Source organism: Streptomyces liangshanensis (genome assembly GCF_011694815.1).
Classification (GTDB): Bacteria; Actinomycetota; Actinomycetes; order Streptomycetales; family Streptomycetaceae; genus Streptomyces; species Streptomyces liangshanensis.
Window position 1 is genome coordinate 4,764,427 of record NZ_CP050177.1, and the last position, 57,671, is coordinate 4,822,097.

48 protein-coding genes and 1 pseudogene (2 of these 49 only partly in view) are annotated in these 57,671 nt (G+C 71.5%); 36 read left to right on the forward strand and 13 right to left on the reverse strand.

Annotation, left to right across the window (positions count from 1 at the left end):
* The 5 genes from HA039_RS20675 to HA039_RS20695 all read left to right on the forward strand — a co-directional run.
* A protein-coding gene (locus HA039_RS20675; RefSeq protein ID WP_167032144.1) for an alkaline phosphatase family protein crosses the window boundary here: on the forward strand, positions 1-1,371 show its 3' portion. It extends 12 nt beyond the left edge of the window; 1,371 of the gene's 1,383 nt are visible here — the last part of the coding sequence; the start codon falls outside the window, past its left edge; it ends in the stop codon at positions 1,369-1,371.
* A gap of 40 nt (positions 1,372-1,411) precedes the next feature.
* Entirely contained in the window at positions 1,412-2,233 is an 822-nt protein-coding gene (locus HA039_RS20680) for a 4'-phosphopantetheinyl transferase family protein (RefSeq protein ID WP_167032148.1), read from the forward strand.
* A 147-nt stretch (positions 2,234-2,380) separates the two neighbouring features.
* Entirely contained in the window at positions 2,381-3,070 is a 690-nt protein-coding gene (locus tag HA039_RS20685; RefSeq protein ID WP_167032151.1) for a ferric reductase-like transmembrane domain-containing protein, read from the forward strand.
* Positions 3,071-3,178: 108 nt separating this feature from the next.
* A complete protein-coding gene (locus HA039_RS20690; RefSeq protein WP_167032154.1) occupies positions 3,179-3,973 on the forward strand; it encodes an ABC transporter ATP-binding protein in 795 nt (264 codons plus the stop codon).
* On the forward strand, positions 3,973-6,540 hold the full coding sequence (locus tag HA039_RS20695; protein WP_208298668.1) for an FtsX-like permease family protein: 2,568 nt from the start codon (positions 3,973-3,975) through the stop codon (positions 6,538-6,540). Before HA039_RS20690 ends, HA039_RS20695 begins: the two co-directional genes overlap by 1 nt.
* A 206-nt stretch (positions 6,541-6,746) precedes the next feature.
* On the opposite strand, the gene HA039_RS20700 is transcribed toward HA039_RS20695, so the two are convergent.
* The gene (locus HA039_RS20700; protein WP_167032159.1) at positions 6,747-7,757 is read right to left on the reverse strand and encodes a TauD/TfdA family dioxygenase; all 1,011 of its coding nucleotides are present in this window, start codon (positions 7,755-7,757) and stop codon (positions 6,747-6,749) included.
* Between the two features lie 272 nt (positions 7,758-8,029).
* On the opposite strand from HA039_RS20700, the gene HA039_RS20705 reads away from it, so the two are divergent.
* Together HA039_RS20705 and HA039_RS20710 are read left to right on the forward strand one after the other, a co-directional pair.
* Positions 8,030-8,872, forward strand: coding sequence for a 4'-phosphopantetheinyl transferase family protein (locus HA039_RS20705; RefSeq protein ID WP_167032162.1), 843 nt, complete (start codon positions 8,030-8,032; stop codon positions 8,870-8,872).
* Positions 8,873-8,877: 5 nt separating this feature from the next.
* Positions 8,878-9,480: a hypothetical protein gene (locus HA039_RS20710; RefSeq protein ID WP_167032165.1), complete on the forward strand. Its 603-nt coding sequence runs from the start codon at positions 8,878-8,880 to the stop codon at positions 9,478-9,480.
* A gap of 29 nt (positions 9,481-9,509) precedes the next feature.
* Here the strand turns inward: HA039_RS20710 and HA039_RS20715 are convergent, their stop codons facing one another.
* Complete coding sequence (locus tag HA039_RS20715; protein ID WP_167032168.1) at positions 9,510-11,297, reverse strand: AfsR/SARP family transcriptional regulator; 1,788 nt, start codon at positions 11,295-11,297, stop codon at positions 9,510-9,512.
* 116 nt (positions 11,298-11,413) lie between these two features.
* Positions 11,414-11,827, reverse strand: coding sequence for an SsgA family sporulation/cell division regulator (locus HA039_RS20720; RefSeq protein ID WP_167032171.1), 414 nt, complete (start codon positions 11,825-11,827; stop codon positions 11,414-11,416).
* A gap of 258 nt (positions 11,828-12,085) precedes the next feature.
* On the opposite strand from HA039_RS20720, the gene HA039_RS20725 reads away from it, so the two are divergent.
* The 9 genes from HA039_RS20725 (at position 12,086) to HA039_RS20765 (ending at position 23,050) form a co-directional block, all read left to right on the forward strand.
* Positions 12,086-13,153 carry an energy-coupling factor ABC transporter permease gene (locus HA039_RS20725; RefSeq protein ID WP_167032174.1) on the forward strand — a complete coding sequence of 356 codons (1,068 nt, stop codon included), beginning with the start codon at positions 12,086-12,088 and terminating at the stop codon, positions 13,151-13,153.
* A gap of 62 nt (positions 13,154-13,215) precedes the next feature.
* Positions 13,216-13,977 carry a cobalt ECF transporter T component CbiQ gene (gene cbiQ / locus HA039_RS20730; RefSeq protein WP_167032177.1) on the forward strand — a complete coding sequence of 254 codons (762 nt, stop codon included), beginning with the start codon at positions 13,216-13,218 and terminating at the stop codon, positions 13,975-13,977.
* Positions 13,974-14,777: an energy-coupling factor ABC transporter ATP-binding protein gene (locus HA039_RS20735; protein WP_167032180.1), complete on the forward strand. Its 804-nt coding sequence runs from the start codon at positions 13,974-13,976 to the stop codon at positions 14,775-14,777. The genes cbiQ and HA039_RS20735 overlap by 4 nt, the downstream gene beginning before the upstream one ends.
* An 82-nt stretch (positions 14,778-14,859) precedes the next feature.
* Positions 14,860-16,023: a serine hydrolase domain-containing protein gene (locus tag HA039_RS20740; RefSeq protein WP_167032183.1), complete on the forward strand. Its 1,164-nt coding sequence runs from the start codon at positions 14,860-14,862 to the stop codon at positions 16,021-16,023.
* Between the two features lie 221 nt (positions 16,024-16,244).
* Positions 16,245-17,228, forward strand: coding sequence for an ABC transporter permease (locus HA039_RS20745; protein WP_167032186.1), 984 nt, complete (start codon positions 16,245-16,247; stop codon positions 17,226-17,228).
* A gap of 49 nt (positions 17,229-17,277) precedes the next feature.
* Positions 17,278-18,171 (forward strand): ABC transporter permease, encoded by an 894-nt coding sequence (locus tag HA039_RS20750; protein ID WP_167037231.1) that lies wholly within the window; start codon positions 17,278-17,280, stop codon positions 18,169-18,171.
* Positions 18,168-20,285, forward strand: coding sequence for a dipeptide ABC transporter ATP-binding protein (locus HA039_RS20755; protein ID WP_167032189.1), 2,118 nt, complete (start codon positions 18,168-18,170; stop codon positions 20,283-20,285). The genes HA039_RS20750 and HA039_RS20755 overlap by 4 nt, the downstream gene beginning before the upstream one ends.
* 88 nt (positions 20,286-20,373) lie before the next feature.
* Entirely contained in the window at positions 20,374-22,056 is a 1,683-nt protein-coding gene (locus tag HA039_RS20760; protein ID WP_167032192.1) for an ABC transporter family substrate-binding protein, read from the forward strand.
* 247 nt (positions 22,057-22,303) lie between these two features.
* Positions 22,304-23,050, forward strand: coding sequence for an SDR family NAD(P)-dependent oxidoreductase (locus HA039_RS20765; RefSeq protein WP_243869624.1), 747 nt, complete (start codon positions 22,304-22,306; stop codon positions 23,048-23,050).
* A 22-nt stretch (positions 23,051-23,072) separates the two neighbouring features.
* Here HA039_RS20765 and HA039_RS20770 read toward each other — a convergent pair whose 3' ends face one another.
* Together HA039_RS20770 and HA039_RS20775 are read right to left on the reverse strand one after the other, a co-directional pair.
* A complete protein-coding gene (locus HA039_RS20770; protein ID WP_243869626.1) occupies positions 23,073-23,549 on the reverse strand; it encodes a hypothetical protein in 477 nt (158 codons plus the stop codon).
* Between the two features lie 76 nt (positions 23,550-23,625).
* Positions 23,626-24,531, reverse strand: coding sequence for a hypothetical protein (locus HA039_RS20775; protein WP_208298669.1), 906 nt, complete (start codon positions 24,529-24,531; stop codon positions 23,626-23,628).
* Between the two features lie 132 nt (positions 24,532-24,663).
* Between HA039_RS20775 and HA039_RS20780 the strand changes: the two genes are divergently transcribed.
* A complete protein-coding gene (locus tag HA039_RS20780) occupies positions 24,664-25,152 on the forward strand; it encodes a GNAT family N-acetyltransferase (RefSeq protein ID WP_167032199.1) in 489 nt (162 codons plus the stop codon).
* 93 nt (positions 25,153-25,245) lie between these two features.
* Here HA039_RS20780 and HA039_RS20785 read toward each other — a convergent pair whose 3' ends face one another.
* The 3 genes from HA039_RS20785 to HA039_RS20795 form a co-directional block, all read right to left on the reverse strand.
* On the reverse strand, positions 25,246-26,097 hold the full coding sequence (locus tag HA039_RS20785; protein ID WP_167032202.1) for a DMT family transporter: 852 nt from the start codon (positions 26,095-26,097) through the stop codon (positions 25,246-25,248).
* A 176-nt stretch (positions 26,098-26,273) separates the two neighbouring features.
* Positions 26,274-27,917 (reverse strand): penicillin-binding transpeptidase domain-containing protein, encoded by a 1,644-nt coding sequence (locus HA039_RS20790; protein ID WP_167032205.1) that lies wholly within the window; start codon positions 27,915-27,917, stop codon positions 26,274-26,276.
* Between the two features lie 187 nt (positions 27,918-28,104).
* Positions 28,105-29,514, reverse strand: a complete 1,410-nt coding sequence (locus HA039_RS20795; RefSeq protein WP_167032208.1) for a mycothione reductase — start codon at positions 29,512-29,514, stop codon at positions 28,105-28,107.
* A gap of 185 nt (positions 29,515-29,699) precedes the next feature.
* Here HA039_RS20795 and HA039_RS20800 point away from each other — a divergent pair, with 185 nt between their 5' ends.
* Both HA039_RS20800 and HA039_RS20805 read left to right on the forward strand, forming a co-directional pair.
* Positions 29,700-30,608 (forward strand): SMI1/KNR4 family protein, encoded by a 909-nt coding sequence (locus HA039_RS20800; protein ID WP_167032211.1) that lies wholly within the window; start codon positions 29,700-29,702, stop codon positions 30,606-30,608.
* Positions 30,609-30,645: 37 nt separating this feature from the next.
* Positions 30,646-31,044 (forward strand): hypothetical protein, encoded by a 399-nt coding sequence (locus tag HA039_RS20805; RefSeq protein WP_167032214.1) that lies wholly within the window; start codon positions 30,646-30,648, stop codon positions 31,042-31,044.
* 52 nt (positions 31,045-31,096) lie between these two features.
* Here HA039_RS20805 and HA039_RS20810 read toward each other — a convergent pair whose 3' ends face one another.
* Positions 31,097-32,824, reverse strand: coding sequence for a dolichyl-phosphate-mannose--protein mannosyltransferase (locus HA039_RS20810; protein WP_167032217.1), 1,728 nt, complete (start codon positions 32,822-32,824; stop codon positions 31,097-31,099).
* 248 nt (positions 32,825-33,072) lie between these two features.
* On the opposite strand from HA039_RS20810, the gene rsmI reads away from it, so the two are divergent.
* From rsmI to HA039_RS20870, 12 genes are all read left to right on the forward strand, one after another.
* Positions 33,073-33,948 carry a 16S rRNA (cytidine(1402)-2'-O)-methyltransferase gene (gene rsmI, locus HA039_RS20815; RefSeq protein ID WP_208298829.1) on the forward strand — a complete coding sequence of 292 codons (876 nt, stop codon included), beginning with the start codon at positions 33,073-33,075 and terminating at the stop codon, positions 33,946-33,948.
* Between the two features lie 203 nt (positions 33,949-34,151).
* A complete protein-coding gene (locus HA039_RS20820) occupies positions 34,152-34,604 on the forward strand; it encodes a hypothetical protein (protein ID WP_167032220.1) in 453 nt (150 codons plus the stop codon).
* A 35-nt stretch (positions 34,605-34,639) separates the two neighbouring features.
* On the forward strand, positions 34,640-35,518 hold the full coding sequence (locus HA039_RS20825; protein ID WP_167032223.1) for a TatD family hydrolase: 879 nt from the start codon (positions 34,640-34,642) through the stop codon (positions 35,516-35,518).
* A 148-nt stretch (positions 35,519-35,666) separates the two neighbouring features.
* Complete coding sequence (locus HA039_RS20830) at positions 35,667-37,145, forward strand: resuscitation-promoting factor (RefSeq protein ID WP_279592858.1); 1,479 nt, start codon at positions 35,667-35,669, stop codon at positions 37,143-37,145.
* A gap of 133 nt (positions 37,146-37,278) precedes the next feature.
* The gene (rsmA, locus tag HA039_RS20835) at positions 37,279-38,229 is read left to right on the forward strand and encodes a 16S rRNA (adenine(1518)-N(6)/adenine(1519)-N(6))-dimethyltransferase RsmA (RefSeq protein ID WP_243869628.1); all 951 of its coding nucleotides are present in this window, start codon (positions 37,279-37,281) and stop codon (positions 38,227-38,229) included.
* Positions 38,226-39,134, forward strand: a complete 909-nt coding sequence (locus HA039_RS20840) for a 4-(cytidine 5'-diphospho)-2-C-methyl-D-erythritol kinase (RefSeq protein WP_167032226.1) — start codon at positions 38,226-38,228, stop codon at positions 39,132-39,134. Before rsmA ends, HA039_RS20840 begins: the two co-directional genes overlap by 4 nt.
* Before the next feature lie 287 nt (positions 39,135-39,421).
* Positions 39,422-41,155 (forward strand): DUF262 domain-containing protein, encoded by a 1,734-nt coding sequence (locus HA039_RS20845; protein WP_167032229.1) that lies wholly within the window; start codon positions 39,422-39,424, stop codon positions 41,153-41,155.
* Between the two features lie 29 nt (positions 41,156-41,184).
* Positions 41,185-42,447 carry a type II toxin-antitoxin system HipA family toxin gene (locus tag HA039_RS20850; RefSeq protein ID WP_167032232.1) on the forward strand — a complete coding sequence of 421 codons (1,263 nt, stop codon included), beginning with the start codon at positions 41,185-41,187 and terminating at the stop codon, positions 42,445-42,447.
* Positions 42,448-42,659: 212 nt separating this feature from the next.
* A complete protein-coding gene (locus HA039_RS20855) occupies positions 42,660-44,492 on the forward strand; it encodes an ABC-F family ATP-binding cassette domain-containing protein (RefSeq protein WP_167032235.1) in 1,833 nt (610 codons plus the stop codon).
* Between the two features lie 216 nt (positions 44,493-44,708).
* Complete coding sequence (locus HA039_RS20860) at positions 44,709-46,673, forward strand: outer membrane protein assembly factor BamB family protein (RefSeq protein ID WP_167032238.1); 1,965 nt, start codon at positions 44,709-44,711, stop codon at positions 46,671-46,673.
* Positions 46,674-46,794: 121 nt separating this feature from the next.
* Entirely contained in the window at positions 46,795-48,555 is a 1,761-nt protein-coding gene (locus HA039_RS20865) for an outer membrane protein assembly factor BamB family protein (protein ID WP_167032241.1), read from the forward strand.
* Between the two features lie 159 nt (positions 48,556-48,714).
* Complete coding sequence (locus HA039_RS20870) at positions 48,715-49,482, forward strand: helix-turn-helix transcriptional regulator (RefSeq protein WP_167032244.1); 768 nt, start codon at positions 48,715-48,717, stop codon at positions 49,480-49,482.
* A 79-nt stretch (positions 49,483-49,561) separates the two neighbouring features.
* Here the strand turns inward: HA039_RS20870 and HA039_RS20875 are convergent, their stop codons facing one another.
* Together HA039_RS20875 and HA039_RS20880 are read right to left on the reverse strand one after the other, a co-directional pair.
* Entirely contained in the window at positions 49,562-49,849 is a 288-nt protein-coding gene (locus tag HA039_RS20875) for a hypothetical protein (RefSeq protein WP_167032247.1), read from the reverse strand.
* A gap of 47 nt (positions 49,850-49,896) precedes the next feature.
* Complete coding sequence (locus tag HA039_RS20880) at positions 49,897-51,567, reverse strand: sodium:solute symporter family protein (RefSeq protein WP_167032250.1); 1,671 nt, start codon at positions 51,565-51,567, stop codon at positions 49,897-49,899.
* A gap of 206 nt (positions 51,568-51,773) precedes the next feature.
* On the opposite strand from HA039_RS20880, the gene galT reads away from it, so the two are divergent.
* The 3 genes from galT to galK are packed head-to-tail and all read left to right on the forward strand — an operon-like array spanning position 51,774 to position 54,945.
* Positions 51,774-52,817, forward strand: a complete 1,044-nt coding sequence (gene galT / locus HA039_RS20885; protein ID WP_167032253.1) for a galactose-1-phosphate uridylyltransferase — start codon at positions 51,774-51,776, stop codon at positions 52,815-52,817.
* Complete coding sequence (gene galE / locus HA039_RS20890; protein ID WP_167032255.1) at positions 52,814-53,782, forward strand: UDP-glucose 4-epimerase GalE; 969 nt, start codon at positions 52,814-52,816, stop codon at positions 53,780-53,782. The genes galT and galE overlap by 4 nt, the downstream gene beginning before the upstream one ends.
* Before the next feature lie 2 nt (positions 53,783-53,784).
* Entirely contained in the window at positions 53,785-54,945 is a 1,161-nt protein-coding gene (galK, locus tag HA039_RS20895) for a galactokinase (RefSeq protein ID WP_167032258.1), read from the forward strand.
* A 114-nt stretch (positions 54,946-55,059) separates the two neighbouring features.
* Here the strand turns inward: galK and HA039_RS20900 are convergent.
* Positions 55,060-55,500 (reverse strand): annotated as a pseudogene (locus tag HA039_RS20900) (GNAT family N-acetyltransferase); the annotation flags it as partial.
* 245 nt (positions 55,501-55,745) lie between these two features.
* On the opposite strand from HA039_RS20900, the gene HA039_RS20905 reads away from it, so the two are divergent.
* Complete coding sequence (locus HA039_RS20905) at positions 55,746-56,519, forward strand: response regulator transcription factor (protein ID WP_167032265.1); 774 nt, start codon at positions 55,746-55,748, stop codon at positions 56,517-56,519.
* Here HA039_RS20905 and HA039_RS20910 read toward each other — a convergent pair.
* Entirely contained in the window at positions 56,478-56,975 is a 498-nt protein-coding gene (locus HA039_RS20910) for a MarR family winged helix-turn-helix transcriptional regulator (RefSeq protein ID WP_167032268.1), read from the reverse strand. The genes HA039_RS20905 and HA039_RS20910 overlap by 42 nt on opposite strands.
* A gap of 149 nt (positions 56,976-57,124) precedes the next feature.
* On the opposite strand from HA039_RS20910, the gene HA039_RS20915 reads away from it, so the two are divergent.
* Positions 57,125-57,671: the 5' portion of a trans-aconitate 2-methyltransferase gene (locus tag HA039_RS20915; protein WP_167032271.1), read on the forward strand. 365 nt of this gene lie beyond the right edge of the window; 547 of the gene's 912 nt are visible here — the first part of the coding sequence; it begins with the start codon at positions 57,125-57,127; its stop codon lies beyond the right edge, outside the window.

Sequence of the window (57,671 nt, forward strand, 5' to 3'; positions counted from 1 at the left end):
CGCGACCAGGTGGCCGTGCTCTGCACGGTCGGCCTCACCCCCCACCTCCTCGGCGAGATGCCGAACGTCAGGGCCATCGGCGAGGAGGGCTTCACGGCCCGCCTCGACACGGTCTTCCCCGCCGTCACCGCCACCGTCCAGGCCACCTTCACCACCGGCCTGATGCCCCGCGACCACGGGGCCGTCGGCAACGGCTGGTACTTCCGCGACCACGGCGAAGTCATGATGTGGCGCCAGCACAACGCCCTCGTCCGGGGCGAGAAGGTGTGGCAGGCCGCGCGCGCCAGGGACCCGGAGCACACCACCGCGTACCTCTGCTGGTGGTGGGCGATGGGCGCGGACGTCGACACGACCCTCACCCCGCGGCCCGTCTACCACTACGACGGCCGCAAGTCGCCCGACTGCTACACCACCCCGGCCGGGCTCCGCGACGAACTGACCGCGCGCCAGGGCGAGTTCCCCCTCTTCCACTACTGGGGCCCGACCGCCTCCATCGCCTCCACCCGGTGGATCGCGGGCGCCGCCCGCCACGTCGCCGACACCCGACGCCCCGACCTGTCCTTCATCTACGTCCCGCACCTGGACTACGACCTCCAGCGGTACGGCCCCGACAGCCCGCAGGCCGTGCGGGCCGCGCGCGACGCGGACGCCGAACTCGGGCCGCTGCTGGGCGACCTGCGCGACCGGGGCACCACCGTCGTGGCGCTCAGCGAGTACGGGATCAGCCCGGTCAGCCGGCCCGTCGACATCAACAGGGCGCTGCGCAGGGAGGGTCTGCTGTCCGTCTACTCCCAGCGCGGCATGGAGTACCTGGACCCGCACACCTCACGGGCGTTCGCCGTCGCCGACCACCAGGCCGCCCACGTGTACGTCGCCGACCCGTCGGACGTCCCCCGGGTGCGTGACGTCCTCAAGGGCCTCGACGGGGTCGACGAGGTCTGGGACCGCACCGAGCAGGCCGCCTACGGCATCGACCACCCCAACGCCGGGGAACTGGTCGCCGTGGCCGACCCGGACGCGTGGTTCACGTACTACTACTGGCTGGACGACAGCCGCGCCCCCGACTTCGCGCGCGGCGTCGAGATCCACCGCAAGCCGGGCTACGACCCGGCCGAACTCTTCTTCGACCCCGCCGATCCGGCGGTGAAGGCGAAGGCGGCACTGACACTGCTGCGCAAGAAGGCCGGGATGCGGGCGCCGCTGAACGTGGTGCCGCTCGACCCGACCCATGTCAGGGGCAGCCACGGACGGCTGCCCCAGGACGACCGGGACGGACCACTGCTGTTGTGCTCCGACCCGGGTCAGCAACGGGACCGCTACCACGCCACCGAGGTCAAGGACCTGCTCCTGCGCCTGGGCGGACTGGCCTGAGACCGGCCGTTACCGGAAAGGACGGAGAGAGGAGGGGCGGATGACGCCTCGGGGAAGCACCACGATCGGCGCCACGCTCGATGCCACGATCAGCGAGGTGTACGTACCCGACACCGCGCTCGCGGCCGTGGAACGCCTGCGGACGCTCGGTGAGGTGCACGTGTGGTGGTGGCCGCTCGGCGACCGCACCGACCCGGCCGACCACGCCGTGCTCGACGCGGTCGAACGGGGCCGCGCCCGGCGGTTCCACGCCGAGGCGGACGCGGCGGCGTTCACCGCGACGCGGGCGGGCGCCCGGCGGGCCATCGCCGGACTGCTCGGGATCACCCCGGGAGAGGTCGGCCTCGGCCGGCGGATCTGCCCGGGCTGCGGGGACCCCGAACACGGGCCGCCGTCCGTCGTCAGGCCGCCGGTGCCGCTGGCCGTCAGCCTGTCGCGTACGGCGGGGATCGGGGCGCTGGCCGTACGGGCCGGTGACTGGGTCGGCGTGGACGTCGAGGCCCTCAGGCCGGTCGACGACAACCTGGCCGACGTGGTCCTGACCCCGTCGGAACGGGCCTACGTCATGGGCCGGCCGCGGGGCCCCGAGCGGGACGCGGCCTTCCACCGCACGTGGACCCGCAAGGAGGCCGTCGTCAAGGCGGTCGGCCTGGGGCTGCTCGGCATGGAGCTGCACGCGCTCGACGTGCGCCCCGCCGACCCGGGGCCGGTCGAGGTGGTGCACACGTACCGCTCCGAGACGACCCGCTGGGAGGTACGGGACCTCGCCGTGCCGGGCCCGTGGTCCGCGTCCCTGGCGCGCCCGCTGGGGAGCGCCCTGGGCGAGGTCCGTCTCCACGCCCCGGCGGGAGCGGGCGACTAGCCCACAGAGATACGGAGGGCGCCGCCCGGTCCCGGCCGGGCGGCGCTCGCCCGTACCCCCGTACCCGCACGGCGCACCACGCACGTCGCACGACGCAAGGAGCACCCACCCCGTCCGAGAGAGCCCGAGAGAGCCCGAGAGGCCCCCGTGTCCCTGACCGAGAACCGCCCGCCCCCGCCAACAGCCGCACCAGCGACCGCACTTGACCCCACCGCCCCGCCCGCCCCACCCCGCACCGGCCCCCCGCACACCGCCCTCCCCGGCCCCCGGGCCGTCACCGCCGGGCTCGTCCCGCTCGCCGCCCTCGTCACCCTCGGCGCCCTCGCCGGCGGCGCGCCGCGCGACTGGCTGGACCGGATGGCGGGCGTCGTCGCCCTCGTCGCCCTCTCCGCCTCCGTGATGCTCGGCCTCACCACCGTCTTCCGCGACCTCCTGCGCCCCGCGCACCGCCGCCTCGCCCAGCACGCGCACCGCACGGCGGGCCTGGCCGGCCTCGCGTTCCTGGCCCTGCACATCGCCGTCAAGGCCGCGGGCGGCCGCGTCACCCCCGCCGCGGCCCTCGGCGTCACCGACCTCCTCACGGGCCTCGGCACCCTCGCCGCCGTTCTCTTCGTGCTCGCCGCCGTCACGGGCATCTGGCGCGGCGTCTTCGCCACCCGCCGCTGGATCCGCCCCTTCCGCGTCCTGCACGGCGCGTCCTACGCCGCCTGGCTCGCCGCCGTCGCGCACGGCCTCACCGCGGGGCGCGCCCCCGCCCCCTGGGTCGTCGCCTGCTACGCGCTCTGCCTGGCCGCCGCGTCCGCCGCGCTCATCCACCGCTGGACGAAAAGAAGTTGAGCAAGTGTCAGTCACACCCTGTGATAGATCGTATATAGATCCGGGGGGCAGGCTGGTCCCCGATGCCTTTACCCCTTGGAATCGCACTATGGAGAGGACTGGTCGCGCATGATCACCGAGAGGAGCAGCCGTCGTTCGCAGGAGAACAGCAGCGGCTACGGCACTGACACCCGGGGCCACGCCCTGCGCCTGGACGACGTGACCAAGGTGTACGGCAAGAACGGCCGTGGCGTCCGCGCGCTCGACGGAGTCTCGGTGACCATCGAACGCGGTTCGTACACCGCGGTGATGGGCCCGTCCGGCTCCGGCAAGTCCACCTTCCTGCACTGCGCCGCCGGTCTCGACAAGCCGACCACGGGCACCTCCTACATCGGCGACACCAAGCTGAACGACCTGAGCGAGACCAAGCTGACCAAGCTGCGCAGGCAGCGCGTCGGCTTCGTGTTCCAGGCGTTCAACCTGATCCCCTCCCTCTCCGTGCTCCAGAACGTCGAGCTGCCGGTACGGCTCTCCGGCGAGAGCGTCGACAAGGCGTGGCTGGAGGAGATCCTCACCCGCGTCGGCCTCGGCGGCCGCGCCAAGCACCGCCCCGCCGAACTCTCCGGCGGCCAGCAGCAGCGCGTCGCCATCGCGCGCGCCCTGATCACCCGCCCCGACGTCATCTTCGGCGACGAGCCGACCGGCGCCCTCGACACCGTGACCGCCAAGGAGATCCTCTCCCTGCTGCGGGCCTGCGTGAACGAGACCGGCCAGACCGTCGTCATGGTCACCCACGACCCGATCGCCGCCGCCTACGCCGACACCGTCCTGTTCCTCGCCGACGGCAAGCTCGCCGGCCGCATGGACTCCCCGACCGCCGACCGCGTCGCCGAGCGCATGACACACCTGGGAGCGTGGGCCTGATGCTGCGATACGCGATCCAGACCCTGAGGGCAAGGAAGGGCAGCTTCATCGGCGCCTTCCTCGCCCTGTTCTGCGCGGCCGCGCTGGTCACCGCGTGCGGCATCCTCCTGGAGACCGGCCTGCGCGGCACCATCAACACCGAGCGCTACGCCGCCACGCCGGTCGTCGTCGGCGCCGACCAGAACGTCCACCAGACCACCGTCAAGCACAAGAAGGGCAAGACCAAGACCAAGCACAAGGCCAAGCCCCTCGCCGAGCGGGTCTGGCTGCCGGCCGGCACGGCCGAGAAGCTGTCCTCGCTGCCCGGCGCCGCCCGCGTCGTCCCCGAAGTCACCTTCCCCGCCTACGCGGTGGACTCCGGCGGCCGGATCGTCGAGGGCGTCGACGGCAAGAAGTCGTACGGCCACGGCTGGTCCTCGGCCGCCCTGACCCCCTTCGCCCTCACCGACGGCAAGGCGCCCGGCGCCGGCGAGGTCGTCGTCGACCGCGAACTCGCCTCCCGTACGGGGCTCAAGCCCGGCAGCGAGGTCGTCGTCCAGTCGACCGGCGCCCCCACCCCGTACAAGGTCAGCGGGATCGCCGCGCCCCGGAGCGGCGACCTGGGCCAGCAGACCTCCCTGTTCTTCTCGGACGCGGAGGCCCAGAAGCTCTCCGGGCGCGGCGGCCAGGCCGCCGTGATCGGCGTCCTGCCCAAGTCCGGCGTCTCTGCGGGCGAGTTGGCCTCCCAGGTCAACAAGGCGCTCTCCAACGACGACGGCATCCGCTACAAGGTCGCCACCGGCGGCGACCGGGGCCCGGTCGAGTTCCTCGACGCGGGCGCCGCCCGGATCAAGATGGTCTCGATGGGCGGCGCCATGGGCGGTACGTCCCTGCTCGTCGCGATCCTCGTCGTCGTCGGCACGTTCGCCCTCTCCATCCAGCAGCGCCACCGCGAGATCGCCCTGCTGCGCGCCGTCGCCGCGACCCCCAAGCAGGTCAAGCAGCTCATCGGCCGGGAAGCCCTGATCATCGGGGCGCTCGCGGGCGTGCTCGGCTCGGCCATGGGACTGCCCATCGCGTACTGGCTGCACGGCAAGTTCGTCGACTTCAAGGCCATCCCGGAAACCCTGGAGATGACCTACAGCGTCGTCCCGTTCTTCGCCGCGATCGCCGCCGCCCTGCTCGGCGCCTGGTCCGCGGCGCGCATCAGCGCACGCCGTACCGCGCGCATCCGGCCCGCCGAGGCGCTCTCCGAAGCGGCCATGGAGAAGCGGCACTTCGCCTGGAGCAGGCTCCTCACCGGCGCCCTGGTCCTGGCGGGCGGCATCGTCCTCGTCGTCGTCCTCAGCTTCCTCCGTACGGAACCGGCCTCGCAGCCCGTCACGTTCCTCTGCGTCGTCGTCCTGTCCGTCGCCGTCGCGGTCCTCGGCCCGGTCATCTCCCGGATCTCGGTGGCCCTCGCCGGTGTCCCGCTGCGCCTCTCGCGGGTCGGCGGCCACCTCGCGACGGCCAACGCCAAGGCCAACGCCAAGCGGATGGCCTCGGCGGTCACGCCGCTGACGCTGCTCATCGGCATGGCCTCCACCGTCCTGTTCGTCCAGACGACGATGGGCGACGCCTCCACGGCGCAGGCCAAGGCGGGCAACAAGGCGGACTGGGTGGTCGGTTCGAGCGGCCCGGGTGTCCCGGCCGGCGCCACCGCGGCGCTGCGGCAGGTCCCCGGGGTCACCGACGTGACCGAGGTGGTCCGTACGACGGTCCGCGTCGGCCTCGACAAGTACCCGGCCCAGGGGCTGACCCCGCAGGGCCTCACCGTCAACTGGGACCCGGACGTCTCGCAGGGCTCGATCAAGGGCTTCGGCGACAAGAGCGTGGCGCTGAGCGACGTCTCGGCCGACAACCTCGGCAAGAAGCCGGGGGACAGCCTGCGGCTGACCCTCGGCGACGGCACCGAGGTGGTCCTCAAGGTCGCCGCCGTCTACGAACGCGGCCTGGGCTTCGGTGATCTGACGATGTCCCACACCCTGGTCTCGAAGCACGTCGACAACCCGCTCGCCTCCTCCGTCCTGGTCAAGACGGCCGGCGACGGCAAGGCGGGCAGGCAGCAACTGACCGCCGCGGTCAAGGCGTTCCCCGGGATCGCGGTGCTGGACCGCACGGAGGTCGACGGCCTGGCCGCCGATGTCCAGCAGTCCAACGCCGAGGTCAACTACCTGGCCATGGGCCTGATCATCGCGTTCACCGCGATCGCGGTCGTCAACACCCTGGCCATGTCCGTCTCGGACCGTACCCGCGAGTTCGCGCTCCTGCGGCTCGTCGGCACGACCCGTCGGCAGGTGATGTCGATGCTGCGCATCGAGTCGGCCCTGGTGGTCCTGGTCGCGGCGGTCCTCGGCACCGGCATCGCGTTCGCCGTCCTCACCGCGTTCAGCGTGGGGATGACGGGCGCGGCGCAGCCCTCGATCGACCCGGTGATGTACGTGGGGGTCCTCGCCCTCGCCGCGGTCCTCGCGGCGGTGGCCACGATGATCCCGGGCCGGTTCGCCCTGAGCAGCCGGCCGGCGGACGTCATCGGCTCCCGCCAGTAAGCACCGGAGGGAGACGTGAGGGGCGTACGGGAGACCTCCCGTACGCCCCTCACGGCGTCCGCGCCCCGCCCGGGAGGGTGGGCCGCCCGTACACACGACAAGAGCACGGCAAGGGCACGACAAGGGCACGACAAGAGCCGGTCTCCCGAACCCCTGGTCAGGGTCCTGGAGACCGGCTCCCGTGTCGTTCGGGGCGCCGCGCCCGGTCAGCCCAGCACCGCGCCGTTGTCGGCCCGGTCCACCCGGCTGCGCCGGTGGTCGAGGTGCGCGTACACCCGGTGCAGCCAGCGGTCCGCGCCGTCGTAGGCCGGCGTGAACGACGTACGGCCGTGCACCGCGAGCCGGTTGTCGACCACCGCGAGGTCGCCGACGCGCAGCGCGAGCGCCGACATGGTCGCCATGAAGGCCTCCCGCAGCTCCGCCATGGCCGCGCGCGCCTCGTCGTCCAGCGGGTGGGTGGCGGAGAAGTCCACCAGCACGTTCGGGTCCTGGGGGTCGCCGTTCAGCACCGCGTGCGCGGGCGTGGCGCTGTCCAGGGACCCGAAGGACGGCGGCGGCTCGGTCAGGAACCGGGGCTCCGCCAGCACCGCGCGGGTCCGCTCCGACAGCAGCGGCAGCGCCCGGCGGATCGAGGACGTGCAGAGCTTCGCGTCCCCGGTCGCGTCCTCCCGTACGCAGAGCAGCCCGACGTAGTCGGGCCGGTTGTCGTGAAAGGCGTTCTCGATGTGCAGTTCCAGCAGAACGGAACCCGCATTGCTCTGCGACGTCTCATTCCCGGGAACGGGCACGACATTCTGTACGAGCGCGCCCGTCTTTTCGTTCCGGAACGCCACGACCTCGCCGAGCTGGAGCATCGCCGTGGTGATCACGGCCGCCGCGATCGTCGGAATGCGTTCGACGGATCCCTTCACGGTCGGCGTCACCGGGAGCGGCGCGTTCGCCACCACGGGCATGTCGCGCAGCAGCAGCACCCCGTCGGGGCCCGCGTCATGACGGAACCTCCTGAGCGTCGCCAGCAGGGTGCGCGGCAGCAGCGCCGAGGCGTCACGAGCCGCCTCCAGCCAGGCCGGATCGTCGATCCGGGCCCCCGCGGCCACCTCCGGGGCCAGCTGCTCCGCGACGGCGACGAGCTCGCTCCGCTCGGCGTCGGTGAGTTCCACCGCGGTGACCGCGGGAGCCGTGAGAAGAGGTAGGGGAAGCGTATGGGTCTCGGACATGTGGGCATTCCTCGCGTCGATCGGAATTTACCGCCCCAGTCTCCGAGAGGGTGCTATCGCGTCCCTACGGGCGAATTCATGGGTACCGGCCGCCGTGGCGTGTATAGAGGGTCCATAGGCGTACGGTGCACGATCGCCCGGTGGCCTTTCTGTCCGTGCCGTACGCGGAGAGAAAGCGAAAAGAGGCCGACACCGCCGACAACGCCGACAACGCGGAAAAAGGCCGAACAGAGACTGGCCGAAGAGAGACTGTGAGGGAAATGGGAAAGTCCATGGCGTTCACACACGGAACACCGAAGGGCGAGCACACCCGGCAGCCTCCCCGAGCCCTCCCCGGCGCGGACGGCGAGGCGCACGTCTGGTGGTGGGAGCCGCCGGCCCAGCTCGACCCCGCGGACCTCGCCCTGCTCGGCACCGAGGAGTTCCGCCGCGCGCTCAGCCTGCTGGCCGAGCGGGACGCGGCGGCCTTCGCGCACAACAGGGCGGCGGCCAGGCGGGCCCTGGCCGGGCTGCTCGGCATCGCGCCCGAGACCGTCGAGCTGGGCAGGCACCGCTGCCCGGGCTGCGGCGACCGCGGGCACGGCCCCCCGAGGGTCGTGGCCCCCGAGAGCGCGGCCCCGCTGGCCATCAGCATGTCCCGTACGGCCGACCGCGGCGTCTTCGCGCTCGGCGCGGGCACCACGATCGGCGTCGACGTCGAGACCGTGCGCCCGATGCGGGAGGCCTCGCTCTCCGGCTCGGTCCTGACGGACAACGAGCGCGCGTACCTGATGGCGCTCGCCCCGGGACCGGCCAGGGACGCGGGCTTCCACCGCGTCTGGACCCGCAAGGAGGCCGTGGTGAAGGCGGCCGGGCTCGGGCTGGTGGGCACCGTCCTCAACCGGCTGGAGACCTGGCCCGCCCACCCGGGCCCGGTCAGGGTGCTGCACACCTACGCGGGCCGTACCACCGCCTGGGCCGTCCAGGACCTGCGGCTCGGCGACACGGTCGCGGCGGCGGTGGCCCGCCCCCACGGGGCCCTCGCGCGGGGACCCGTACACATCCATCCCGTACCGCGCACCGAGCCCGTACCGCACACCGAGACACCCATCGCACCGGACCCGGAAGGAACGTAACCGCCATGACCGCAACGACCGTTGAGACCGTTCAGAGCGTCCAGACCCTGCAGAGCGCCCAGGGTGTCCGGCACGTGGAGACCACGCCCCGGGCATCGTCCCCGGCCACCGGGCGCCCGGCGTCCGTCCCCGCGTCCGCCCCCGCCGTCCTCGAAGGGACCGCCCTCGCCGCCTACTTCGCCGCCCTGACCGCGGCCGTCGAGCGCGACGACCCGGGCCCGTCCGCCGGCGCCGGCTGGGAGGAGCGCGAGCGGCTGTACGTCGGCGCCTGGGTCCGCCGCGTCTACGAACACCCCCTGTCCCCCCTCGTGTTCACCCAGCCGCACGGACGGCTCGCCCTGGACGTCCAGCACGCCCAGGCCGCCGCGCTCGCGCGGCGCATCGACGTCGGCCGCGGCCGCGCCCGTCCCGCGAAGCCCGCCGCCGAGGTACGGGCCGTCGCCGCGATCGCCGCGATGTGGGCGGTCACCGCGAGCAGCTTCACCCAGACCCCGCGCCCGCCCCGCGAACGGCTCGTGTCCGACGCGTGGGCCGTCGTGCGGAGCACCATCGGCCCCTCCCTGGTGTCCGACGCCCCGACGCTGGTACGGCTCCGGGGCGCCTGGTGACCCCGGACCCGCCTCCGGGGCCGCCGGGCTCACCGCACCGCGGGGGCGTCGTGCGCGACCGGCGAGGCCGCGTACAGCAGCACCAGCTCGTGGCACCGGTACAACGGCAGCCCCCGCGGGTCCAGTCCCGACAGGTCGAGCAGGGAACCGTCCACCAGCGCCTCCAGCAGCCGTTCCGCCTCCTCCTCCGGCAGCGACAGCCGGGTGCCGGCCTCCCGCGCCGAGAACGGCTCCGTGCCCCAGCCGGCCAACGCCGCCAGGGTCTCCCGTCCCTGGGGTGTCGTCCGGCGCACCGAGGGCAGCAGGGCCCGGCGCACGTCCAGATCGCCGAAGGACAGCTCCGCGAGCCTCGTCCGGGGATCCGCCATCCGGTCCGCGAACCGGCGGGCCGGCCAGTGCGGCCGCGCCGCCAGCCGGGCGCCCATCACGGCTAAGGCCAGCGGCAGCCCGCCGCAGTACGCCACGAGGTCGTCGGCGGCGTCGGGATCGGCCAGCAGCCGGTCCGGGCCCGCCGCCGTCGCGAGGACGGCCAGCGCGTCGTCGTCGTCCAGCACGGCGAGCGCCACCGTGTCGGCGCCCGTCACCCTGGCCAGCCGCGACCGGCTGGTGATCAGCACCGCGCACCGCGGGCCCGCCGGCATCAGCGGGGCCACCTGGAGGTCGCCCGCCGCGTCGTCCAGCACGACCAGCAGCCGCTTGCCCGCGGTGCGGGCGCGGTAGAGCCGTACCAGCTCGTCGCGGTCGGGAACGGGACCCGCGCCGTCGAGCCCCGGTTCCCCGAGCGCCCGCAGCAGCCGGACCAGCACCTCGCCGGGGTCCTTCGCGGTCCCGTCGGGGCGGCACAGCTCGGCGAAGAGCTGCCCGTCGGGGAAGTGCGCCGCGCTGTCGACCGCCACCCGCACCGCCAGGGCCGTCTTGCCGACCCCCGCCATACCGGTGACCAGCAGCCGCCTGGGCCGCCCGTCCGGCGCACCCAACCGGGCCATGAGCGCGGCCAGTTCGCCGTCCCGCCCGGTCAGCTCGCCCTCGGCGGCCGGCAGCATCGCGGGCGCGCCGTGCCGCCCCCGTACACCGGCCTCCGCGAGGCCCAACTCCCCGCCCAGCACCGCCTGGTAGGTCGCCCCCAGCGCCTCGCCCGGGTCAACTCCCAGCTGGTCGACCAGGACCTTGCGCCCCTCGTAGTAGGTGTGCAGCGCGTCGGCCTGCCGCCCGCACCGGTACAGCGCCGTCATCAACTGGGCGCGCAGCCGTTCCCGTACGGGGAACTCGGCTACCAGGCCGGTGAGTTCGGCCGTCACCTGCTCGTGCCTGCCGAGGGCGAGATCCGCCTCGATGCGGTTCTCCAGCGCGAACATCCGGGCCTCTTCCAGCTGCGGCAGCTCGGCCTCCAGCAGGAACTCGGTGACGTTCGACAGCGCGGAACCGCGCCACCACCCCAGCGCCTCCGTCAGGAGCGCCTGGGCCTCGACGTGCCTCCCGTCCTGCAACGCCTCGCGCCCGAGCCGGTCCAGCCGCTCGAACTCCACGACGTCGATCCGGGCGCCCGGGGCGCGCAGCACGTAACCGGGCTGGCGCCGGACGATCTCGACCTGCTCGCCGAGGTGCTTGCGGAGCCGTGAGATGTAGGTGTAGATCTGCGCGCTGGCGGTGACGGGCGGATCCCATCCCCACAGCAGCGTGCCGAGTCTCGCGTCGGAGACCACCCGCCCGCGGGCCAGCAGCAACGCCGCGAGGACCGTGTGCACCTTGGAACCGGACAACGCGACCCATTCCCCACCACGCCGGGCCTCCACCGGCCCGAGAATCCTGAAATCCATGCGCCACTCCCTTCTGGTGTGACCGTCCTGCATGGATTCAGAAGCTATGCGCCCGCCTTATCCGTGGGTTATCGCTCGGGAACCGGCCACCGATACCGGCCACCGCCGCGTGTCGGTCAGGTGTTGTGGAGCACGTTGCCGAGCTCGTTCTCGACCTCGATCTCGTGGTGCTCCGCGCCCGCCGGGACCATCGCGTACGAACTCTCCAGGAACCGCCGCAGGGGCGCGTTGTCGAACTGCACCAGCGCGACCCCGTCCGGCGAGTGGAACTCCAGGACGGTCTGGGCCCGCCCGCACGGCCACACCAGCACGTCCCCCGTGCCGGACGGCAGCCGCAGCCCGGTTTCGAGCAGGTCGCGCGCGAAGGCCCAGACCACCTCGCTCCGGTCGAGTGAGACCTCGGGCGGGAACACGATGCGCATCGCGAGCGGATCGGAGCCGTCGTAGAGGAGCGTGACGGGGACCGTTCTGTGCTGGGCGGCGTCCGTGATCAGACGGGCTTTGGCGGGTTGTTCCACGACGGGTGGCATCGGCTCGCTCCTCTGGGGTGAGAGCCGGGGACGGTGAGTGTGGCGTCACTACCCCGCGGGCTTCATCAAATATTCATTTCACAATCATACAAACTAGTCAAATTAGGGCATAACGCCCGCCCCGGGTCCGTCCGCGCTTCCCTTGGGCGGCGGCCTGCATACAACCCGCTCTTGCGAGCTGTTCGCAAGAGGGCCCTATCATCAGACGGTTCACCCCCGCCCGGTCCTCAACAGCCCCCGCAGGAAGCGGAGCCCGCCATGCATGTCCCCGACGGATTCATCAACCTGCCCGTCTCCGCCGCCGCAGGCGCGGTCGCCGTGGGCGCCGTCGCCGTCAGCCTGCGCGGCGCGCGCCGTGAGCTGGACGAGCGCACCGCGCCCCTCGCCGGACTGGTCGCCGCCTTCATCTTCGCCGTACAGATGCTCAACTTCCCCGTGGCCACCGGGACCAGCGGCCATCTCCTGGGAGGGGCACTGGCCGCGATACTCGTCGGCCCCTACACGGGCGTGCTCTGCGTCTCGGTGGTGCTGCTGATGCAGGGCATCCTCTTCGCGGACGGCGGCCTCACCGCGCTCGGCGTGAACATCACCGACATGGCCGTGATCACCACGGTCGTCTCGTACGCGCTCTTCCGCGGCCTGGTGAAGGTCCTGCCCCGCGCCCGCCGCTCGGTGACCATCGCCTCCTTCGTGGCCGCGCTGGTCTCCGTACCGGCCGCCGCCGTCGGCTTCACCCTCTTCTACGCGATCGGCGGGACCACCGACATCCCGCTCGGCAAGGTCCTGACCGGCATGGTCGGCGTCCACGTCCTGATCGGCATCGGCGAGGCCGCCATCACCGCCCTGACCGTGGGCGCCGTCATCGCCGTACGCCCCGACCTGGTCCACGGCGCCCGCGGCCTGTCCGCCCCGCTCAAGCTGCGCGTCGGCGGCGAGCTGGTCGACGCGGCGCCCGCCGCCGTACCCGCCCCGGCCCCGGCGGCGGCCCGGTCCACCCGCACGGTCTGGGCCGCCGGCCTGGTCACCGCGCTCGTGCTGGCCGGCTTCGTCTCCTTCTACGCCTCCGCGAACCCCGACGGCCTGGAGAAGGTCGCCGCCGACCAGGGCATCGACAGGAAGACCGAGCCCCACCACACCGCCGACTCCCCGCTCGCCGACTACGGCGTCAAGGACATCACCGACGCCCGGATCTCCGGCGGCCTCGCCGGGGTCATCGGCGTGGCCACCACCGTCGCGGTCGGCAGCGGCGTCTTCTGGGCCGTCCGCCGCCGCCGCGCCGGCGACCGCGACGGCTCCGTGACGTCCTTCGCCGGCGGGAGCGTCTGACGTGCTGTCCTCCACCCCGGGAGCGTCCGACATGACGTCCTTCACCCCAGGGAGCGTCTGACATGGGCGCCGGCCACGCCCACAAGCTCTACCGGCACGGCCACTCCCCGGTCCACGCCCTGCCGCCGCACTGCAAGCTCGCCGCCGTCTTCTGCTTCGTCCTCGTGGTGGTCGCCACCCCGCGCGAGGCGGTCTGGGCGTTCGGCCTGTACGCGCTGCTGCTGGCGGCGGTCGCCGGCGCGGCCCGCGTCCCCGCCGGGTTCCTGCTGCGGCGGATGCTCATCGAGGTGCCGTTCGTCGCGTTCGCCGTCCTGATGCCCTTCGTGGTCCCCGGCGACGAGGTCCACGTCCTCGGCGTCCCCCTGAGCGTCCCCGGCCTCTGGGGCGCCTGGAACGTCCTCGCGAAGGGCACCCTCGGCGTCGCCGCGTCCGTCCTCCTCGCCTCGACCACCGAACTGCGGTCGCTGCTGCTGGGCCTCCAGCGGCTGCGGCTGCCGCCCCTGCTCGTGCAGATCGCGTCCTTCATGATCCGGTACGGCGACGTCATCACCGACGAGATGCGCCGCATGTCCGTCGCCCGGCGCTCGCGCGGCTTCGAGGCACGCGGCCCACGGCACTGGGGGGTGCTGGCCAAGACGGCGGGCGCCCTGTTCATCCGCTCGTACGAACGCGGCGAGCGCGTCCACCTCGCGATGGTCAGCCGGGGATACACGGGCACGATGCCCGTCATCGACGAGGTGACCGCCTCGCGGGCCCAGTGGCGCTACGCCGCCGCCCTCCCCGTGTCGGCGCTCGCCGTGTGTCTGCTTGGCTGGACCCTATGACCAGGCCGGACCCCACACCCACCCCATCCACCTCACCCACCCCACCCGCCTCCCTCGACGTCAGGGGCCTCGCCTACGCCTACCCCGACGGCCACCAGGCGCTCTTCGGCGTCGACCTGACCGTCGGGCGCGGGGAGCGGGTGGCGCTGCTCGGCCCCAACGGGGCGGGCAAGACCACGCTCGTCCTGCACCTCAACGGCATCCTCGACGCCGGGGCCGGCTCGGTCACGGTCGCCGGGCTGCCGGTGGAGAAGCGCAACCTCGCGGAGATCCGGCGCCAGGTCGGCATCGTCTTCCAGGACCCGGACGACCAGCTGTTCATGCCGACCGTGCGGGAGGACGTGGCGTTCGGCCCGGCCGCCGCCGGGCTGCGCGGCGCCGAGCTGGAGGCGCGGATCGCCACCGCGCTCGGCCGGGTCGGCATGGCGGAGTACGCCGACCGCCCCCCGCACCACCTGTCGTTCGGCCAGCGCCGCCGGGTCGCGGTCGCGACCGTCCTCGCCATGGAGCCGGAGATCCTCGTCCTCGACGAACCCTCGTCCAACCTGGACCCGGCGTCGCGCCGCGAGCTCGCCGACATCCTGCGCGCGCTGGACATCACCGTCCTGATGGTCACCCACGACCTGCCGTACGCGCTCGAACTCTGCCCCCGCGCGGTCATCCTCAGCGAGGGCGTCATCGTCGCCGACGGGCCCACCCGGGACCTGCTCGGTGACGAGGTGTTGATGGGCGCGCACCGGCTGGAGTTGCCGTTCGGCTTCGACCCCAAGTCCGTGGCACCGGGCCCCGTCACGTCGTAGGTATGTTTCTTCCGAGCGGTACGCGCGCGGACGCGGCGACCGGATCGGAACGACGAGCGGTACGACGGGCAGGAGCGCGGGCGTGGACGTCCAGGGCACGGTGGCGGCGGGCTTCGAGCCGGTCAGGGACGCGTTCGTACGGAACTTCGAGCGGCTCGGCGAACGCGGCGCGGCCGTCGCCGTCTACCGCGACGGGCACAAGGTCGTCGACCTGTGGGCCGGCACCCGGGACGTCGACGGGACCGAACCGTGGGCCCTCGACACCGCGCAGACGGTCCGCTCCGCCACCAAGGGCATCGCCGCCGCCGTCCTCCTCCTGCTCCACCAGCGCGGCCAGATCGACCTGGACGCGCCGGTGGGCACGTACTGGCCGGAGTTCAAGACCGCGGGCAAGGAACGGGTCCTCGTACGGCACCTGCTCACCCACCGCGGCGGCCTGCCCGCCCTGGACCGGCCGCTGACGCCCGCCGAGGCCATCGACGGCGAGTCGGGCGCCCGGGCGCTGGCCGCCCAGCGGCCCCTGTGGGAGCCGGGCACCGACCACGGCTACCACGCGCTGACCCACAACTGGCTCGTCGCCGAACTGGTCCGCCGCGTCACCGGCCGGACCGTCGGCCGCTGGATCGCCGAGGAGATCGCCGTACCGCTGGGCCTGGACTTCTGGGTCGGGCTGCCTCCCGAGGAGGCCCACCGGGTCGGCCGGATCGGACGGGCCGAGGCCCCGCCGGCCGCGGCGGGTGGCGGCGAGCTGCGGCTGCGGCCGAAGCGGTCCGTGTCGGAGGCGTACAAGGACCCGGAGTCGCTGACGCGGCGGGCGTTCGGCGCGATCGCCCCGCGGGCCGACGAGAACGACCCCGCCTACCGCGCCGCCGAGTTGCCCGCGGGCGGCGGCATCTCGACCGCGCGGGCGCTGGCGCGCGTCTACGCGGCGATGATCGGCCCGGTCGACGGCCACCGCCTGTTCGCCCCCGCCACGCTCACCCTGGCCCGCACCGAGGAGTCGGCGGGCCCGGACCGCGTCCTGGTCGTCTCCACCCGCTTCGGCCTGGGCTTCATGCTCCACGGCCCCGCGGCCCCCCTCCTGGCCCCCGGCTCCTTCGGCCACCCGGGCCGCGGCGGCGCCCTGGGCTTCGCGGACCCCGAATCAGGCATCGCCTTCGGCTACGTCACGAACGGCATGCGCCAGGGCGTCACAGCAGACCCCCGGGCCCAGTCCCTGATACGCGCGCTCCGCACGTCGATCTGACCGGCGGGGCGGCCCAATTGCGTGGGTGCTACAGCGGCATTGCGGGATTGTGGCGGGTGGGGGCAAAGGCTGGTGCGGGCGGGGGCGTGTGATCGATAGTTGCGCTCGCAACGTTTGTGTACGCACCACCTTTCAGAGAGCGCTCGTCCCCCCATGCACCCCTCTCCTCCGTTCCGCGCTGCCCCCGCGCGCCCCTCGCCTCCGCCGAGGGGGTGCCGGCCGTGGTCCGTTATCTGACCCGCAAAGCGGTGGGCTGGTTCCTGATGATCGTGGTCGCGACCAACGCGACCTACTTCCTCGCCAGTTGGTTCCTCGACCCCCGGTCCAACTTCAAGGAGCTGCGGCCCGTCCGCAGCGACGCCCAGATCGACCGCGCCCTGGCGCCGTACGGGCTGGACCCGCGGGTGCCGGTCGTGCACCGCTGGTGGGACTGGCTGACCTCGGTGGTCCTGCGCTTCGACTGGGGAAGGTCGCCCACCGGCGTCTCCGTCAACGGGGAGATCGGCTACCGCTCCGTCGTCAGCGCGGAGTTGGTCGTCGTCGCGACGATCCTCTCCGTCGTCATCGGCGTCGCCCTCGGCGTGTACACCGCCGCACGGCAGTACCGCTGGGCCGACCGCGTCTCGCAGGCCGTGTCGATCGCGGTGTTCAACGTCCCCACCTCCGTCGCCGCGCTCGCCGTCGTCTTCGTGGCCATCTGGCTCAACCAGCACGCCGGGCTGCACTTCCTCTACGTCGCCGGGGAGAACTCGCCCGACGTCCAGGGCACCTTCGCGACGATCGGTGACCGGGTCCTGCACCTGATCCTGCCGACCCTCACCCTGACCCTCATGGGGTACGTCGGCTACCACCTGACCCAGCGCTCCCTGCTGCTCGACACGATCAACGCCGACTTCGTCCGTACCGCGCGGGCCACCGGGCTCACCCGCGCCCAGGCCATCCGCCGGCACGCCCTGCGGGCCGCGCTCATCCCCACCGCGACGTCCGTGGCGTTCAGCGTCCCGGCCGTCTTCACCGGGGCCGTCATCACCGAGACGATCTTCGGCTGGAACGGCATGGGCCGGTACTTCATCCAGACGATCAGCAAGAACGACGTCCACGGCACCGTCGCCACGGCCGCCTTCGCCGCCGCCCTCACCGCCGTCGGCGCGATCCTCGCCGACATCGCCACCGTCTTCCTCGACCCGAGAGTGCGGGTGAGCTGACGTGACCGCACAGACCGGTACGGGCGTCCCGACCCCGGCGCCGACCCCCCTGCCGCTCCCCGCGCCCACCGACCGCCGGCCGCTCGGCCTCGGCCGGCTCTACCTCCGCCGCTTCCTGCGCAACCGGCTCGCCGTCGCCGGCGTGGTCATCTTCCTGCTGCTGGTGCTCTTCGCCGCCTTCGGCGACCTCTTCACGTCGTACGCGTACTCCGACGCCGACTTCACCGCCCTCACCCAACCGCCCGGCGCCGCCCACTGGTTCGGCACCAACCAGGGCGGCAACGACATCTACGCCTCCGCCGTCCACGGACTGAGGCGCTCGCTCGTCATCGCCCTCAGCGTCTCCGTCCTGACCGTCGTCGTCGCCGCGGTCGTCGGCTCCGGCGCCGCGTACTTCGGCGGCCGTACGGAGAAGGCGACCCTCGCGGTCATCCACTTCCTGCTGATCGTCCCCTCCTTCCTCATCCTCGCCCTCGTCTCCCACCGCCTCGCCGGCGACTGGCGGGTCCTGATCGCCGTGCTGACGGTGTTCGGCTGGATGTCCACCGCGCGCGTGATCTGGTCCGTGTCGACCTCGCTGCGGGAACGGGACTACGTGACGGCCGCCGAGTTCATGGGCGTCAGCCCGGCGCGCGTCATCCTGCGCCACATCATCCCCAACCTCGGGTCCCTGCTGATCCTCAACCTGACGCTCGGCGTGGTCGCGACCGTCCTCAGCGAGACCGCCCTGTCGTTCCTCGGCTTCGGCGTCCAGACCCCCGACGTCTCCCTCGGCACGATGCTCGCCGACGGCGCGAGCACCCTCACCAGCGCCCCCTGGCTCTTCGCCTTCCCCGCGGGCCTGGTCGTCCTCCTCACGGTGTCGATGTCCTTCGTCGGCGACGGGCTGCGCGACGCCCTCGACCCCACCTCGGCCAACGGCGCGGCGGGAGGCCCCCGATGACCCTTGTCACCCCGGTGCCGGGCGGCCCCGCCCGCCCCGACGGCACCACGCCCGTGCTGTCGGTACGGGACCTGAGGATCTCGTTCCCCTCCGAGGCCGGCCCCGTCGAGGCGGTGCGCGGCATCAGCTTCGACCTCCTGCCCGGCCGTACCCTCGGCATCGTCGGCGAGTCCGGCTCGGGCAAGTCCGCGACCGCCATGGGCGTCATGGGCCTCCTGCCGCCCTCCGCCGACCTGAGCGGCCAGGTGCTGCTCGGCGGCCGCGACCTGGTCGGCCTCGGCGACAAGGCGCTCTCCGGGGTACGGGGCCGCTCCCTCGGCATGGTCTTCCAGGACCCGCTCTCCGCCCTCACCCCCATCTTCTCCGTGGGCCGGCAGCTCTCCGACGCCCTGCGCGTCCACCAGGACCTGACCAGGCGGGCCGCCTGGGACCAGGCCGTCGAACTCCTCGACCTCGTCGGCATCCCCGACCCGCGCGAGCGCGCCAGGGCCTTCCCGCACGAGTTCTCCGGCGGGATGCGCCAGCGCGTCGTGATCGCCCTGGCCATCGCCAACAAGCCGGCCGTCCTCGTCGCCGACGAACCCACCACCGCCCTCGACGTCACCGTCCAGGCCCAGATCCTCGACGTCCTGCGCCTCGCCAGGCAGGAGACCGGCGCCGGCCTCGTCCTGATCACCCACGACCTCGGGGTGGTCGCCGGCCACGCGGACGACGTCGCCGTCATGTACGCCGGACGGTTCGTCGAACGGGCCGGCGTCGCCGAGCTGTTCCGCCGCCCGACCATGCCGTACACCGCGCGGCTGCTCGCCGCCGTACCGACCGTCGACGCCGGTACGCGCCGGCCGCTCGTCCCCATCGCCGGGGAACCGCCCACCCTGGTCGGCCTCCCGGCCGGCTGCCCCTTCGCGAGTCGCTGCGCCGTCGCCCTCGACGCCTGCCACACCGACGAACCCGGCCTGCGCGAGGTCGCCGGGCACGGCGAGGTGGCCTGCCTGCGCGCCGACGAGATGGCCGACGGATCACTCGACCCCGCCGGTGGCATCACGCCCGTCGACCCGCCGCGAGGGGCCGCGCGCACCGGGGCCGGCGAGGTGGTGCTCCGCGTGGAGGACCTCGTCAAGACGTTCCCGGTCGTGAAGGGCGCCTTCCTCAAGCGCCGCGTCGGCACCCTCCACGCCGTCAACGGGGTGAGCTTCGAGCTGCGCGCCGGGGAGACCCTCGGCCTGGTCGGCGAGTCCGGCAGCGGCAAGACCACCACACTCCTGGAGATCCTCCGGCTGCGGCGGCCCGAGGGCGGCCGGATCGAGATCGCCGGCACCGACGTCGGCGCGCCCGGCCCCGCCGGACGGCCGCCCACACGGCCCGCCCGGGCCGGGCGGCCGCGCACGCTGCGCCAGGACGTGCAGATCGTCATGCAGGACCCGCTGGGAGCCCTGGACCCCCGGCTGCCCGTCCGCCACCTGCTCGCCGAACCCCTGCGGGCCGCCGGCCGGGACCGCGAACAGATCCGCGCCCGCGTCGGTGAACTGCTGTCCCTGGTCGGCCTGGACCCCGTGGTCCTCGACCGCTTCCCGGCCGCGCTCTCCGGCGGTCAGCGCCAACGGGTCGGCATCGCCCGCGCCCTGGCCACCGAGCCCCGGCTCCTGGCGCTGGACGAGCCGCTGTCCGCCCTGGACGTGTCCGTACAGGCGGGCGTCATCAAGCTGTTGGCGCGCCTCAAGCACGAACTCGGCCTCGCCTACCTCGTGGTGGCCCACGACCTCGCGGTCGTCCGGTACATCTCCGACCGCGTCGCCGTCATGTACCTGGGGCACATCGTCGAGACCGGCGACACCGAGACGATCTTCTCCGACCCCCAGCACCCGTACACCCGGGCGCTGTTGTCGGCGATCCCCGTACCCGACCCGGAGCGCGAGCGCACCCGCGAACGGGTCGTCCTCCAGGGCGAGCAGCCGAGCGCCGCCCGCCTTCCCGCGGGCTGCGTCTTCGCCGACCGCTGCCCGCTGTACCGGGTGGCGGGCGACGACGTACGCCGGCGATGTCGTACGGAACGGCCGGCGCCGGCCGAGGTGCCCGGACAGCCCGGCCACCTGTACGCCTGCCACGCCGTCTGACCACGCGCGTCTGGGCACCCGCGTCTGACCACGCGCGCCCGACCACGCGCCCCGGCCCCCACCCCCCAACACAAAGGACCCCCACGCCATGCGCACCAGACTCGCCCTCCCCCTCGCCCTCGTCGCGGCCGTCTCCGTGGCCGCCACCGCGTGCCAGTCCTCCTCGGGGAAGGCCTCGGCCACCCCGGACAAGAAGGACACCCCCGTCGCGGCCCCGTCCGCCGCCGACTACAACCCCCAGCCGTACGACCGGATCAAGGACGGCGGCACCTTCACGACCGTCGGCACCTTCGACGACCAGGGCAACCCGTTCGACGTCAACGCCACGCTGACCGCGACCCGCGTCTGGGCCTGGTACAACGCCGACGCCATCACGTACTCGCCGACCGGCGCCGTCCAGTACAACCCCGACTACTACAGCGACGTGAAGGTGGCCGTCGAACACGGCGACCAGAAGGTGACGCTGACCATCAACCCGAAGGCCACCTTCAACGACGGCACCCCCATCGACTGGACCGCGATCCGGGCCACCTGGAAGGCCAACAACGGCTCGGACAAGGCCTACGCCGCGTCGAGCACCGACGGATACTCCCAGATCACGTCCGTCGAGAAGGGCGTGAACGCCAAGCAGGCCGTCATCACCTTCAAGGGCGTCAACGCCGCCTGGTCGACGCTGTTCAGCACGTTCCTCCACCCCAAGGCCGCGACCGTCGCCCACTTCAACAACGCGTACGTCAAGAAGGCCCACCCGGAGTGGGGCGCCGGTCCCTACACGGTCGGCAAGTGGGACACCCACTCGGGCGACATCACCTTCGTCCGCAACTCCAAGTGGTGGGGGAGGAAGGGCAAGCTGGACAAGCGCGTGTACGTCAACCTGGAGTCGACGGCGTCGGTCAACGCGTTCAAGAACGGCCAGCTCGACTACACCTCCGCCGTCGACGCCGAGAGCCTCAAGCAGGTCAAGGGCCTCAAGGGCACGGAGATCCGCAGCGGCGGCAGCCCCTTCGAGTACTCGCTGTACTTCAACACCAGGTCCGCGGTGCTGTCCGACCCGTCCGTCCGCAAGGCCGTCGAGGAGAGCGTCGACCGGGCGCAGATAGCGAAGATCCAGTTCCAGGGCCTCGACTACAAGGAACCGCTGCCCGGCTCCTCCGTGCTCTACAGCTTCCAGAAGGGGTACGAGGACAACGTCTCGGCCGTCCTGAAGTACGCGCCGGACGACGCCAGGAAGGCGCTGGACGCGGCCGGGTGGAAGCCCGGGGCGGACGGCGTCCGCGTCAAGGACGGGAAGAAACTCGACATCGGCTACACGCTCCTGGGCGACGACCCGCTGAGCAAGGCCAAGGCCGGCGCCTTCGCCGCGATGCTCAAGCCCGTGGGCATCCACCTCGTCATCAAGAAGGCCGACGAGGCGGACTTCTCCAAGATCCTCAGCGACCGCCGGTTCGACCTCTTCCTCTCGGGGAACCGCTCGCTGGACCCGTTCGGCGCCCGCTACCTGTGCGACTTCTACTGCTCCGACCGCGACTCCAACCTCACCGGCGCCGGAACGCCCGCCTTGGACAAGGAGATCCGGGCCACGACCGGGATCGCCGACCTCGGGCAGCAGGCGGTGGCGGTCAACAAGGTCGAGAAGAAGGCGCTGGAGCAGTACGCCGTACTGCCGCTCTACAGCGGTCCCTCGACCTACGCCGTGCGGAAGGGCCTCGCCAACGTCGGCGCGACGATCTTCTACAATCCCCTCCCCGAGACGGTCGGCTGGCAGAAGTGACCGGCCGGCGCCCGGGCCTGGTGCGGGCGGTGCGTTCGGCGACATGATCGCCGGACCACCGGCCGGACGGGCCGGGCGGCCGGACGGAGTGAGCGACATGCGACAGGCGGATCAGCCGGAGGCGGGACGGACGGGGTCAGGGCGGACCGGGGAGGGGTCGGCCGGGGCGGGGCCGGCCGGGAGTGGGGTCCCGGGCGGGCCGGCCGGGGAACCCGGGCCCGGTGGCCGACGGTTCGACGGGTACGGGGTGCTGATCACCGGCGCCGGCCAGGGCATCGGCGCCGCCACCGCGCGCCGCCTGGCCGCCGAGGGCGCCCGCGTCCTCGTCACCGACCTGGACGAGGAGCGGGCGCGGGCCACGGCCGCGTCCGTGCCGGGCGCCCTCGCGCACCGCTGCGACGTCGCCGACCGTACGGAGATCGAGGCGGCGGTCGCGTACGCCGTCGAGCACTTCGGCTCCCTGGACGTCCTCGTCAACAACGCGTACGCCTGCGCCCCCGACGCACCGCTCTTCGAGGACGAGCCGGACGACGGCTGGGCCAGGGACCTCGACATCACGCTCACCGGGGCGTTCCGCTGCGCGCGGGCCGCGCTGCCGCACCTGGCGGCCTCGGGGCGCGGGGCGATCGTCTCGATCGGCTCGGTCAACGGCGAGCAGGACTTCGGCAACCACGCCTACAGCGCGGCCAAGGCGGGCCTCGCGAGCCTGACCCGTACCCTCGCCGGGCATGCCGCTCCCCGCGGGGTACGGGTCAACCTCGTCGCCCCCGGCACCATCCGTACCGAGGGCTGGGCCGGCCGCGAGGACTCGCTGGACCGCGCGGCCGCGCACTACCCGGCGGGCCGGGTGGGCACCCCGGAGGACATCGCGTCGGCGGTCGCGTTCCTCGCGTCGGCGGACGCCGCGTGGATCACCGGGGTGACCCTGCCGGTGGACGGCGGGATCCTGACGAGCAACCTCGGCCTGCGGCGGGCGCTGCGGGGTGGGGCCTGAGCGCGCCGCCGCGAGGTGACGGTCAGGACAGCCAGCTGCCCGCCGCGCACGCGTCGGCCGTCGTCCAGGCGTGCGACCGGATGCGGTCGTTCACCACGAGCTGCGTGCCCGGGTAGTAGTTGTCGGTCAGGTTGTCCGCGTACAGCTCGTTCGGCGAGAGGCACGCGGCCCTGGTGCCCCCGAAGCCCGCCTCCGGGTAGAAGGCGACGACGTCCCTGCCGCCGATGAAGCCGCTGTTCATGACGGACGAGGCCCAGTCGGCGGCGAACCGCGTCACCTCGAAGCCCACGCCGTCCGCCCAGGACGCGTCGTTGCCGGTGCTGCTGCCCAGTTCGATCCCTCCGCAGTCGTAGTGCTGCCAGGCCCGGACGGTCCCGTCCCGGCCGTGCCACTCGGCCCCGCAGCCGACCCCTTGCGGGGCCGCCTGGGCGGGCGCGGCGAGGCCGAACGCGGCCAGGCCGAGGATCGCGAGAACGGTGCTGAGTCTGCGCATGGTCATCCCTTGTCTCCTCTGTCTCTTCTCTTTCTCCGCTGATCAGGTGCGGGGCCCGACAGCCAGGTACGGGGCCCGACGATCAGGTACGGGGTCCGACGATCCGCACCGCACGCGCGAGCGCCTCGCTCCGCAGCCGCGCGTACGTGTCCAGCGCGTCGCCGTACCTGTCACGCAACAGGTCCACCTGGTGCGCCTCGCTCGCGCGGCCGACGGACCGCAGCGAGGTCTCCCGGGCGCAGCGGGCGTCGGCGACCGCGACGGCGCGCTCCGTGCGGAAGGCGCCGGCCGTCACCGCCCCCGGCCCCGCCGTCGCGCGCAGGCCGGCCGTACGGGCGGCCGCCGGGTCCTCGTACGGGTGCCCCGCCCGCTCCATGCAGCGCGACCACGCGCCGAGCGCGGCCGCGAACCGCCGGTCGGACATCACCTTGGGTACGTAGAGCGGTTGGAGGCTCCCGACGGTCTTCTCCGCGCGGAACCACGTCACCGGATCCCCGTACAACTTCCGCTCGGACTCGCCCACACACCCGCCCACCCGCTTGCGGACGGTCCCGCCGGTCGGCAGGTCCACCGAGACGATCCGGGCGTCCAGGCCTTCGTCGAGCGCCTTGTCGTACGCCCTCCTGCGGTCCTCGGGGAGCCCCGCGCGGTAGACGCCGTTGGGGTTGGCCCGCCGGGCGCGGTCCTCCCTGGCCAGGATGCGGCTGCCGTAACCGTGCTCACGCGCCCAGTCCACGTCGTCGGAGACGTAGCCGAGCGTGCGGCTCTCCTCCAGGCTCAGGCGCTCGGCCTCCCAGTAGCGGAAGCCCCGGGCGGCCATGCACCGGCGGATCAGCCGCTGCTGCGCGTCCCCGATCCGCAGCTTCTCGGCCTCCGTCAACGGCCGCGCCGCGACGGCGGATCCGGGCCGCGGGGCCGGTTCCGTACCGCACCCGGAGAGGACGGCGGCCATCACGACGACCAGCAGAAGAACACCCCTGTGCCGCACGATTCCGTCCCCCTCCGCCTGGCCTGGGAGGGAACGTAGTCGCGCGGCCGCCCCGCACGGTCCTGACGGATGACAGGGGCCCGGGAGCCGGGGGACGTGGTACGCGGGGGGCCCTCCACGTACCGTTCCCCCATGCCCGAACTCCAGCTTCTGCGCCCCGACCACGCCCCGGCCGTCCTCGCGTTCGAGCGCGAGAACCGCGCCTACTTCGCCGCGTCCGTCACGGACCGCGGCGACGCCTACTTCGCGCACTTCGACGCCCGCCACCGGGCGCTGCTCGCCGAGCAGGCCGACGGGCTGTGCTTCTTCCACGTGCTGGTCGAGGACGGGGGAGAGGTGGTGGGGCGGGTGAACCTCGTGGATGTGGCGGACGGCTGCGCCGAGTTGGGGTTCCGGATCGCCGAGAAGGCGGCGGGGCGGGGGCTGGCCACCGTCGCCGTCCGCCGGATCTTCACCCTGGCCGCCGCGGAGTACGGCCTGACGGCGTTGCGGGCGGGCGCGGACCGCGACAACCTCGCCTCACGGGCGGTCCTGACCCGCACCGGGTTCACGGAGACGGGCGAGACCGTGGCGGGAGGCAGGCCGGCGCTCACGTACGTACGGGAGTTGCGGCGTCCGTGATCGGCCGGGCGGGAGCGGTCCGTGCGGGAGCGGTCCGGGGTCCGGGCGGCCGTACGCGACCGGTGCGGGCGCGTGGGCCGCGGTGCCGCCCCCTCAGGTGTGCAGCATCAGCCCGATCCCCACCACCATCAGCCCGGCCGCCGCGATCCTCGGCGTGCCGAAGCGCTCCTTGAAGAAGACCGCCCCTATCGCCGCGCCCACGATGATCGACGACTCCCGCAGCGCCGCGATCGGGGCCAGCGCCGCCCGCGTCTGCGCCCACAGGACCAGCCCGTACGCGACGACCGACAGCAGGCCGCCCAGCAGCCCCAGCGCGGCGTGCGGCCGGAGCTGGGGGAGCAGGACTGCGGCGCCGCGCGCGTGGAGCGCGTACAGCGGGATCAGGACGCCCTCCAGGATCATCAGCCACGCGAGGTAGCCGATCGGCGAGCCCGCGTTCCGTACCCCCACCCCGTCCACGACGGTGTACGCGGCGATCGACAGCCCAGTCGCCAACGCGGCGACCAGCGCGGGCCAGTGGGGCTTGGTCCGCGAGCCCTTGATGCCCCACAGCGCCACCCCCACCAGCCCCGCGGACGCCACCGCCACCCCCGCCGCCTGCCACAGGTCGAGCTTCTCGCCCACGAAGAGCGCGGCCAGCACGGTGACCACCAGGGGCGCCGTGCCGCGCGCGATCGGGTACATCTGGCCGAAGTCGCCGAGGCTGAACGACCGCATCAGCAGCGCCTGGTACGCGATGTGCAGGGCGGCGGAGACGAGGAGGTAGGGCCAGGCCGCCGCGTGCGGCGGCGGGGCGAAGCAGGCGGCCACCACGCCGAGCGCCGCGCCGGACCCGGCGATCAGGGTGAAGGCGACGAGCTGGTCGCGGATGGTGTGCGCGATGGCGTTCCAGGACGCGTGGGTCAGGGCGGCCACCAGCACCGCCACGGCGACGAGCGGAGTCACGCCGCGCGCTCGCGGACGTCCACCACGAGGACGGGGACGCCGTCGGCCGGTGCGGTGCGGGGTGTCGCCGTGTCGGGTTCGGTCACGGTCAGCACGCTAGCCGGTGGGGTACGGGCGCCGCGAACCACCTCCCGCGCCCACCAGCACCCCCGCCGCAACGCCCCGGGCGGCTCGGCTCACCCCGCGCCCAGCACCGCCGCCACCACCGGTCCCGCCGCGTCCGCGCCGTGTCCGCCGGACTGGACCACGGCCGCGGCCGAGAGGTCGTTCTGGTAGCCGGTGAACCAGCTGTTGGAGTCGGCCTGGTTGTCGACCTCCGCCGAGCCGGTCTTCGCGCCCTTGTCGCCGCCCAGCCCCGACATCGCCTGCGTGGCCGTGCCGTACGAGGCCGTCGCGGTCAGCCGCATCATGGACCGCAGGTTCTGGGACACGGCGGACGGCAGCGAGCGCTGCGCGGAGGCGATCTGCCGGTCGTCCAGCGACTTGGACACGATGACCGGCTGCCGGAACGTGCCGTTCTTCGCCGTCGCCGTGATCGACGCCAGGTTGAGCACGTTCATCTGCACCGTGCCCTGCCCGATGTACTGCGCCGCCGCCTCGCCGCCCGCCGCGGCCGGCACGCTGCCGTCGAACGACGTCACGCCCGTCTGCCAGTTGAGCCCGATGCCGAAGACCTCCTGCGCCTCCTTGCTCAGCGCGGCGTCGTCGTGCGTGTCGTCGATGAAGTGGATGAAGCCGGTGTTGCAGGAGCGGGCGAAGCTCTGCGCGAAGGTCCCGCCGGGGATCGAGAACCCGTCGAGGTTCGTGAACGTACGCCCCTGGTACAGCACGTCGGGGGAGCAGTCGGCCGGCCCGTCCGGGGTCGCGAGGCCCTTCTCCATCAGCATCGCCGCGGTCATGATCTTGAGCGTGGAGCCCGGCGCCTGCTTGCCGAGCATCGCCGCGTTCCAGCCGTCGGTACGGTTGTTGGCGACCGCGATGATCTCACCCGTACTGGGCTTGACGGCCGCGACCGACGCCTCGCTGAACTTCTTCACCGCCGTCTCCGCCGCCGCCTGGACGTTCGCGTCCAGCGTCGTGCGCAGCTTGCCCGTCTTGCCCTTGGTGAGCGTCAGCAGGGTCTGGTTGGGGGTGGCCGGGTCGTCGTTGCGCAGGGTGAGCTCGATGCCGGGCGTGCCGCCCGCGTCCTCGCCGTACTTCTTGCGCAGTTCGTCCAGGATGCCCGCGAGCGACGGGTACTTCTCCGCCGTCAGCTCGGTGCCGTTACGGTCGACCGCCTCGATCGGCGGGACCGTCGCCTCGCCCGTCACCAGCGAGGTGGCCGCGGTCAGCTGGGGGTGGATCACGCTGGGCGCCCAGTCGACGAGCGGCTTGCCGGTGGTCAGGCCGCGCACCACGGTCAGCTCGGAGCTGTACGACCACGGCTTGCTCTTGCCCTCGTACGTGACCGTCGCCTTGACGGTGAACGGCACCTTCGCGCCGGCCGGCGTCCCGGGGGTGATGACCGCGGAGGCGACGTGCGCCTCGTCGCGGTACTCGGCCAGCACGGACTGGGCCTCGGCCGCGTTGTTGGTCAACTGCGCGGCCGCGGCCGGGTCCTTGCCGCTCGCCCACGCGGCGAGGAAGTCCTTGGCCGCCGTGTCGATCTCCTCGGCGCTCAGCGGCCCGGTCTTCACCTCCTCGGACTTCGACGCGTTGGTGGTGCCGCCCGTCCCGCCGTCGCCCAGCCCGTTGTAGACGTTGAGCGCCCCGTACCCCACCCCACCGACGACCACGGCGAACACCCCGCCGACGACGGCCACTTTCGCTCCGCTGCGCATCCCGCTGTCCCCTCCCCGGAGCCTCCGCCGAACCGGTTCGTTGAACACGTTCAAGGAGGCAGTCGGGGGGAACTCTACGGGACAGGTGTGACAGAGCGGCCGGGTGTTATCGGACTGCGACGATGACATTCGGACGGCCGGAGGGCGACGTCCCGGTGCGCCGCACCCCCGGGAACGCCGGGCCTCCCTACGCCGGTGCCACCCGCAGATCCAGCTTGAGCAGCGCGTTCTCCACCAACTCCGGCATGGCCGGGTGGATCCAGTACTGGCCGCGCGCCATCGTGCGCGCGTCGAGACCGAAGTGCATCGCCTGGATGACTGGCTGGATCAGGGTGGGTGCCTCGGGCCCGATGATGTGGGCGCCGAGGAGCAGCCCGGTGATCGGGTCCGCCAGCAGCTTGACGAAGCCGGTGGTGTCCTCCATCGCCCAGCCGTACGCGATGTCCGCGTACGCGTGGGTCGCGCTCACGTACTCGACACCGTCCCGGCGCGCCTGGTCCTCGGTCAGGCCGACCGACGCGATCCTCGGCGCGGAGAACACGGCGTGCGGCACGAACCGGTGGTCGGACTCGACGAGGGCCGCGGGGTTCAGCAGGTTGTGCTGCACGACCCGCGCCTCGTGGTTGGCGACGTGCTTGAGCTGGTACGGGGAGCTGATGTCGCCCAGCGCCCAGACGCCCTCGACGGAGGTGGCCTGGGTGCTGTCGGCGTACACCCGCCCGTCGTCGGTGAGCTTGAGCCCGCCCGCGACGGCGTCGATCAGGTCGGTGTTGGGGACGCGGCCGGTGGCGACGAGGAGTTCCTCGGCCTCCAGGGTCTCGGGACCCTCGGGCCCGTCCACGTACACCCGTACGACACCGCCCTCGCGCTCGACCCGCAGCGCCCGCCGGTCCATGCGCAGGTCCCAGCGCTGCCCGGCGATGTCGGTGAAGCGGCGGGCGATGTCGGCGTCCTCGTTGCGCAGGAGCAGCCCCGAGCGGCCGATGACGGTGACCTCGACGCCGAGGGCGGAGAAGACGTGCGCCAGCTCGACGCCCACGAACCCGGTGCCCATGACGATCATGCGCGGAGGCAGCTCGTCCAGGCGCATCACGGTGTCGCTGGTGAGGTACCCGGCCGTGTCGAGGCCCGGTACGTCGGGGACGGCGGGGCGGCTCCCGGCGGCGACGACGACGCGGTCGGCCGTGACGACCTCGGGCCCGGCGGCGGTCTCCACGACCAGCTCCCGCGGCCCGGTGAAGCGGGCGGTCCCCTTGATCAGCGTGACGTTGGGGCTGCCCTCGGCGCGGTAGCGCTCACCGCCGGCCGCGATGGGGTCGATGCGCCCGAAGATCCGGTCCCGGATCTCGGCCCACCGCACGCCCCGCAACTCCAGGTCCACACCGAGCCGTCCGGACCCGGCGGGGGTACGGGCGGTGTCCGCGGCGTGCACGAACATCTTCGTCGGGATGCACCCGACGTTCAGGCACGTCCCCCCGTACACGGAGTCGGGCCCGATGCCCTTCTCCACTATCGCCACGTCCCACTGGGCGAACCGCTCGTCCACGATCGAGTTCCCCGAACCGGAACCGATGATGACGAGGTCGTAATGGCGCATCCGTTGATCCGTCCTCGCTGCTCGTAACGCTGCTACGGACCACCGAGTCTCCACGCCCACCCCCGGCAACACCAACCCCACCCCCACCCCGGTCCGCACGGCGCACCTCCTGCTGGGAAGCTCCTACGCAAGGACCCCACCAGCCCCATCAGCCCCACCACCAGCCGAGGAACACCGCACGCACCATGAACGTCGAACTCTCCCCGCGCTTACGCGACACCGCCGTCGGACTCGGAGCCGGCGTCCCCTACGCCCTCAAGGTCCTGGCCGGCCGCCTCGCCGAGGAACCGGAACTGGGCCGGCCCGCGGGCCCGCCCGGCATCCTCACCGTGATGGTGGACGGCGACCTGTTCGAGGACTGCCCGACCCTGCGCGTCCACTACCTGCGCGAGCCCGGCCGGATCGAGATACGCGACGCGACCCCGACCCCCTCCGCCGCACCCGCCCGGCCCCCGGCCCACGAGGCCGACCCGGCCGCCACGGACGCGCTCACCGTACGAGAGGTCACCGACGCCTGGCAGCGCGTGACCCGCTGGCTCCTGCGGTACGCCTCCGCGTCCCACGCCGCGCTCCGCCCCGGCGCCGACCCCGCCACCCTCAGCGCCCTGGAACGCGACCTCGGCACCCCGATACCCCCCGCCCTGCGCGCCCTGTGGTCCCTGACCGCGGGCGACGACGGCGTCGGCGGCGCGGGCTGCCTGCCCGGCAACCAGGCCCTGATGACCCTGGACGCCGTGGCCGCGTCGTACCGCTCCCGCGTGGAGTCCCGGGCCCCCGAGGACACCTTCCGCGCGGACCGTCCCGAGTACGACCGCTTCACCGCGTGGCAGGCCACCTGGATCCCGGTCATCTCCCTGCGCCCGGCCGACAGCACCTCCGGCCTGTACCTGGACACCGCGACCGGCCACCTGGGCCGCTGGTCCCGCCACAACGAACCCCCGGCCGACGAACTCGACACCCTGGTCACCTACTTGGAAGAGGTGGCCGACATGCTGGAAGCCCCGGCCCTGGCCACCCGGGACCGACCCGGCCTGACCGACGGGGCGTTGGTGTGGAGCGGGGAGGGGCGCGCCTGGTACCCCCTGACCGACTGACGACCCGCCGCACGGAGAACCCCCTACCGTGGGAACGGTGAAGACCTGGACCGAGCAACCCGCCGAGGCCGACGTCGAGGACACCGTCCGGCGCTACTTCGAGCACCTCCGGGCCCGGCGGATCCCGGAGGCCGAACAACTCGTCGACCACACCTATACGTCGGTCCGCCACGTGCTCGAGTCGCTGTGGTCCGGCTCGGTCGAGGCGGACGGCATCGTGGACGGCGAGGAGAGCCCCTTCACCGCCGGCGAGTGGGAGCGCGACTTCTCCTGGCTCGACGAACTGGCCCTGGCGGACTTCTCCTGGGGCCACACCGGCAGCCACGTCTACGTCACGATCACCTACCACGAACGCGTCATAGAGGTGGCCCTGAGCTTCTGGATCAAGCCGACAGACGCAGGCTGGCACCTCTCAGGCCCAGCCACCCTCTGGTAGAGCCCCCCAGTCCCCGGCAACGCCCCCCTCACGACGCCCCGGGGCGGGAGGGCTACACCCAGGTGTCGAACCACATCCTGTTCCGCCACGAGTCCACCGGGATCGACGTCCCCGTGTACAGGGGCCAGAAGTAGATGAAGTTCCAGATGATCAGCAGGACCAGGACGCCCGCGCCCACCGCGCCGATCGTTCTGCGGCGTTCGTCCGAGCCCGCCGGGCCCAGCATCGCGCCGATCATCATCGCGACCGCCAGGCACAGGAACGGGACGAAGATGACCGCGTAGAAGAGGAAGATCGTGCGCTCCTGGTAGTGGAACCACGGCAGCCACCCCGCCGCCACCGCGCACGCGATCGCCCCCGCGCGCCAGTCGCGGCGGAAGATCCACCGCCACAGCAGGAACAGCAGGGCGAACGCGGCCGCCCACCACAGCAGCGGCGTGCCGAGCGCCAGGACCTCGCGCGCGCACTTGCCCGTGGTCGACGCCGGACAGCCGTCCGTGCCGGGCGACGGGGACTCGTAGAAGTACGAGACGGGCCGGCCCAGGACGATCCAGCTCCACGGGTTCGACTGGTACGTGTGCCCCGAGGTCAGGTTCGTGTGGAACTGGAAGACCTCGTACTCGTAGTGCCACAGGCTCCGGATCGAGTCCGGCAGCCACGTGAAGTGCCCGCCCTTGCCCTCACCCGTGCTCGCCCAGTTGCGGAAGTAGCCGTTGTCCGTGACGAACCAGCCCGTCCAGGACGCCAGATACGTCGCCACCGCCACCGGCACCGTCGACACGAAGGCCGGCAGGAGGTCGAGCCGGATCACGGCCCGGTACGGGCGTACCGCCCCCGCCGTGCGGCGCGCGCCGACGTCCCACAGCACCGTCATCACCGCGAAGGCGACCAGGACGTACAGGCCGCTCCACTTCGTCCCGATGGCCAGCCCGATCATCAGCCCCGCCGCGAGCCGCCACGGCCGCCAGCCGAGGCGCAGGTGCTCCGCGACCCGGACGTCCGGCCGCAGGACGCCCTCCGCGTCCTCGGGCAGGGCCGCGGCCAGTCTGCCCCGGGCCCAGTCGCGGTCGAGCAGCAGACACCCGAACGCGGCCAGCACGAAGAACATCAGGATCAGGTCGAGCAGCGCCGTACGGCTCATGACGAAGTGCAGGCCGTCGACCGTCAGCAGCGCCCCCGCCAGACACCCCAGGAACGTCGAACGGAACAGCCGCCGCCCGATCCGGCACAGCAGCAGCACCGACAGCGTGCCGAGCACCGCCACCATGAAACGCCAGCCGAACGGGTTGAGGCCGAACATCTCCTCCCCGAGCCCGATGACCCACTTGCCCACCGGCGGATGCACGACATAGCCGGGGTCGGACGGCACCGCGACCTTCGACGGGTCCGCCAGGATCAGCTTGTCGACGTCCTTGAGCTTCCAGTCCCCCTCGTACCCCTGGTGCATCAGGGCCCAGGCGTCCTTGGCGTAGTACGTCTCGTCGAATATCACCGCCTTGGGTGACCCCAGGTGCCAGAACCGCAGCACCCCGGCGACCAGCGTGATCAGCAGCGGCCCGCCCCACGCCGACCAGCGCGTCAGCCGCGCCGCGAGGGCGGGCGGGCACGCGAGGACCGCCCACAGGCGCCCGGAGGGTTCGGCGAACGGCGGCACCAGCCGCTCGCGGAGCCCGATCACCGGCCGGGGCACATGGCCGAATCGGCGCAGCCGCTGGGGCCATGAGGGCGGCTTGTCGCCGGCGTCGGGCCCGTGGAGGGCTTCTGGCGCAGTACTGGTCACCGCGCCATCGTAGGGAACACCGCTGTGAGTGGTGCGCGTCGCGCCCTGCGAGGATGACGGATGTGAACGGAACGCAGGCAACGCCGGGACCGAACGAGCCGTACGAAGCGCACGAATCCCGCCCGCCGGGTGGTGCGTCCCCGTCGGCCGCGTCGTACGAACCGAATGACGTCGTGAGGGACGCCGACGACGACCTCCCCCTGGAGCCCGCCACCTACCACCCCGGCGCCACCGGCGGCGTCCTCGTCCTGGCCGGCACCCCCATCGGCGACTTCGGCGACGCCCCGCCCCGCCTCACCGCGGAGCTGGAGACGGCCGACGTCATCGCCGCCGAGGACACCCGGCGGCTGCGCCGGCTCACCCAGGCGCTCGGCGTGCAGCCCCGTGGCCGGATCGTGTCCTACTTCGAGGCCAACGAGTCGGCCAGGACCCCCGACCTGGTCGAGGCGCTGGCGGGCGGCGCGCGTGTGTTGCTCGTCACGGACGCGGGCATGCCGTCCGTCTCCGACCCCGGCTACCGGCTGGTGGCCGCCGCGGTCGAGCGGGACATCCGGGTCACCGCCGTCCCGGGACCGTCCGCCGTCCTGACCGCGCTCGCCCTCTCCGGCCTGCCCGTCGACCGCTTCTGCTTCGAGGGCTTCCTGCCCCGCAAGGCGGGCGAACGCCTCAGCCGGCTCCGCGAGGCGGCCGGCGAGCGCCGCACCCTGGTCTACTTCGAGGCCCCGCACCGCCTGGACGACAGCCTCGCCGCGATGGCCGAGGTCTTCGGCGCCGACCGCAGGGCCGCCGTCTGCCGCGAGTTGACCAAGACGTACGAGGAGATCAGACGCGGCGGCCTCGGCGAGCTGGCGGCCTGGGCGGCCGAAGGCGTACGGGGCGAGATCACCGTCGTGGTCGAGGGCGCGCCGGCGCCGGGGGCCACCGACCTGGCCCCGGAGGAGCTGGTGCGCAGGGTGCTGGTGCGGGAGGAGGCGGGCGAGCGGCGCAAGGAGGCGATCGCGGCCGTGGCCACCGAGGCGGGGCTGCCCAAGCGCGAGGTGTTCGACGCGGTGGTGGCGGCGAAGAACGCGGCGAAGAACGCGGCGAAGGACGGGCCGACGAACGCGGCGCGCGACGGCGCGTGACGGAGCGGCCGCGGGCACTCGTAAGCGCCTCCCCGGAAGCCAACCGCCTCCCCGGAAGGTAAAGGACGATCGCGAAATGCAAAGCGCAGACCGGGTTCCCGGCCCTTTGGACATGAGAAGGCCAAGACCGCTCCATTAATCCACAGAGCCTGATGCGCTCCCGCCGTCATAGGCGTCCACTGAAGTAGTGGAGAGGAGCTGGCATGACTGAGATTACCGGCACCGCCGTCGCTCACGAGGCATATGCGTTCTGCTGCATGCGCTGTGGTCATGGCTGGGAGCAGGCCTACGACATAGAGCACCACGTCGACGGCACGGGCCAGAATTTCGTCGTATACAAGGCAGGCGGTGTGCGGGTTCCTTCCCCGCTCTCCAGCCCGTCCTGCGGCAACTGCGGGGGACACGTCGTACGGATCATGAGGTCCGGGCAGGTGTCGTCGGTGAGGGCACTGGCGATGCAGCGGTACGAGCCCGCGAGGACGACCAAGGCGGCCAGGAACGGCAAGGCCGCCGGGGCGTCCGAGGAGGCGGAGAACAGCGCGACGGTGCCCGCGCAGGGCGACGGGGGCGAGTTGGCGGACGGGGTCTCGGGGAGGACCGTCCACCACCACTGGCACCTGTCGGACCTGCTGCACCCGTTCCACCACCGCAGGTGAACCCCTGGGCGCGGTCCTCTCGTAGGATCGCGCCCATGAGTTCGAAACAGGCCGCGCCACCGTTGCCCGAGCCCCTCCGGGTGCCGGTCGCGGATTCGCACACCCACCTGGACATGCAGAGCGGCACGGTCGAGGACGCCCTGAAGAAGGCCGCCTCGGTCGGTGTGGAGACTGTGGTCCAGGTGGGGTGCGACCTCAAGGGGTCCCGGTGGGCCGCCGACACGGCGGCCGCGTACGAGAACGTCCACGCGGCCGTGGCCCTGCACCCCAACGAAGCCCCCCGGATCGTGCTCGGCGACCCCGACGGCTGGTCGCGGCAGGGCGAACGACCCGGAGGCGGCGACGCCGCGCTCGACGACGCGCTCACGGAGATCGACCGGCTGGCCGCGCTGCCCCACGTACGGGCGGTCGGCGAGACCGGTCTCGACTATTTCCGGACAGGGCCCGACGGCGTCGCCGCGCAGGAGCGCTCGTTCCGCGCCCACATCGAGATGGCCAAACGGCACGGCAAGGCGCTGGTCATCCACGACCGCGAGGCGCACGCGGACGTGCTGCGCATCCTGGTGGAAGAAGGGGCTCCGGAGCGTACGGTGTTCCATTGTTATTCAGGTGACGCGGAAATGGCCGAAATTTGTTCGGCCGCCGGTTACTACATGTCCTTTGCAGGCAATGTCACATTCAAGAACGCTCAGCCGTTGCGTGACGCGCTCACAATAGCGCCATTGGAACGGGTGCTTGTCGAGACGGATGCGCCCTTTCTCACACCGGCGCCCTACCGGGGCCGCCCGAATGCGCCCTATCTGATTCCGGTCACTTTGCGCGCGATGGCCGAGGTGCGGGGGATCGGGGAAGACGCGCTGGCGGAGGCGATCGCGCGCAATACGGCACAGGCGTTCGGGTACGGGTCGTCCTGAAGCCGTCGGCGGGCGGGGCGGGCGCGGCGGGCAGGGTAGCGTCGCGACGCTGAGTGGTCGAGTCGCTTTGGAGAGTGACCGAAGCTCCGCTAGTGTCCCGGCCGCACCGTCGATCGCGGCGGTGCCGACCGGATCCCCCTGGAGCGTCGTGAGCAATGCGCAAGGCAGTCACCGGGCCGCACGCGGCGGGCACCGCGGTGCCAGGGCCGTCGAAACGGCCGAGCTGGTGGAGACGCTGGACCTGAGACGGGTGGCGCCGACGCTCCCGTACGGGGGACAGGAGCCGTACGGCGGGGGGTACGAGGCTCCGGTGCCGTACGAGGCGTACGAGGCGCCCGCGTCGAACGAGCCGTACGAGCCGCCCGTACCGTACGAGCCGTACGGCCCCCAGCCCCCCGTCCTCCCCCAGCAGCAGAGCACCCCCGCCCCTGCCCCCGCCCTCGCCCCGCCCCCCACCCCCGCTCGTCATTCCTCGCACCGCCGCGGACGCCCCGCACCACCGCGCGCCCAGAGCGAAGCCGCGCCCGCCGCCACCCCCGGCAACCTCCGCCGCCTCGTCCCCCAGGCCCTCGTCGTCGCCTTCCTCGCCGGCGGCACCTCCGCCTTCGTGGCCAACGACAAAGCCGTCGAGCTGAGCGTCGACGGCGTCCCCCGCACCATGCACACCTTCGCCGACAACGTCGCGGAACTGCTGGCCGACGAGGGTGTCACCGTCGGCGCGCACGACATCATCGCCCCCGCGCCCGGCGCCGAACTGGCCAGCGGCGACGAGGTCGTCGTCCGCTACGGCCGCCCCGTACAGCTCACCCTCGACGGCCACCGCCGCCAGGTCTGGACGACGGCCCGCACCGTCGACGGAGCCCTGCGCCAACTGGGCGTGCGGGCCGAAGGCGCGTTCCTGTCCGTCTCGCGGTCCGCCCCGATCGCCCGCCACGGCCTCGCCCTCGACGTCCGCACCGAACGCACCGTGACCTTCATGGCCGACGGCCGCGAGCGCACGATCCGCACCAACGCGGCGACCGTCGGCGAGGCCCTCTCCCAGGCCGGCATCACCCTGCGCGGCGAGGACACCACGTCCGTCGCGCGCGACAGCTTCCCGCGCGACGGCCAGACGGTCACGGTCCTGCGCATCACGGGCCGCGAGGAGGTGCGGGAGGAGGCGATCCCGTACACGACCGTGAAGACCCTCGACGCCACGCTCTTCAAGGGCACGGAGGTCGTCGACCGGCAGGGACGGCAGGGCGCGCGCCGGGTCACGTACGCGCTGCGCACCGTCAACGGCGTACGGCAGAAGCCCCGCAGGCTCCACGACGAGATCGTCCGTGACCCGGTCACCCAGCGGGTCAGGGTCGGTACGAAGGTGATGCCGACGTCCGTCGCGGGCGCGGACGGCCTGAACTGGAGCGGACTCGCCGCCTGCGAGTCGGGCGGGCGCCCGGGGGCGGTCGATCCGTCGGGGAACTACGGCGGGCTCTACCAGTTCGACGTGGGGACCTGGCAGTCCCTGGGCGGCAGCGGGCGCCCGCAGGACGCCCCGGCGTCGGAGCAGACGTTCCGCGCGAAGAAGCTGTACGTACAGCGGGGCGCGAGCCCGTGGCCGCACTGCGGCCGACGGCTGACGGGGTGAGGCGCACGCAGCCGCGCCCCACCGGCCGACAGCGGTCCACGGCGGCCGGCAAGACGGTCCGGCCATCGCCCCCGTCCCCTCCCGGCAAGGCGGTCCGGACATCGCCCCCACCGGTTGACCGTAGGCTTACCCGGTGAGCACCACTGAGCCGCCGCCCGACACCTACGCCCTGCTGGGCCCCGCGGACATCCGTGAACTGGCCGCGGCGCTGGGCGTACGCCCGACAAAGCAGCGCGGGCAGAACTTCGTGATCGACGCCAACACCGTCCGCAGGATCGTCCGCACCGCCGGGGTACGCCCCGACGACGTCGTCGTGGAGGTCGGGCCGGGACTCGGCTCCCTCACCCTGGCGCTCCTGGAGGTCGCGGACCGGGTCGTCGCCGTCGAGATCGACGACGTGCTCGCCGCAGCCCTGCCCGCGACGGTCCAGGCGCGGATGCCCGCGCGCGCCGACCGCTTCTCGCTGGTGCACTCCGACGCGATGCAGGTCACGGAACTGCCGGGCCCGCCGCCGACCGCGCTCGTCGCGAACCTCCCGTACAACGTCGCCGTGCCCGTCCTCCTCCACATGCTGGAGCACTTCCCGACCATCGAGCGCACGCTCGTGATGGTCCAGGCGGAGGTCGCGGACCGGCTGGCGGCCGGCCCCGGCAACAAGGTGTACGGCGTGCCGTCGGTGAAGGCCAACTGGTACGCGGACGTCAAGCGCGCCGGATCCATCGGCCGTACGGTCTTCTGGCCCGCGCCCAACGTGGACTCCGGCCTCGTCTCGCTGGTGCGCAGGAAGGAACCGCTCGCCACGTCGGCCTCCAGGACGGAGGTCTTCGCGGTCGTGGACGCGGCCTTCGCCCAGCGCCGCAAGACCCTGCGCGCGGCCCTCGCGGGATGGGCGGGCTCGGCCCCGGCGGCGGAGGCGGCCCTGGTGGCGGCGGGGGTGTCGCCGCAGGCGCGGGGGGAGGGGCTGACGGTGGAGGAGTTCGCGAGGATCGCGGAATCGAAACCACCCGAGACCCCACCCCGGAACACGCCCCCCTCCCCCTCCTCCCCCTCCTCCCTCCCCACCTCGAAGGAGCCCGGCGCGTGAGCGTCACCGTACGAGTCCCCGCCAAGGTCAACGTCCAGCTGGCCGTGGGCGCCGCGCGCCCCGACGGCTTCCACGACCTGGCGAACGTCTTCCTCGCCGTCGGCCTTTACGACGAGATCACGGTCACCCCGGCCGACGAGCTGCGCATCACGTGCACGGGCCCCGGCGCGGACCGGGTCCCCCTGGACACCACCAACCTCGCGGCCCGCGCGGCCCTGGCCCTGGCGGCCCGGCACGGCATCGACCCCCGGGTGCACATCCACATCGCCAAGGACATCCCGGTCGCGGGCGGCATGGCGGGCGGCAGCGCGGACGGCGCGGGCGCCCTCCTGGCCTGCGACACGCTCTGGTCGCTCAACTCCCCGCAGTCCGAACTCCTGTCCCTCTGCGCCGAGTTGGGCAGCGACGTGCCGTTCAGCCTGCTGGGCGGCGCGGCCCTCGGCGTCGGCCGCGGCGAACAGCTCACCCCCCTCGCGGTGGGCGGCGCCTTCCACTGGGTGTTCGCGGTCGCGGACGGCGGCCTCTCGACGCCCACGGTCTTCCAGGAGTTCGACCGCCTCGCGGCCGGCAAGGCCATCCCGCCCCCCACCCCCGACCCGGCCCTCCTGGACGCCCTGCGCACCGGCGACGCGGCAGCCCTGGCCGACACCCTCTCCAACGACCTCCAGCCCGCGGCCCTCTCCCTCCGCCCGTCCCTGGCCGCCACCCTCACCACAGGCACCACGGCGGGCGCCCTGGCCGCCCTGGTCTCCGGCTCGGGCCCCACGACGGCCTTCCTGACCAAGGACGAGGAAACCGCCACCCAGGTAGCCACAGCCCTCCAGTCCTCCGGCACCTGCCACACCGCCCGCCCGACCACCTCCCCGGCCCGGGGCGCCACGGTGGTGGGGCTGGATCGGGTCTGAGCAGTCAGAGAGACTTCGCTCAATGCCTGACGGCCTCAAAGGGGAGTAGGCGTCAGGTCCGTATGAGCGCATGCGCCACCTCAGGAACACTAGAGTTGTCGACACGCTTGATCGGCTGGGTCAGCTTGACATCTTGGGTGCGGTCAAGGCCTCGGTCACTTACTCTCACGGTGATATGCGAGTCAGCGAGGTGCTTCCGCGGCGCTCCCGTGAAAGAATCCGTTTGCCGCAGCGAGGCGATCCCAGAAGAATGATCAGTGTTGCGCCATCAAGTCTTGGAGTCGGTCATGAACACCAGTCCCGCGGGGCTTGAGGCACAGCCCACCGCCATCACCTATGAGCTCGGCGATCTAGTTCCGCTCGCCTGGGGCGGGCGGATTCGCGTGCCCCACTTTCAGCGTGACTTCCGTTGGCAGAGTCAGGATGTGATGCGTCTCTTCGACAGCATCGTCAAAGGTTACCCCATCGGCAACCTTCTGCTGTGGGTACGTAGGCAGCAGGCGGAAGAGTTCATGCTCGGCAAGCTCCGGCTGATCGCGCCTCCGCACGATGAGTCGCTTTGGGTCGTTGACGGACAGCAGCGACTCATTAGTCTGGCTAATGCCCTGAGCGCAGAAGGGCATCAGTACAAACCATTTACGGTCTATTACGATCTTGCTGAGAAAGAATTTGTGGAGAATCCCAAGATCCCGGAGCCGTACCATGTTGCTCTCCCCACTCTGTTCGATCTGAAGAAGTTGCTCACGTGGTTCCGAACCGATGGTCTTGCCGCCTCTGAGTATTTCGATGAGGCCGAACGGGTGGCTACCGCCTTGAGGCAATACAAGGTTCCTGCCTACCTGGTTAGGCAGGACGATCGGGATGTTCTCACCGATATCTTTGACCGGATGAACAATTACGGTCGGCGCTTGAATCGTGCCGAGATCTTTTCTGCCCTGTACTCAGGTGAGGAGAAGGGGGCGAATGAGCGTCTGACACTCACCAGGATCTCGGATAACGTTGCAGCAAGAACCGGATTCGGCAGTATTGATACAGGAACGGTTTTGGCGTCTGTCCTTGCTCGCCGAGGATCGGACCCCATGCGGGATATTCGATTGGAATTTTCATCATCTGGGCGCCGTACCCAGCCGGAATTCCCTGACGAGGATCAACTCACAGCGTACTCGCAGGGTGAGGAGGCGCTGGTGCGTGCGGTCAGATTCCTTATCCAAGAAGCGGGGATGCCGCACATCTCACTGCTGCCATATCGTGCCCTTTTGGTGACTCTCACGAGATTCTTCGCGCATTTTCCGCAGCCGAAGCCGAACAACATTAGATTGCTGCGAAGGCTGTTCTGGAGGCTCTCTCTTGTCGGTCCCATGGTGTTTAAGGGGAGCTTTACTCTGTTCAGCCGCACGCTCGGATCGAAGATCCGGCCTGGAGACGAGGAAGGATCGCTTCGCTCTATGCTGGATACAATTTCTGAGGCGCATCCTGTGCTGCCTTCCGCCGATCGATTTCGTACCAATGAAGCGACGACAAAGATTATTTTGAGTGCATGGTGGTCATTGCACCCTCGTTCGCTGACCACCGGTGAAATCTTGGATGCGCAGAGCTTGGATGCTCTCCTGGAGCAGGATAGGACGGCGGCAAATGCTGCTCCTATGGTATTTCCCCGGCTCAAGGATTCCCGCACCAAGCTTTTGCCTGCTAATCGACTATTCCTGCCAAGTGGTGCGGACCCGGTGTCCGAAATTCCTGGTGCTCTTGCCTATCAGCCACTCGATATAGACGACGAGACATGGAATGCTGTTCTTGCCTCACATCTACTCGACCGGGATATCGCGGCGCTTGCGGACACGAATCGTGAAGAATTTCTGAACCTACGTCAGAGGCGAATCCTTCAGCAGCTGGAGGATTTCCTGAAACGTATGGCGGAGTGGGAGTACGAAGATACCCCCTCGCTGGATACTTTGGATCTTGACGGCGAATTCCAGGAATTCCAGGAGGGGGATCTTCCTGCCGCTCCCGACATGGACTGAAAGATACGGATGAATGGACCAGGCGTATAATGGCAGTCACTATTCCCGAGGTCTACTACGCAGTTCTCCTGCATGGACGCCGTGTGGGAACGTTGTGTCAGAAAGGCGACTATACGCGGTTCGACTTGGCGGATCGCTATGTAGATGATCCGAGTAGGCCCGTGCTGGGTCTGAGATTCGAGGAAAACCTCAGAATCCCCTATTCCTCTGCGCTTCGATTGCCCAAGTGGTTCTCAAACTTGCTGCCCGAAGGTCCGCTTCGCGAGTGGATCGCCGACGACCGGGGTGTTTCCCTTGATCGGGAGATGGAGCTCCTGGCGCAAGTTGGCCATGATTTGCCCGGTGCTGTCCAGGTAGTGCGTGCGGAAGGCCCGGACGACGGATGGGAGTGGCAGGATTATGGACAGGAAGCGAGCGGAGAGGGGAGGGGCGGGAGTGTCGGTGCCTCTCCGTGGCGTTTTTCGCTTGCGGGAGTGGCTCTGAAGTTCTCGATGTTGGCTCAGGGTGACCGCCTGACCGTGCCGGCTGTTGGAGAGTTGGGTGATTGGCTCGTCAAATTTCCTGACTACAGGCATGATGGCGTGCCTCGCAATGAGTTCGCGATTATGTCCCTGGCCAAAGCGATCGGAATTGACATCCCCGATCTTCGGCTGCTGCACCGAGATGAGCTCGACGGGCTCCCCGATCGAATGTGGCCGAATTCTGAGGAGTGGGCATATGCCGTGCGTCGATTCGACCGCAGTGCCGATGGTAGGGGCTCCCGGATTCATATTGAGGATTTTGCGCAGGTCCGCGATAAATATTCGCGAGATAAATATCAGTCGACGTTCGAAACGGTGGCTGCCATTGCGTATCGTGGTAGAGATGTTGAGGCGCTTCGTGAAACCGCGCGGAGAATTGCCTTCTGTGTTGCGGTCGGTAACGGTGACGCCCATCTGAAAAACTGGTCACTTATCTATCGTGATGGTCGAATTCCTTCTGTTTCTCCGGCATACGACCTAGTCTCTACTGTTCCTTATTCGCCTGAGCCGGAGGACCTGGGGTTGAAATTCGGCGGCAGTAGAAGTTTTGAGCGTGTGCGGCTGACTCATTTCTCGCACCTTGAGGATGCGTTGAGCCGGAGGTTCGGCCCGTCGAGGGCGCATCTCATGGATGTGGCAGAAGGCACAGTTAGGGCAGTTCGCGAGATGTGGCCAGCGCACTCGGAGACGCTAGTCGCTAACCCAAAGCTTCTCGAAGCCGTGACTTCATGGATCTCGGAATCAACGGCCCGCCTACTCAAGGGAAAATGATTCAGATTCAAGCCTTCAACTCTCGTCCACTGTTCTGGTAAATTATTTCAGCTCTAGTACCCCGATTAGGTAGCCGTTTTCCCGGTCGGGTCTCGGGTGCGCTTCGACCCTCTACGGGTCGCGTTCGGCACCGTGTGGCGGTCCGGCATGTCATCCCCCTCTCCCTGGCGACTACGCTGGGACGTCGATCCGTCCCCCCGTACAGGAGTGAAATGGCCGTCAATCTGGTCAATGTCGAAGCAGTCACCAAGGTGTACGGCACCCGTGCGCTGCTCGACGGTGTCTCGCTCGGCGTCTCCGAAGGGGACCGGGTCGGGGTCGTGGGGCGCAACGGGGACGGGAAGACCACCCTGATCCGGTTGCTCAGCAAGCTGGAGGAGACCGACTCCGGGCGCGTCACGCACAGTGGCGGGCTGCGGCTCGGGGTGCTCACGCAGCACGACTCGCTCGACCCGGACGCGACCGTGCGGCACGAGGTCATCGGGGACCTCGCCGATCACGAGTGGGCCGGCAACGCCAAGATCCGCGACGTGCTCACCGGGCTGTTCGGCGGGCTGGACCTGCCCGGGTTCCCGCAGGGGCTCGACACCGTCATCGCGCCGCTCTCCGGCGGCGAGCGGCGGCGCATCGCGCTCGCCAAGCTGCTCATCGGCGAGCCGGACCTGATCGTGCTCGACGAGCCCACCAACCACCTCGACGTCGAGGGCATCGCCTGGCTGGCGAAGCACCTCCAGGCGCGGCGCTCGGCGCTCGTCTGCGTGACGCACGACCGGTGGTTCCTCGACCAGGTCTGCACGAAGATGTGGGACGTGCAGCGCGGGGCCGTCCACGAGTACGAGGGCGGCTACTCCGACTACGTCTTCGCCCGCGCCGAGCGCGAGCGCATCGCCGCCACCGAGGAAGCCAAGCGGAAGAACCTCGTCCGCAAGGAGCTGGCCTGGCTGCGGCGCGGCGCCCCCGCCCGTACGTCCAAGCCGCGCTTCCGCATCGAGGCCGCCAACGAGCTGATCGCCGACGTGCCGCCGCCGCGCGACACCTCGTCGCTGATGAAGTTCGCCAACGCCCGGCTCGGCAAGACCGTCTTCGACCTGGAGGACGTGACCGTCCAGGCCGGGCCGAAGGTGCTGCTGAGTCACCTGACCTGGCAGCTCGGACCCGGTGACCGGATCGGGCTCGTCGGCGTCAACGGCGCGGGCAAGACCTCGCTCCTGCGCGCGCTCGCCGAGGCGTCCCGTACCCGCGGCGACGTCCAGCCCGCCGCCGGGAAGATCGTCGTCGGCCGGACCGTCAAGCTCGCCTACCTCTCCCAGGAGGTCGCCGAACTCAAGCCGACCCTGCGGGTGTTGGAGGCCGTGCAGCAGGTACGGGACCGGGTCGACCTCGGCGGGGGCCGCGAGATGACCGCCGGGCAGCTGTGCGAGCAGTTCGGGTTCACCAAGGAGAAGCAGTGGACCCCGGTGGGGGACCTGTCCGGTGGTGAGCGCCGCCGGCTCCAGTTGCTGCGGCTGCTGATGGACGAGCCGAACGTCCTCTTCCTCGACGAGCCCACCAACGACCTCGACATCGAGACGCTCAACCAGTTGGAGGACGTGCTCGACAGCTGGCCCGGCTCGATGGTGGTCATCTCCCACGACCGGTTCTTCATCGAGCGGGTCACCGACAAGGTGATGGCGCTGCTCGGCGACCGGACGCTGCGGATGCTGCCGCGCGGGATCGACGAGTACCTCGAACGGCGCAGGAAGCTCGCCGAGTCGGGCGCCCCCGCCGCGCCCGCCGCGACCCTGCCCGGCCCCGGCGGCGTGGGCACGCCGGCCGCGGCCGCTCCCGCGTCGGCGAAGGACGACCGCGCGGCGAAGAAGGAACTCCAGAAGATCGAGCGTCAACTCACCAAGATGTCCGACCGGGAGACGCTGCTGCACCAGCAGATCGCCGACCACGCCACGGACTTCGAGAAGGTGGCGAAGCTGGACGCGGAGCTCCGCCAACTGATCGGCGAGCGCGACGAGTTGGAAATGCGGTGGCTGGAGCTCGCCGAGGACGCATAACGGACGCGTCACGGGCCGGTTCTCCCTTGGGAACAGGGGAGGACCGGCCCGTTCCGTACGGGTGTTTGGGTGATACAAAGAAGCCCCGCTCGACTGAAGTGACGATGCGGAATCCACACCCGAACCGCTCCGTTCCGAGGGACCAGCCATCGGAACAGCGGGGGAGACCGGGTCGGACTGTGGACCGTATACAGGGGACACAGGGGGAACGCGCTGATGACTCAGCCACCCGGGCAGCAGCCACCGCAGGAGCCGAGGCGAGAGCCGGAGAAGCCGTCACAGGCGCCGTCGCAGCCACCGCAGCCGCCGACCGCACCGCCCACGCCGGCCGCGCCGACCGCACCGCCCACGGGGCAGCCCGGTTATGGTCAGCCGGCCCAGCCCGGACCGTACGGTCAGCCGCCCGCGGGCGGACCCGCGTACGGCTACCCCCAGACGCCCCCCGCCCAGCCGGGCCGGCCGGGCGACCCCGGCTACGGCTACCCGCAGGCCCCCGGCCAGCAACCCGGCCCGTACGCCCAGCAGCCGGGCCCGTACGGTCAACAGCCCGGCCCCTACACCCCACAGCCGGGCCCGTACGCCCAACAACCCGGCCCCTACGGCCAACAGGCCGGCCCGTACGCCCAACAGCTGGGCCCCTACGGCCAGCCAGGCCCGTACGGCTACCCGCCCCAGCAATTCCCCGGCGCCCCCACCCCGCCCCCCGGCGGCGGGCGGAACCCCTTCAAGGGCAAGCCCGGCCTCGCCGTTGCCGCGGCCGTCGCCGCGCTCCTGGTGGTCGGCGGCGGTACGTACGCCGTCGTCAGCGGTGGCGACAGCGCCAAGGAGCCCGTCGCCGACAAGAGCCAGGACCCCAAGCCGACCGGTGGCTCCTCGACCGGCCCGGACGGCGGCGTCGACCAGGGCGACGGCACCGGCGGCGGACGCGAGAGCGACGACGACCTCAACGCCGGCCGCAAGGACGGCGAGTCCAAGGTCCTCTTCCTCCAGACCAACGACGTCGACCTGCCGCGCAACGGCTCCGACGTCTACGGCCCCTGGTTCGCCGGGGACACCGTCGTCAAGGCCATGTACAAGCAGGTCGTGGGCTATTCGGCCACCGACGGCAAGAAGAAGTGGACGCTCGACCTGCCCGCCGAGCTGTGCGCCGCGCCCAGCGCGCCCTCGGCCGACGGCAAGATCGTCGTCGCGTACATGAACGGCACCAGCGACAAGAGCGACTGCAACCAGCTCCAGGTCGTCGACCTCGCCACCGGCAAGGGCGGCTGGAAGCAGGAGATCAAGGAGATCGGTCTCTTCGACATCCTGAGCGACGTCAACCTGACGATCAGCGGCGGCACCGTCACCGCCGCCAGGACCGCGGGCGCCCAGGCCTACCGGATGACCGACGGCAAGCAGGTGTTCGAGAAGTCCTCCGGCTCCTGCAAGCCGTTCGCCTTCGCCGGCGGCCCCAAGCTCATCGCGGCCGAGAGCTGCTCGACCGGGGACTTCGACACCTCGCAGCACCAGCTGGAGGAGCTCGACCCCGCCACCGGCAAGGCGAAGTGGACGTACAAGCTCGCCAAGAACTGGGAGGTCGACAAGGTCTACTCGGTCGACCCGCTGGTCATCTCCACGCGCGAGAAGGACAAGGACGCCTCCTGGAACGTCCTGGCGCTCAACGCCAACGGCACGCTCCGCTCCTCGCTCGCCGGCGGCAAGGACTCGTTCGCGCCCAACTGCGGCGGCGGCTTCGTCATCTTCGGGCGGAACCTGGAGGGCTGCACCGGCGTCGCCGCCGACGCGAAGCACTTTTACATGGCGACGGCGCCCGCGAAGGGCAGCACGTCCCGTACGAACGAGGTCATCGCCTTCGACCTCAACACCGGGAAGCCCACCTGGCGTTCGAAGGCCCCCGCCGACCGGACGATCACCCCGCTGCGGATGGACGGCGGCAACGTCGTCACCTACGTCGAGCCGACGTACGAGCACGCGGGCGCGGTCGCCACCATCGCCCCGACCGGCGGCGCGCCGAAGATCGTCCAGCAGCACCCCGCGTCCACGGCCGAGATCGAGGACTCGTTCTACCAGCCGACCCTGGCCTGGGCGAGCGGGCGCTTCTACGTCGTGGGTGGCCGCATCAGCGCGAGCAACGACGCGGCGGAGCTCAAGGAGAAGACGATGATGGCCTTCGGCAACTGACCGTGGCCCTTGACGTCCTCAACGCCTTGAAACCCGTCGCCGCCTCTCCCCGCGCCCCTCACGCGCCCCGTCTCCTGCCTTCCGAGCCTTCTGCCGAGCCTTCTGCCGAGGTACGTACGCCATGACTCAGCCGCCCCCGCCACCCAACGAGCCCCCGCAGGGAGGGTTCGGCGCCCCGCAGGACCCGCCGCCCGGCGGCTTCGGCGCCCCGACGCCGCCCCCGCAGTACGGCTACCCGCCGCAGGGCCAACCGCCCGGTTACGGCTACCCCGGCCAGCAGCCCCCGCAGCCGCCGCCCGGCTACGGCTACCCGGCCCAGCCCGGCGGGCCCGGCCAGCAGCCCCCGTACGGCTACCCGACCCAGCCCCAGTCCCCGTACCCCCCGCCCCCGCAAGGCGGCGGCAACGGCGGCGGCAGGATCTCCACCCAGATGAAGATCATCCTCGCCGCGACCGTCGCCGTGGCCGTGATCGTCGTCGGCGGGGTCTACGTCGCCAACTCCGGCGGCGACAGCGCCAACGACGACGCGAAGAACAACACGACGTCCGGCGCCGACGGCGGCAAGGACGGCCGGAAGGACAGCGACACCGACAACGACAAGGGCGTCGGAGGCGGCGGCAAGGAGAAGGCCCCCGCCGACGTCAAGTCCACGATGGCCTTCAAGCTGGCCACGCCCAAGGTCACCGACATCACCAACGTCAAGGGCGCCTGGCTCACCGACACCGCGTACGTGAAGACCGGCGTCGACGAGATCGTCGGCTACGACCCGGCCAAGGGCACCCAGCTCTGGAGCATCCCGCTGCCCGGCCAGCTCTGCGCCGCCACGGACCACGTCAAGGACAACGTCACCGCCATCGCCTTCGAGGCGGCCAAGCGGACCGGCAAGACGGACTACCAGCCCTGCACGGAGATCGGCGCCGTCGACCTCGCGGCGGGCAAGCTGCTCTGGCGCAAGAGCGTCACCGGGCCCAACGCCGGTGACGACAAGCTGAAGTTCGAGGAGATCACCATCGGCGCCGGCACGGTCGCCCTCGGCGGTACGGAAGGCGGCGCCGCGCTCGACCTCGCCACCGGCGCCCTCCGCTGGAAGCCCCAGGCGAGCGCCGACAACTGCACCGACATGGGGTACGGCGGCGGCGCCGGGCTCGTCGTGGCCCGCAAGTGCGGTTCGTACGAGGACCCCCAGGTCAGCATCGACAACCTCAACCCGGTGACGGGCGCCCCGCTCTCCTCGTACAAGATGCCCCCCGGCGTCGAGTACGCGAGCGTCGTCTCCACCAAGCCCCTCGTCGTCGCCGCCGACGTCGGTGACACCGCGGGCGACGGCAGCGGCATCTCGGACTTCTTCTCCATCGACGAGAACACCGGCGCGCTGCGCGCCAAGATCCCCGCCGACGCCGACACGTACGCGGCGGACTGCGCGGCCACCGAGGTCGAGTCGTGCCGGGACCTCGTGGTCGGCAACGGCCGCCTGTACCTGCCCACCGAGGAGCACGACGGTTCGGGCGACTACGGCCAGACCAACGAGATCGTCTCCTTCGACCTCGCCACCGGCAAGACGACGAGCGACCGCGCGGACGCGGGCGACCGGTACACGATCACACCGCTGCGCATGGACGGCGGCAACCTGATCGCGTACAAGTGGCCCCCGTACGACAAGGGCGGCCAGATCGTCTCCATCGACGGGTCCACCTTCAAGCAGACGGTCCTGATGGAGAATCCGGCGGACAAGGCGGTGCGCGAGGCCGAGACCAGCTTCTCCAAGGGGTACTCGGAGATGCGCTTCGGCGCGGGCCGGCTCTTCATCTCGGACGCGATGCTGAGCAAGCCCTCGACGCTGGACCTGGTCTCGTACCTCGCGGTGTCGTTCACGACCGACTAGGGCCGCTCCGGCGCGGTGCCCCCACTCGTCCTGAATGGCGGGAATTCCGCAATCCGGGGGGCTTCTGGCCGGTAGGGGGCGCGCGATCTCGAACAAGCGTGTAGCTTGCCGGGTCAGGAGCCCGGGGGGACCAGGCTCCAGCGCGATGGGGGTTGCTCGATGGGCGTGCGGCTCATGGTGGTCGACGATCACCGACTGCTCGCCGAGGCGCTCGCCTCGGCCCTGAAACTGCGCGGGCACCGGGTGCTCGCGGCGGCGGCCCCCACCTCGGGGGTCGCCGAGCTGGTGGTGAGCAGGGCGCCGGAGGTGTGCCTGATGGGGACGGCGACACCGGCGGAGCCCGGGGTCTTCGACCCGATCGTACGGATCAAGCGGGAGCGGCCGCAGGTGGCCGTGGTGGTGCTGGGGCCGGTCCCCAGCCCCCGCGGCATCGCGGCCGCGTTCGCCGCCGGCGCGTCCGGCTACGTCCGCCACGACGAGCGGATCGAGGGCGTCGAGCGCGCCATGGTCAAGGCGCGGGCGGGCGAGGCGGCGGTGGCGCCGATGCTGCTCCAGGGCGCGTTCACGGAGTTGCTCAACCCGGCGGCGCAGCCCGACGACGAGGGGCAGCGGCTGCTGCGGATGCTGACGCCGCGTGAGGTCGAGGTGCTGGTACGGGTCGCCGAGGGCGAGGACACCCGGCTGATCGCGGCGGGCATGAACATCGCGCCCAGCACGGCCAGGACGCATGTGCAGCGGGTGCTGATGAAGCTGGGCGTGGGCTCCCGGCTGGAGGCGGCGGCGCTGGCCGCCCGTACGGGGCTGCTGGACCGGGCGGTGGTGAACGGGCGGGACTCCGGGGGGCTGGGCCCGGGGGGCCTCGGCTCCGGTGGGTCCGCCCCGGGGGGACCCGTCACCGGGCCGGACCCCGACGCCGACCGCGACTGAGACCCGGCCCGCCCCGGCGGCGGGGTACGGCCCGGAGCCGGGGCTTGTTCCGGACTCTCCGCCCCCGCCGCCGCCGTCCTCACTCCTCCGCGGGCGGCCCCGACTCCTCCGCCGGGGCGGTCGGGCGCAGTTTGAGCCAGATCAGGAAGAAGAGGCCGAGGGCCAGCATGCCCAGGCCCGTCCACAGGTTGATGTTGATGTCCTGTGCCTTCTTCAGGTCGGCGTCGGACGCGGTGATCCCGGCGATCGTCACGATGATCCCGTAGACCACGAAGAGTCCGCCGATGATGCGTCGTACGTCGAAGAGCCGCGCCGCGGTGGCGGACCTGGTCTCCAGCTCCTCGACGTCGTTCCGGTAGTCGCTCATGTCGTCGTGTTCCTTGTCGAGTGGTGTTCCTTGCCGGCCGGCCGGGATCAGAGGGAGAACGGGACGTAGCAGACGGCGGCCAGGACCAGCGCGCCCCAGCCCAGCAGGGCCGGCCTGCGGTACCACGCGTCGTCGCCCTCGGCGGCGACCTCGTCCATGCCGGGCGACCGGGTGCCGTACACCAGGCCGTCCAGTTTCGCGGCGGGCTTCGGCTCGGTGACGTACGAGACGATCACCATCACGACGGCGCCGACCACGAAGGCGACGATGGACGAGACGAAGTTCGCGCCCTGGTCCGTGGGGATGGAGATGACCCCGCCCTTGTAGAGCCAGAAGTAGTTGAGCATCGCGGCGACCGTGCCGGAGAGCAGGCCCCAGAACCCGGCGGCGGGCGTGGTCCGCTTCCAGAACATCCCGATGATGAAGACCACGAAGAGCGGGACGTTGAAGAACGAGAACAGCGTCTGGAGGTAGTTCATGATGTTGCTGAAGCTGGAGGCGATGAACGCCGTACCCATGCCGATCAGTACGCCGACCGCCGTGACGATCCGCCCGGTCTTCAGGTAGTACGCGTCCTCGCGGTCCTTCTTGAGGTACGCGCCCCAGATGTCGTTCGTGAACACGGTGTTGAACGAGGACACGTTCGCCGCCATGCCGGCCATGAAGGCGGCCAGCAGGCCGGTCACGGCGATGCCGAGCACGCCGTTGGGGAGCAGGTCGCGCATGAGGACCGGGATCGCGTCGTTGTACTGGAGGCCGCTGCCCGCCTTGCCGAGCGTCGGCTCCATGACGAGCGCGATCAGGCCGGGCACGATCACGACGAGCGGGATGAAGATCTTCGGGAACGCGGCGATCAGCGGGGTGCGCTTGGCGGCGGAGAGGTTCTTCGCGGACAGGGCGCGCTGCACCTCGGCGAAGTTGGTGGTCCAGTAGCCGAAGCTCATGACGAAGCCGAGGCCGAGGACGATGGTCAGCCAGTTCGCGCCGAGCGGGTTGGGCGAGCCGACGCCCGTGCCCTGCCAGGCGGTGAGGAAGGCCCCGCCCTTCGAGTCCGTCAGGGAGTCGGTCAGGCCGCCCCAGCCGCCGACGCGCTTGAGGCCGACGACGGTCAGCGGTATCAGCGCGGCGAGGATGACGAAGAACTGGAGCACCTCGTTGTAGATCGCCGAGGAGAGGCCGCCGATGGTGATGTACACGAGGACGAAGAGGCCGGCGACGACGATCGCGACCCACTGCGGCCAGCCCAGCAGCGCCTCCAGCACGATCGCCATCGCGTAGAGGTTGACGCCCGCGATCAGGACGGCGGACACCGCGAAGATGATCGAGGACAGCAGGTGGGAGGAGGGGCCGAAGCGGTGGAGGAGGAACTCCGGTACGGAGCGGACCTTCGAGCCGTAGTAGAAGGGCATCATCACCAGGCCGAGGAAGACCATGGCGGGGATGGCGCCGATCCAGTACCAGTGCACGGTGTAGACGCCGTACTGGGCGCCGTTGGCCGCCATGCCGAGGATCTCGGTGGCGCCGAGGTTGGCGGAGACGAAGGCGAGTCCCGTCACCCAGGCCGGCAGCGAGCGGCCGGAGAGGAAGAAGTCGAGGCTGGTCTTCACGCTGGCCCGGGCGGCGAACCCGATGCCGAGGACCACTATGAAGTAGATCGCCAGGATGGTGTAGTCGAGCCCGTTCGTCGGGAGACGGAGCCCTTCTGCCAGGTAAGACATGCGGGTACTCGCTTCGTCGCAAGTTCGATCGTGATCGATCTTGGTTGATATGTCCGGCTTCGATGGGGTGATGTTGTCGGAAGGTGATCGGTGCCGTCGTCACGTGTGCCCCGCACGCAAGCGTTGACGCATCTGTTTGCTTGTGGTTTCTTGTGTGCGATTCTGTTTGAGTAACCACGCGTGACCCGGCCTGGAGGCAACGCATCATGAAGAAGACGCTGACGCGGCTCGCCGACGGCCGGGAGCTGATCTACTACGACTCCCGGGACGACACGGTCCGTGAGGCCGTGGACCACCGGCCGCTCGGCCCGGTCGCGACCTCCTCGGAGATCCGCCACGACGCCCTGCTCGGCGACGCCGTGGCCATCGCCTCGCACCGCCAGAGCCGTACGTACCACCCGCCCGCCGACGAGTGCCCGCTCTGCCCTTCCCGGGACGGCCGGCTCAGCGAGATCCCCGACTCGTCGTACGAGGTCGTCGTCTTCGAGAACCGCTTCCCGTCCCTCGCCGGGGACTCCGGCCGCTGCGAGGTCGTCTGCTTCACCTCCGACCACGACGCGTCGTTCGCGGACATCGGCGAGGAACAGGCCGCGCTGGTCCTGGCGGCCTGGACCGACCGCACCACCGACCTGGCCGCGCTGCCCCAGGTGGAACAGGTCTTCGCGTTCGAGAACCGCGGCGAGGAGATCGGGGTGACCCTCGGCCACCCGCACGGGCAGATCTACGCGTACCCGTTCGTCACCCCCCGCACCGACCTGATGCTCCGCTCGGCCCGCGCCCACCGGGCGGACACCGGCCGCAACCTCTTCGACGACGTCGTCGCACGCGAACGCGCCGAGGGCACCCGGGTGGTCCTGGAGGGCGAGCACTGGGTGGCGTTCGTGCCGTACGCCGCGCACTGGCCGTACGAGATCCACCTCTACCCCAAGCACCGCGTCCCCGACCTGCGGACCCTGGACGACGCCGCCCGCGAGGAGTTCCCCCGGATCTACCTCGAACTCCTGAAGCGCTTCGACCGGATCTTCGGCGACGCCGAACCGCCGACCCCGTACATCGCCGCCTGGCACCAGGCGCCCTTCCGGGCCGAGGGGCGCGACGACTTCGCCCTGCACCTGGAGCTTTTCACCGTGCGCCGTACGTCCGGCAAGCTGAAGTTCCTCGCGGGCTCCGAATCCGGCATGAGCGTGTTCATCAACGACGTGCCACCGGAGAACGCGGCCGCGCGATTGCGAGAGGTAGCGAGCAAGTGAGCAAGAAGTACCTGGTCACAGGTGGTGCCGGATACGTCGGCGGCGTGGTGGCGACCCACCTGCTGGAAGCCGGCCACGAGGTGACCGTCCTCGACGACCTCTCCACCGGATTCCGCGAAGCGGTCCCGGCGGGCGCGAAGTTCATCGAGGGCCGCGTTCACGACGCCTCCGAATGGCTGGACTCCTCGTACGACGCCGTCCTCCACTTCGCCGCCTCCTCGCAGGTCGCCGAATCGGTCGCCAAGCCCGAGAAGTACTGGGAGAACAACGTCGTCGGCTCCTTCGCGCTGCTCGGCGCGATGCGCGCCGCCGGGGTGCGCACGCTGGTGTTCTCGTCCACGGCGGCGACGTACGGCGAACCGGTCTCCACGCCCATCACGGAGAGCGACCCGACCGCGCCGACCAACCCCTACGGCGCGACGAAGCTCACCGTCGACCACATGATCGCCTCGGAGTGCGCCGCGCACGGCCTCGCCGCCGTCTCGCTGCGGTACTTCAACGTGGCGGGCGCCTACGGCAGCGCGGGGGAGCGGCACGACCCCGAGTCCCACCTCATCCCCCTCGTGCTCCAGGTCGCCGCCGGGAAGCGCGAGTCCATCTCCGTCTACGGCGAGGACTACCCGACCCCGGACGGTACGTGCGTCCGCGACTACATCCACGTCGCGGACCTCGCCGAGGCCCACCTGAGCGCGCTGGACGCGGCGGTCAAGGGCGAGCACCTGGTGTGCAACCTCGGCAACGGCAGCGGGTTCTCGGTCCGCGAGGTCATCGAGACGGTACGGAAGGTCACGGGCCACCCGGTCCCGGAGGTCGTGGCCGCGCGCCGCGACGGCGACCCGGCCGTGCTCGTCGCGTCCGCCGAGACCGCGCGCACGCGGCTCGGCTGGACGCCCAGTCGCCCGGACCTGGGCGGCATCGTCGCGGACGCGTGGGCGTTCGCACGGCGCGGGGAGACACAGGAGTGAGCGTGGCGGAAAGTGGCACGGTGGCCGGACAGTTCCAGGCCCTCTACGGGTCCCGGCCCGACGGGGTCTGGTCGGCGCCGGGACGGGTCAACCTCATCGGTGAGTACACCGACTTCAACGACGGCTTCGTGATGCCGCTCGCGCTGCCGCACACCACGGTCGCCGCGGTCTCCCGCCGTACGGACGGAGTCCTGCGCCTGCACTCCGCGGACGTCTCCCAGGGCGTCGTGCAACTCTCCGTCGAGGCCCTCGAACCCCGCGCGGACACCGGCTGGGCCGCGTACCCGGCCGGAGTCGTCTGGGCACTGCGCGCCGCCGGGCACCCCGTCACCGGCGCCGACATCCACCTCACCTCCACCGTGCCGACCGGCGCGGGGCTCTCCTCGTCGGCCGCCCTGGAGGTCGTCACCGCGCTCGCCCTCAACGACCTGTTCGAACTGGGCCTGACCGGGGCCGAGTTGGCGGTGCTGGCGCAGCGCGCCGAGAACGACTTCGTCGGCGTCCCGTGCGGGATCATGGACCAGACGGCGTCGGCGTGCTGCACCGAGGGCCACGCCCTGTACCTCGACACCCGCGACCTCACGCAGCGCCAGGTGCCGTTCGACCTGGCGGCGAAGGGGCTGCGGCTGCTGGTGGTCGACACCCGCGTGAAGCACGCGCTGGGCGACGGCGCGTACGCGGAGCGGCGCGCGGGCTGCGAGGCCGGCGCGCGGGCGCTCGGCGTACCGGCGCTGCGGGACGTCCCGTACGGCGAACTGCCCGCCGCCCTGGACCGGTTGGCGGACGAGGGCGAGAACGTACGCCGTTACGTACGCCATGTCGTCAGCGACGACCACCGGGTCGAGCAGGTCATCGCGCTGCTCGACGCGGGGGACGTACGGGCGGTGGGCCCCGTCCTGGTGGAGGGCCACGCCTCGCTCCGCGACGACCTGCGGGTCTCCTGCCCGGAGCTGGACCTCGTGGTGAGCGCCGCCGTGGCGGCGGGCGCGCTGGGGGCCCGGATGACCGGCGGCGGCTTCGGCGGGTCGGCGATCGTGCTGGTGGAGGAGGCGGACGCGGACGCGGTGACGGCCGCCGTGGAGAAGGCGTTCGCGGCGGCCGGGTTCACCGCGCCGCGCGTCTTCACGGCGGTGCCGTCGGGGGGCGCACGGCGCCTGGCCTGACGGAAGCGGCCGGGGTGGTCAGCGCCCGAAGCGGCGCCGCAGACCTCCCCGGCCGTCCTGCTCCTCCCGGGCGCCCCGCTCCTCCCGGCCGTCCTGCGAAGTCCCTTTCCCGCTCAGGGACTTGACGAGGATGTACTCCGTCACGCCCGGCGGGTAGTCGGTCACCTCGCCCACCACCTCGTACCCCTGCTTCCGGTAGAAGCCCGGCGCTTGGAAGTCCCACGTCTCCAACCGCGCCCGGGCGCAGTCGCGTTCCTCCCTCGCGACCCGTTCCGCCTCCCCCAGGAGGCGGCTGCCGAGGGCGGCGCCCCGGTGCCCCGGGTCCACCCAGAGCAGGTCCACGTGCAGCCAGCGGGCCCAGGTGCGCCCCACCAGCCCGCCCGCCAGGGCGCCCGTGGCCTCCTCCAGCAGCCACACCTGGAGCGGCTCCTCCCGGCCCAGCGGACTGTCCCGCAGCGTGCGCATCACCGGCGAGCGCTCCACGTTGGTCTCCCGCAGTCGTTCGCCGAGCTCAGTACGTCGTTCTTTGTCGACTTCTGTCTCAATACGAAACATGAAGCCCACCTTAAACACCCCGGTCAACCAGTTCTGCGAATTTCCTTCCGCTCACGGCCCACGCCCGTACGCTGATGCACAGCACCGGTGGGGGCCGGTGCTGATGCAGGGGTGGAGCAAGTCGGGTACGACGCCCGGGGTGGGGTGTGCGGTCAGCGGCACGGCGGCGGCCGTGCGGCCGACGCGACCCCTTTCGCCGGGCGCCGTACCCGCGACGTCCGCTCCCCGCCTTCTGGGGGTGTCCATTGGTACGTATCAGGGTTCTGGTGGTGGACGATCACCGCATTTTCGCCGAGTCACTCGCCGCCGCGCTCGCGGCCGAGCCTGACGTGGACGTCGCGGCGGCCGGCAGTGCCCCCGCGGCGCTGCGCTGTCTCGACCGCGCCGCGGCCGAGGGACGACGGTTCGATGTGATGCTCGTCGACGCCGACCTCGGCACGCTCGCGGGACCGGTTCAGGTGCCGGTCGCGCGGGCCGTGCCCGACAACGGCGGGGCGGTGCTCGTCGACGGGCTCTCGCTCGTCGCCGGGGTCCGTTCCGCCCAGCCGTCCGTCCGGGCGGTCGTGCTCGCAGAGAAGGACGACCAGCGCCGCGCGGCGCTGGCGCTCCAGGCGGGCGCGTCCGGCTGGGTCGCGAAGGACTGTTCACTGCAACGGCTGCTGGCGGTGATAAGAGGCGTCCTGCGCGACGAGACGCATCTGCCGCCGGCGCTGCTCACCGGCGTGCTCCGGGAGCTGACGGCCGCGCGCAAGCACCGCACGGAGAGCGAGCGGCTCGTCGAGTCGCTCACTCCGCGCGAGCGCGAGGTGCTGCGGTGCATGGTCGCGGGGCTGGGACGCAAGGCCGTCGCCGAGCGTCTCTTCCTCTCCCCGCACACCGTGCGCACGCACATGCAGAACGTGCTGGGCAAGCTGGGAGTCCATTCCACGCTGGCCGCCGTCGCCCTGGCCCGCCGTGCCGGGGTCGGTCCGGCGGACCTAGCCGGGGATGTTGTCGAAAGGGGCGGTCAGCTGGCGTAGCAGCCCGGCCAGCTCACCGCGCTGCGCGCGGGAGAGCTCCGCGAGGATCGCGCGCTCCTGGGCCAGCAGCCCGGCGAGCGCCTGATCCGCGCGGTCCTGGCCTTCGACGGTGAGCCGGACCAGGACGCCCCGCCGGTCGCTCGGGTCCGGCAGCCGCTCGACCAGGCCCTTCTTGGCCAGCCGGTCGATGCGGTTGGTCATCGTGCCCGAGGTGACGAGCGTCTGGGTCAGCAGCTGGCCCGGCGAGAGCTGGTACGGGTCGCCCGCGCGCCGCAGCGACGTCAGTACGTCGAACTCCCACGGCTCCAACTGGTGCTCGGCGAACGCGAGCCGGCGCGCGCGGTCGAGGTGGCGGGCGAGCCGGGAGACACGGCTCAGCACTTCGAGCGGTTCCACGTCCAGGTCGGGACGCTCCCGCCGCCATGCCGCCACCAGTCGGTCGACCTCATCCTCCATGGCGATCAGTGTAGAGGGTCCCTCGACATGAAGTCTCTTGACGTCAAGATACATTCGGTGCAGGCTGGGTGACGAAGGCGGTCGCGGACGCCCGGCGCCGGGCTCCGCCCTGCCCAGGACCCGTTCCCCGACCCCCAAGGGACCCATCCATGCCCCCCGCCACGCCCTCGGACTCCCCCTCCACCACGCCTTCCGAGACGCCTCCCGCCGCGTCCCCCGCCGCGACCTGGGACCCGCGCCAGTACCTGCGCCACGCCGGCCACCGCACGCGTCCCTTCCTGGACCTCCTCGCCCGGATCCCCGAGCCGCAGGCCGGACACGAGCCGCTCACCATCGCCGACATCGGCTGCGGCCCCGGCAACGTCACGGCCCTGCTCGCCGACCGCTGGCCGAACGCCCTCATCACCGGGTTCGACACCTCCGCCGAGATGCTGGAACTGGCCACGGAACGGTACGCGGGCCCCACCCCGGGCGGCGGCCGCATGGACTTCGTCGCCGCGGACGCCACGCGGTGGACACCGGACCCGGCCCGGCCGTACGACCTGATCGTCTCGAACGCCGCGCTCCAGTGGGTGCCGGGCCATCCCGGCTTCTTCCGCTCCTGGCTCGACGGCCTGGCGCCCGGCGGCACGTTCGCCTTCCAGGTCCCGAAGAACTTCGACGCCCCCAGCCACGCCCTGCTCGCCGAACTGTGCG

Bases quoted from the DNA above. Each gene is read 5' to 3' on its own strand.
- HA039_RS20855 (WP_167032235.1), top strand. From the start codon at position 42,660: ATGGCCGTCAATCTGGTCAATGTCGAAGCAGTCACCAAGGTGTACGGC.
- HA039_RS20910 (WP_167032268.1), bottom strand. From the start codon at position 56,975: ATGGAGGATGAGGTCGACCGACTGGTGGCGGCATGGCGGCGGGAGCGT.
- HA039_RS20700 (WP_167032159.1), bottom strand. From the start codon at position 7,757: ATGTCCGAGACCCATACGCTTCCCCTACCTCTTCTCACGGCTCCCGCG.
- HA039_RS20860 (WP_167032238.1), top strand. From the start codon at position 44,709: ATGACTCAGCCACCCGGGCAGCAGCCACCGCAGGAGCCGAGGCGAGAG.
- cbiQ (WP_167032177.1), top strand. From the start codon at position 13,216: ATGGGCGCCGGCCACGCCCACAAGCTCTACCGGCACGGCCACTCCCCG.
- HA039_RS20695 (WP_208298668.1), top strand. From the start codon at position 3,973: ATGCTGCGATACGCGATCCAGACCCTGAGGGCAAGGAAGGGCAGCTTC.
- galT (WP_167032253.1), top strand. From the start codon at position 51,774: ATGAAGAAGACGCTGACGCGGCTCGCCGACGGCCGGGAGCTGATCTAC.
- HA039_RS20880 (WP_167032250.1), bottom strand. From the start codon at position 51,567: ATGTCTTACCTGGCAGAAGGGCTCCGTCTCCCGACGAACGGGCTCGAC.
- HA039_RS20820 (WP_167032220.1), top strand. From the start codon at position 34,152: ATGACTGAGATTACCGGCACCGCCGTCGCTCACGAGGCATATGCGTTC.
- HA039_RS20865 (WP_167032241.1), top strand. From the start codon at position 46,795: ATGACTCAGCCGCCCCCGCCACCCAACGAGCCCCCGCAGGGAGGGTTC.
- HA039_RS20780 (WP_167032199.1), top strand. From the start codon at position 24,664: ATGCCCGAACTCCAGCTTCTGCGCCCCGACCACGCCCCGGCCGTCCTC.
- HA039_RS20755 (WP_167032189.1), top strand. From the start codon at position 18,168: ATGACCCTTGTCACCCCGGTGCCGGGCGGCCCCGCCCGCCCCGACGGC.
- HA039_RS20735 (WP_167032180.1), top strand. From the start codon at position 13,974: ATGACCAGGCCGGACCCCACACCCACCCCATCCACCTCACCCACCCCA.
- HA039_RS20850 (WP_167032232.1), top strand. From the start codon at position 41,185: ATGGCAGTCACTATTCCCGAGGTCTACTACGCAGTTCTCCTGCATGGA.
- HA039_RS20795 (WP_167032208.1), bottom strand. From the start codon at position 29,514: ATGCGCCATTACGACCTCGTCATCATCGGTTCCGGTTCGGGGAACTCG.
- HA039_RS20690 (WP_167032154.1), top strand. From the start codon at position 3,179: ATGATCACCGAGAGGAGCAGCCGTCGTTCGCAGGAGAACAGCAGCGGC.
- HA039_RS20875 (WP_167032247.1), bottom strand. From the start codon at position 49,849: ATGAGCGACTACCGGAACGACGTCGAGGAGCTGGAGACCAGGTCCGCC.
- HA039_RS20710 (WP_167032165.1), top strand. From the start codon at position 8,878: ATGACCGCAACGACCGTTGAGACCGTTCAGAGCGTCCAGACCCTGCAG.
- HA039_RS20800 (WP_167032211.1), top strand. From the start codon at position 29,700: ATGAACGTCGAACTCTCCCCGCGCTTACGCGACACCGCCGTCGGACTC.
- HA039_RS20680 (WP_167032148.1), top strand. From the start codon at position 1,412: ATGACGCCTCGGGGAAGCACCACGATCGGCGCCACGCTCGATGCCACG.
- HA039_RS20845 (WP_167032229.1), top strand. From the start codon at position 39,422: ATGAACACCAGTCCCGCGGGGCTTGAGGCACAGCCCACCGCCATCACC.
- HA039_RS20790 (WP_167032205.1), bottom strand. From the start codon at position 27,917: ATGCGCAGCGGAGCGAAAGTGGCCGTCGTCGGCGGGGTGTTCGCCGTG.
- HA039_RS20725 (WP_167032174.1), top strand. From the start codon at position 12,086: ATGCATGTCCCCGACGGATTCATCAACCTGCCCGTCTCCGCCGCCGCA.
- HA039_RS20870 (WP_167032244.1), top strand. From the start codon at position 48,715: ATGGGCGTGCGGCTCATGGTGGTCGACGATCACCGACTGCTCGCCGAG.
- HA039_RS20705 (WP_167032162.1), top strand. From the start codon at position 8,030: ATGGCGTTCACACACGGAACACCGAAGGGCGAGCACACCCGGCAGCCT.
- HA039_RS20770 (WP_243869626.1), bottom strand. From the start codon at position 23,549: ATGACCATGCGCAGACTCAGCACCGTTCTCGCGATCCTCGGCCTGGCC.
- HA039_RS20825 (WP_167032223.1), top strand. From the start codon at position 34,640: ATGAGTTCGAAACAGGCCGCGCCACCGTTGCCCGAGCCCCTCCGGGTG.
- HA039_RS20715 (WP_167032168.1), bottom strand. From the start codon at position 11,297: ATGGATTTCAGGATTCTCGGGCCGGTGGAGGCCCGGCGTGGTGGGGAA.
- HA039_RS20720 (WP_167032171.1), bottom strand. From the start codon at position 11,827: ATGCCACCCGTCGTGGAACAACCCGCCAAAGCCCGTCTGATCACGGAC.
- HA039_RS20760 (WP_167032192.1), top strand. From the start codon at position 20,374: ATGCGCACCAGACTCGCCCTCCCCCTCGCCCTCGTCGCGGCCGTCTCC.